Source organism: Acinetobacter sp. UC24323 (assembly GCF_024151445.1).
In the GTDB taxonomy this organism is placed as follows: domain Bacteria; phylum Pseudomonadota; class Gammaproteobacteria; order Pseudomonadales; family Moraxellaceae; genus Acinetobacter; species Acinetobacter baumannii.
The window spans coordinates 56519-114189 of record NZ_JAHIBY010000008.1; the positions used below are offsets into that span (position 1 = coordinate 56519).

General features: G+C 39.7%; 52 protein-coding genes and 2 pseudogenes (1 of these 54 cut by a window edge). 41 read left to right on the forward strand and 13 right to left on the reverse strand.

The window, feature by feature from the left end:
- From KNQ97_RS12075 to KNQ97_RS12115, 9 genes are all read left to right on the forward strand, one after another.
- A protein-coding gene (locus KNQ97_RS12075) for a sulfate ABC transporter substrate-binding protein (protein WP_001981590.1) crosses the window boundary here: on the forward strand, positions 1-592 show its 3' portion. Its footprint begins 410 nt before the window's first position; the window shows 592 of its 1002 coding nt (coding positions 411-1002); its start codon lies off the left edge, out of view; it ends in the stop codon at positions 590-592.
- Positions 593-814: 222 nt separating this feature from the next.
- The gene (gene rsmH, locus KNQ97_RS12080) at positions 815-1738 is read left to right on the forward strand and encodes a 16S rRNA (cytosine(1402)-N(4))-methyltransferase RsmH (protein ID WP_000018346.1); all 924 of its coding nucleotides are present in this window, start codon (positions 815-817) and stop codon (positions 1736-1738) included.
- Positions 1738-2070, forward strand: coding sequence for a cell division protein FtsL (gene ftsL / locus KNQ97_RS12085; RefSeq protein ID WP_000842465.1), 333 nt, complete (start codon positions 1738-1740; stop codon positions 2068-2070). Before rsmH ends, ftsL begins: the two co-directional genes overlap by 1 nt.
- Before the next feature lie 11 nt (positions 2071-2081).
- Positions 2082-3914 (forward strand): penicillin-binding protein PBP3, encoded by a 1833-nt coding sequence (ftsI, locus tag KNQ97_RS12090; protein WP_000227936.1) that lies wholly within the window; start codon positions 2082-2084, stop codon positions 3912-3914.
- 3 nt (positions 3915-3917) lie between these two features.
- On the forward strand, positions 3918-5417 hold the full coding sequence (locus KNQ97_RS12095) for a UDP-N-acetylmuramoyl-L-alanyl-D-glutamate--2,6-diaminopimelate ligase (protein ID WP_065717725.1): 1500 nt from the start codon (positions 3918-3920) through the stop codon (positions 5415-5417).
- An 8-nt stretch (positions 5418-5425) separates the two neighbouring features.
- Complete coding sequence (murF, locus tag KNQ97_RS12100; protein ID WP_253612289.1) at positions 5426-6826, forward strand: UDP-N-acetylmuramoyl-tripeptide--D-alanyl-D-alanine ligase; 1401 nt, start codon at positions 5426-5428, stop codon at positions 6824-6826.
- On the forward strand, positions 6827-7945 hold the full coding sequence (gene mraY / locus KNQ97_RS12105) for a phospho-N-acetylmuramoyl-pentapeptide-transferase (protein WP_000928089.1): 1119 nt from the start codon (positions 6827-6829) through the stop codon (positions 7943-7945).
- Between the two features lie 60 nt (positions 7946-8005).
- A complete protein-coding gene (locus KNQ97_RS12110) occupies positions 8006-8338 on the forward strand; it encodes a hypothetical protein (RefSeq protein ID WP_000169599.1) in 333 nt (110 codons plus the stop codon).
- A gap of 2 nt (positions 8339-8340) precedes the next feature.
- Positions 8341-9165: a putative RNA methyltransferase gene (locus tag KNQ97_RS12115; RefSeq protein WP_253612290.1), complete on the forward strand. Its 825-nt coding sequence runs from the start codon at positions 8341-8343 to the stop codon at positions 9163-9165.
- A 17-nt stretch (positions 9166-9182) separates the two neighbouring features.
- Here the strand turns inward: KNQ97_RS12115 and ponA are convergent, their stop codons facing one another.
- Positions 9183-11738: a penicillin-binding protein PBP1a gene (ponA, locus tag KNQ97_RS12120; RefSeq protein ID WP_253612291.1), complete on the reverse strand. Its 2556-nt coding sequence runs from the start codon at positions 11736-11738 to the stop codon at positions 9183-9185.
- A gap of 162 nt (positions 11739-11900) precedes the next feature.
- Here ponA and KNQ97_RS12125 point away from each other — a divergent pair, with 162 nt between their 5' ends.
- From KNQ97_RS12125 to KNQ97_RS12205, 17 genes are all read left to right on the forward strand, one after another.
- A complete protein-coding gene (locus tag KNQ97_RS12125) occupies positions 11901-12959 on the forward strand; it encodes a pilus assembly protein PilM (RefSeq protein WP_002014066.1) in 1059 nt (352 codons plus the stop codon).
- Positions 12959-13600, forward strand: a complete 642-nt coding sequence (locus KNQ97_RS12130; protein ID WP_000201223.1) for a PilN domain-containing protein — start codon at positions 12959-12961, stop codon at positions 13598-13600. The genes KNQ97_RS12125 and KNQ97_RS12130 overlap by 1 nt, the downstream gene beginning before the upstream one ends.
- The gene (locus KNQ97_RS12135) at positions 13597-14337 is read left to right on the forward strand and encodes a type 4a pilus biogenesis protein PilO (protein ID WP_000076101.1); all 741 of its coding nucleotides are present in this window, start codon (positions 13597-13599) and stop codon (positions 14335-14337) included. Before KNQ97_RS12130 ends, KNQ97_RS12135 begins: the two co-directional genes overlap by 4 nt.
- A 10-nt stretch (positions 14338-14347) precedes the next feature.
- Positions 14348-14875 (forward strand): pilus assembly protein PilP, encoded by a 528-nt coding sequence (locus tag KNQ97_RS12140; RefSeq protein ID WP_000695065.1) that lies wholly within the window; start codon positions 14348-14350, stop codon positions 14873-14875.
- 62 nt (positions 14876-14937) lie between these two features.
- Positions 14938-17103: a type IV pilus secretin PilQ family protein gene (gene pilQ, locus KNQ97_RS12145; RefSeq protein WP_004742153.1), complete on the forward strand. Its 2166-nt coding sequence runs from the start codon at positions 14938-14940 to the stop codon at positions 17101-17103.
- Positions 17104-17114: 11 nt separating this feature from the next.
- Positions 17115-17684 carry a shikimate kinase AroK gene (aroK, locus tag KNQ97_RS12150; RefSeq protein ID WP_000643712.1) on the forward strand — a complete coding sequence of 190 codons (570 nt, stop codon included), beginning with the start codon at positions 17115-17117 and terminating at the stop codon, positions 17682-17684.
- Positions 17685-17712: 28 nt separating this feature from the next.
- Positions 17713-18795: a 3-dehydroquinate synthase gene (gene aroB, locus KNQ97_RS12155; RefSeq protein ID WP_253612292.1), complete on the forward strand. Its 1083-nt coding sequence runs from the start codon at positions 17713-17715 to the stop codon at positions 18793-18795.
- A gap of 15 nt (positions 18796-18810) precedes the next feature.
- The gene (locus tag KNQ97_RS12160) at positions 18811-19686 is read left to right on the forward strand and encodes a hypothetical protein (RefSeq protein ID WP_000218807.1); all 876 of its coding nucleotides are present in this window, start codon (positions 18811-18813) and stop codon (positions 19684-19686) included.
- 460 nt (positions 19687-20146) lie between these two features.
- A complete protein-coding gene (gltB, locus tag KNQ97_RS12165; protein WP_001139944.1) occupies positions 20147-24622 on the forward strand; it encodes a glutamate synthase large subunit in 4476 nt (1491 codons plus the stop codon).
- A gap of 70 nt (positions 24623-24692) precedes the next feature.
- Positions 24693-26114 (forward strand): FAD-dependent oxidoreductase, encoded by a 1422-nt coding sequence (locus KNQ97_RS12170; protein WP_000840834.1) that lies wholly within the window; start codon positions 24693-24695, stop codon positions 26112-26114.
- Between the two features lie 174 nt (positions 26115-26288).
- Positions 26289-27176, forward strand: coding sequence for a metal-dependent hydrolase (locus tag KNQ97_RS12175; RefSeq protein ID WP_001017320.1), 888 nt, complete (start codon positions 26289-26291; stop codon positions 27174-27176).
- Positions 27177-27306: 130 nt separating this feature from the next.
- The gene (locus KNQ97_RS12180; RefSeq protein ID WP_000846931.1) at positions 27307-27897 is read left to right on the forward strand and encodes a LemA family protein; all 591 of its coding nucleotides are present in this window, start codon (positions 27307-27309) and stop codon (positions 27895-27897) included.
- Between the two features lie 21 nt (positions 27898-27918).
- Positions 27919-29001 carry a YgcG family protein gene (locus tag KNQ97_RS12185; RefSeq protein WP_001246384.1) on the forward strand — a complete coding sequence of 361 codons (1083 nt, stop codon included), beginning with the start codon at positions 27919-27921 and terminating at the stop codon, positions 28999-29001.
- Positions 28995-29555, forward strand: coding sequence for a TPM domain-containing protein (locus KNQ97_RS12190; RefSeq protein ID WP_000258949.1), 561 nt, complete (start codon positions 28995-28997; stop codon positions 29553-29555). Before KNQ97_RS12185 ends, KNQ97_RS12190 begins: the two co-directional genes overlap by 7 nt.
- A gap of 342 nt (positions 29556-29897) precedes the next feature.
- Complete coding sequence (locus KNQ97_RS12195; protein WP_004742156.1) at positions 29898-30335, forward strand: pilin; 438 nt, start codon at positions 29898-29900, stop codon at positions 30333-30335.
- 59 nt (positions 30336-30394) lie between these two features.
- Positions 30395-31705, forward strand: coding sequence for an O-antigen ligase (locus tag KNQ97_RS12200; protein WP_110989353.1), 1311 nt, complete (start codon positions 30395-30397; stop codon positions 31703-31705).
- Between the two features lie 107 nt (positions 31706-31812).
- A complete protein-coding gene (locus KNQ97_RS12205) occupies positions 31813-33441 on the forward strand; it encodes a PglL family O-oligosaccharyltransferase (protein WP_253612293.1) in 1629 nt (542 codons plus the stop codon).
- A gap of 42 nt (positions 33442-33483) precedes the next feature.
- On the opposite strand, the gene bfr is transcribed toward KNQ97_RS12205, so the two are convergent.
- From bfr to gmk, 7 genes and pseudogenes are all read right to left on the reverse strand, one after another.
- A complete protein-coding gene (gene bfr / locus KNQ97_RS12210; protein WP_000678123.1) occupies positions 33484-33948 on the reverse strand; it encodes a bacterioferritin in 465 nt (154 codons plus the stop codon).
- A 244-nt stretch (positions 33949-34192) separates the two neighbouring features.
- Positions 34193-34387 carry a bacterioferritin-associated ferredoxin gene (locus tag KNQ97_RS12215; RefSeq protein ID WP_000289091.1) on the reverse strand — a complete coding sequence of 65 codons (195 nt, stop codon included), beginning with the start codon at positions 34385-34387 and terminating at the stop codon, positions 34193-34195.
- A 209-nt stretch (positions 34388-34596) separates the two neighbouring features.
- Positions 34597-34980, reverse strand: a complete 384-nt coding sequence (locus KNQ97_RS12220) for a RidA family protein (RefSeq protein ID WP_000090000.1) — start codon at positions 34978-34980, stop codon at positions 34597-34599.
- A 120-nt stretch (positions 34981-35100) separates the two neighbouring features.
- Entirely contained in the window at positions 35101-37206 is a 2106-nt protein-coding gene (locus tag KNQ97_RS12225; RefSeq protein ID WP_001117590.1) for a bifunctional (p)ppGpp synthetase/guanosine-3',5'-bis(diphosphate) 3'-pyrophosphohydrolase, read from the reverse strand.
- 38 nt (positions 37207-37244) lie between these two features.
- Positions 37245-37375, reverse strand: a pseudogene (locus KNQ97_RS12230) (hypothetical protein).
- 38 nt (positions 37376-37413) lie between these two features.
- Positions 37414-37692 carry a DNA-directed RNA polymerase subunit omega gene (rpoZ, locus tag KNQ97_RS12235; RefSeq protein ID WP_000135049.1) on the reverse strand — a complete coding sequence of 93 codons (279 nt, stop codon included), beginning with the start codon at positions 37690-37692 and terminating at the stop codon, positions 37414-37416.
- A 72-nt stretch (positions 37693-37764) separates the two neighbouring features.
- Entirely contained in the window at positions 37765-38394 is a 630-nt protein-coding gene (gene gmk, locus KNQ97_RS12240; protein WP_253612294.1) for a guanylate kinase, read from the reverse strand.
- A gap of 122 nt (positions 38395-38516) precedes the next feature.
- Here gmk and ispH point away from each other — a divergent pair, with 122 nt between their 5' ends.
- The 12 genes and pseudogenes from ispH (at position 38517) to rplS (ending at position 49579) form a co-directional block, all read left to right on the forward strand.
- Complete coding sequence (ispH, locus tag KNQ97_RS12245) at positions 38517-39467, forward strand: 4-hydroxy-3-methylbut-2-enyl diphosphate reductase (protein WP_000407064.1); 951 nt, start codon at positions 38517-38519, stop codon at positions 39465-39467.
- 169 nt (positions 39468-39636) lie between these two features.
- Positions 39637-40110, forward strand: a complete 474-nt coding sequence (locus KNQ97_RS12250; RefSeq protein ID WP_032013891.1) for a Tfp pilus assembly protein FimT/FimU — start codon at positions 39637-39639, stop codon at positions 40108-40110.
- Positions 40104-40660: pseudogene (pilV, locus tag KNQ97_RS12255) on the forward strand (type IV pilus modification protein PilV). The gene KNQ97_RS12250 and the pseudogene pilV overlap by 7 nt, the downstream one beginning before the upstream one ends.
- Positions 40661-41662, forward strand: coding sequence for a PilW family protein (locus KNQ97_RS12260; protein WP_032013893.1), 1002 nt, complete (start codon positions 40661-40663; stop codon positions 41660-41662).
- Positions 41659-42477 (forward strand): PilX N-terminal domain-containing pilus assembly protein, encoded by an 819-nt coding sequence (locus tag KNQ97_RS12265; RefSeq protein ID WP_000149374.1) that lies wholly within the window; start codon positions 41659-41661, stop codon positions 42475-42477. Before KNQ97_RS12260 ends, KNQ97_RS12265 begins: the two co-directional genes overlap by 4 nt.
- Positions 42478-42488: 11 nt before the next feature.
- Complete coding sequence (locus KNQ97_RS12270; protein ID WP_213064248.1) at positions 42489-46334, forward strand: PilC/PilY family type IV pilus protein; 3846 nt, start codon at positions 42489-42491, stop codon at positions 46332-46334.
- 12 nt (positions 46335-46346) lie between these two features.
- Positions 46347-46829: a type IV pilin protein gene (locus tag KNQ97_RS12275; protein WP_001046417.1), complete on the forward strand. Its 483-nt coding sequence runs from the start codon at positions 46347-46349 to the stop codon at positions 46827-46829.
- Positions 46826-47251 carry a type IV pilin protein gene (locus KNQ97_RS12280; RefSeq protein ID WP_000788342.1) on the forward strand — a complete coding sequence of 142 codons (426 nt, stop codon included), beginning with the start codon at positions 46826-46828 and terminating at the stop codon, positions 47249-47251. The genes KNQ97_RS12275 and KNQ97_RS12280 overlap by 4 nt, the downstream gene beginning before the upstream one ends.
- A gap of 146 nt (positions 47252-47397) precedes the next feature.
- Positions 47398-47649 carry a 30S ribosomal protein S16 gene (gene rpsP, locus KNQ97_RS12285; protein WP_000260334.1) on the forward strand — a complete coding sequence of 84 codons (252 nt, stop codon included), beginning with the start codon at positions 47398-47400 and terminating at the stop codon, positions 47647-47649.
- A gap of 19 nt (positions 47650-47668) precedes the next feature.
- Positions 47669-48217: a ribosome maturation factor RimM gene (rimM, locus tag KNQ97_RS12290; RefSeq protein WP_000189236.1), complete on the forward strand. Its 549-nt coding sequence runs from the start codon at positions 47669-47671 to the stop codon at positions 48215-48217.
- A 45-nt stretch (positions 48218-48262) separates the two neighbouring features.
- Positions 48263-49003: a tRNA (guanosine(37)-N1)-methyltransferase TrmD gene (gene trmD, locus KNQ97_RS12295; RefSeq protein WP_000464598.1), complete on the forward strand. Its 741-nt coding sequence runs from the start codon at positions 48263-48265 to the stop codon at positions 49001-49003.
- A gap of 207 nt (positions 49004-49210) precedes the next feature.
- Positions 49211-49579 carry a 50S ribosomal protein L19 gene (rplS, locus tag KNQ97_RS12300; protein ID WP_000014562.1) on the forward strand — a complete coding sequence of 123 codons (369 nt, stop codon included), beginning with the start codon at positions 49211-49213 and terminating at the stop codon, positions 49577-49579.
- A 52-nt stretch (positions 49580-49631) separates the two neighbouring features.
- Here rplS and KNQ97_RS12305 read toward each other — a convergent pair whose 3' ends face one another.
- Together KNQ97_RS12305 and KNQ97_RS12310 are read right to left on the reverse strand one after the other, a co-directional pair.
- Positions 49632-50573 carry a triacylglycerol lipase gene (locus KNQ97_RS12305; RefSeq protein WP_253612322.1) on the reverse strand — a complete coding sequence of 314 codons (942 nt, stop codon included), beginning with the start codon at positions 50571-50573 and terminating at the stop codon, positions 49632-49634.
- Positions 50574-50687: 114 nt separating this feature from the next.
- Positions 50688-51722, reverse strand: a complete 1035-nt coding sequence (locus tag KNQ97_RS12310; protein ID WP_253612295.1) for a lipase secretion chaperone — start codon at positions 51720-51722, stop codon at positions 50688-50690.
- A gap of 153 nt (positions 51723-51875) precedes the next feature.
- Between KNQ97_RS12310 and truB the strand changes: the two genes are divergently transcribed.
- From truB to KNQ97_RS12325, 3 genes are all read left to right on the forward strand, one after another.
- On the forward strand, positions 51876-52781 hold the full coding sequence (truB, locus tag KNQ97_RS12315; protein ID WP_000208689.1) for a tRNA pseudouridine(55) synthase TruB: 906 nt from the start codon (positions 51876-51878) through the stop codon (positions 52779-52781).
- A 19-nt stretch (positions 52782-52800) separates the two neighbouring features.
- Entirely contained in the window at positions 52801-53577 is a 777-nt protein-coding gene (locus tag KNQ97_RS12320) for a TSUP family transporter (RefSeq protein ID WP_253612296.1), read from the forward strand.
- 209 nt (positions 53578-53786) lie between these two features.
- Positions 53787-54230 carry a hemerythrin domain-containing protein gene (locus KNQ97_RS12325; protein ID WP_001019908.1) on the forward strand — a complete coding sequence of 148 codons (444 nt, stop codon included), beginning with the start codon at positions 53787-53789 and terminating at the stop codon, positions 54228-54230.
- A gap of 7 nt (positions 54231-54237) precedes the next feature.
- On the opposite strand, the gene KNQ97_RS12330 is transcribed toward KNQ97_RS12325, so the two are convergent.
- The 3 genes from KNQ97_RS12330 to serA form a co-directional block, all read right to left on the reverse strand.
- Positions 54238-55098 (reverse strand): DMT family transporter, encoded by an 861-nt coding sequence (locus KNQ97_RS12330; protein WP_064479315.1) that lies wholly within the window; start codon positions 55096-55098, stop codon positions 54238-54240.
- A gap of 90 nt (positions 55099-55188) precedes the next feature.
- Entirely contained in the window at positions 55189-56073 is an 885-nt protein-coding gene (locus tag KNQ97_RS12335; RefSeq protein ID WP_000099318.1) for a DMT family transporter, read from the reverse strand.
- Positions 56074-56171: 98 nt separating this feature from the next.
- Positions 56172-57404, reverse strand: a complete 1233-nt coding sequence (gene serA, locus KNQ97_RS12340; protein ID WP_000077814.1) for a phosphoglycerate dehydrogenase — start codon at positions 57402-57404, stop codon at positions 56172-56174.
- Between the last annotated feature and the right edge of the window lie 267 nt (positions 57405-57671).

A 57671-nucleotide genomic window follows, 5' to 3' on the forward strand; every position in this document is an offset into this window, starting at 1 on the left:
TAAACCTGGTGTCGAAATTATTACGCCTAATCCAAAAACGGGTGGGGCACCGCGTTGGATTTATCTTTCTGCATGGGGATATGCTTTAAAGCAGCCGGGTGGAAATGATGCTAAAGCCAAAGAGCTGGTTAAAAAACTTTATCACAACGTTAAGGTGTTAGATTCGGGAGCGCGAGGCTCGCTTACTACATTTGCTGAGCGTGGAATTGGAGATGTTCTACTTTCTTGGGAGAACGAAGCACTATTGGCAACGAAAGGTCTCGATAAAGATAAATATGAAATTGTTTACCCATCAATTTCAATTTTGGCAGAACCATCTGTTGCCATTGTTGACAAAACAGTCGACAAAGACGGTAACCGTACTTTGGCAAAAGGTTATCTCAACTTTTTATACTCACCTTTAGGTCAAGAGTTGGCTGCTAAACACTATTTCCGTCCTCGCAACCCTCAAGTTGCTGCTAAATATGCAGCACAATTCCCAAAAATTAAATTATTTACGATCAATGATGTTTTTGGCGGTTGGGCAAAAGCTCAGAAAACCCATTTTGCCAATGGAGCCATCTTTGATCAGATTTATGATGGAAAGCAGTAGATAAAATATTGGTAGAGTAGAATTTTAAAAATTAGTTTACTTTTTTATAGTGAAGCAAGTGAACCTGAAAAGGTGAGCTTGCTTTTTTGTTTTGCTTAAAAAATGAAAAGAAAACGGTTTTCTCTATGAAAAATTAATATTTTCCTACAAAAAGCCGTTTGGTGTTAGCCATAAACAAGGTGATAATGTGCAGTTACATTTTTACGCTATGATTTAACTCCTATGTCGCATATTTCTGTCTTACTTTTTGAGACCGTTGAAAGCTTATTGGCAGATCGCACAACTGGGGTGTATATCGATGCAACCTTTGGACGAGGTGGGCATACGCGCTTGTTATTGTCGAAACTCGATGAAAACGCCCGAGTATATGCTTTTGATAAAGACCCTCAAGCTCTGGAAGTTGCGGCTGCTTTAGCACAAGAAGATCCAAGATTTACCATTATTCATGCAAGTTTTGCTGATATTAAGGAAAAAATGCAGGAAATTGGGGTGCAAAGTGTCGATGGAATTATGGCAGACTTAGGTGTGTCCTCTCCTCAACTCGACCAGGCTGAACGCGGCTTTAGTTTTATGCAAGATGGCCCGTTAGATATGCGCATGGATAACTCTAAAGGATTGACTGCTGCCGAATGGTTACTTGAGGTAGAAGAGGAAGATTTGGCAAATATCATTTATCAATATGGTGAAGAAAGATATAGTCGCCGTATTGCTAGAGCAATTAAACAGGCCGGAAAATTGGATACTACGGCGCAATTGGCTGAAATAGTAAAAACAGCCCATCCAAAATGGGAAAAGCATAAACATCCGGCGACACGTACGTTTCAGGCAATCCGTATTGCTATTAACAAAGAACTAGATGATATTGAAGTATTTTTACCGCAAGCTGTAGACTTGCTTAAACCAAAAGGGCGTTTGTCTGTGATCAGCTTCCATTCGCTTGAAGATCGGTTGATCAAACAGTTTATTCAAAAAGAATCAACTCTAGCAGAAGATTCTGGTTGGGGGATGCCTCAACAGCAGGTTGATACGAGAAGATTAAAGAAAATTTCACGGGTTCGTGCGAGTGAAGAAGAAGTAAAAGCGAATCCACGTTCACGTAGTGCATGGCTTCGGGTTGCTGAACGCTTGGAACAAAAAGGCGCGTAATGAAAAGCAGTGATGAAATCGAAACCACAGAAAATAAAGTGGTCAAAAAAGTTGTGGTATATGCAGTCATGGTGGCATTGGTTTTTATCAGTGCCATGATGGTGGTATTTCAAGTATTTGAATACCGTCATGATTATAGAGAGTTAAGCTCTTATATGCGTGAACGTGATGACCTCAATGCTGAATGGGGGCGTTTATTGATTGAGCAACAAACATTTGGTGCGACTGCTCAAATTGGTACACGTGCTGTAACCCAACTACGCATGTTTTCGCCACCTGCTGCAGAAACGGTGGTAATTTCTTTACCGATGACCTCAGAGCAAAATAAGTAAGGCCTTGCTGTATGGTAGATAAGCGAACAAAGCAAACACGAAAAAAACAGCAGTCTATTTCGGAAAAACCAAGTCTTGCCTTTGATATGTGGCGGTTTTATCTGCTCTGGGCGGTAGTGCTACTGTGTTTTGTGGTATTAATTGCACGTGCATTTTATGTTCAAGTCATTAATAAAGACTTTTTGCAAAATAAGGCCAATGCCAATATTTTGCGTACTGAACGTATAGAGGCTATGCGTGGAGTGATTAGTGATCGCCACGGTGTACCTTTAGCGATTAGTAGTCCAATCATGAAAATTGTGATTGATCCGCGTGATTATTTTGAGACCAAGCATTTATATGATCAAATTACGGCTGAACTAAAACAAGATCCAAACAACCGTAAATTAAAACGCCAATTGCCAGATAAAAATTTAAATCTTGATGAACTTGCCGACGTGGTGGGTGTTGATCGTGCTGATCTTAAAAAACAGATGAATGCGCGTCCGCGTTCTCGCTATCTGGTTTTGAAAAAAGAAGTACCTCCTCAGCAAGCTGACCTCATTATGAAAGGTAATTTCCAAGGGGTGTATGCAGAAAAAACTTATAAACGTTATTACCCGCAACCTCAGCCAAATGCCCAAATTATTGGTTTGACCAATAGTGAAGGTCAAGGAATCGAAGGCTTGGAAATGCAGTTGAATAAGCAACTGTCAGGTGTAGACGGTGAGCAAAAAATTATTCGCGATAAGCGTGGTAACCGTTTAAAAGTTTCTGAGGTAATTCGTGAGGGTGAACCTGGTGAAAATATCACTTTAAGTATCGACTCACGTTTGCAATACATTATGTACCGTGAATTAACGGCTGCAGGTGTGGCTAACAATGCGCGTTCAGCAACGGCGATTGCAGTTGATGTTAAAACGGGTGAAATTCTGGCAATGACCAGTTGGCCATCTTATAACCCGAATGATAAGAATGGCTTATCAAATAAAGATGCTATGCGTAACCGTGGTGCGATCGATATGTTCGAGCCAGGTTCAACCATGAAACCTTTTACTATTTCTGCAGCTTTAGAAACTGGTCAATATACGCCAAATACGATTGTAAATACCTCTCCTGGCTCAATGCGTTTAGGCTGGCATACTATTCGTGATACCCATAACTACGGGGCTTTGACCGTAAGTGGTGTCATTATTAAGTCTTCAAACGTGGGTTCTGCAAAAATTGCATTATCACTTCCGAAAGAAACCTTGCCGAGCTTCTTTAATCGTGTTGGTTTTGGTAAGCGTTCTGCAGTAAGGTTCCCTGGGGAAAGTTCAGGTCTGGTTTTACCTGTTAATAAATTAAATTCTTCTCAAATCGGGACCATGGCATATGGTTATGGCTTAAACGCGACAATCCTTCAATTGGCTCAAGGTTATGCCATGCTTGCAAATCATGGTGTCAAAATGCCATTAAGCTTGCATAAACTAGATCAGCCACCTAAAGGTGAGCAAGTTTTAAATCCGAAAATTGCCGATCAAGTTTTGTTAATGCTTGAGCAAGTGACTATGCCGGGTGGTACTGCAAAACAAGCCAATATTCCTGGTTATAGGGTAGGTGGTAAAACAGGTACTGCACATAAATTGCGTGCAGATGGTAAAGGATATTCAAATAATGAGTATCGTGCCTTATTTGCGGGTGTCGCACCAATTAGTGATCCACGTTTAGCTGTTATTGTAGTGGTGGAAAATCCACAAGGTCGTTATTACGGTGGTTTGGTTGCCGCTCCAGTTTTTGCTCGTATTATGCAAGAGTCGTTGCGCTTAATGAATGTGCCGCTTGATAAGCCACTTAATACTCCAGAAAATCCTATTCGCAGGTAAGCTATGACTGTTTCTTTTCAAGAAATTCATCCAATCGAAATTGATGCTCAATGGCCTCAACAGCCATTTCACGGCTTTAGTTTAGATAGTCGTAAAGTTGAAACGGGCCAAATTTTTATTGCTTTGACAAGTTATAGCCAGCCTGAAAAAACGCGTACATTTGCTGAAGCGGCTTTAGCAAATGGAGCGTTGGCTGTCATTAGCGAAACCGAATTAGGTGTAGCAAATGAATGGGTATGCCCTGATGTGCGTCAGCGCATGGGAGAGTGGCAAAAACGTTATTTGCAACAGGCTGATGTAGTAAAACCTTTACGGGTTATTGCTGTAACAGGCACAAATGGTAAAACAACAATTTCTCGTTTAATTGCTGAGTTAATTAGTTCACAACAGCAGCGCTGTGCAGTGATGGGGACAACAGGGAATGGTATTTTACCTAACTTAACGCCTTCTACGCATACTACCCTCGACGCTCTACAGTTACAAAATGCGCTACATGATTATGCTAAACAGGGAGCAACCTTTGCTTCTTTAGAAGCAAGTTCACATGGTCTTGAACAAGGTCGATTAAACGGTTGCGATATTGAAATTGCTGTTTATAGCAACTTAAGTCGTGACCATCTGGATTATCACGGCACTTTAGAAGCTTATGCAGAAGCGAAGGCGCGTTTATTTCAGTTTAATTCGTTAAAAGTCGCTGTTATTAATTTAGATGATGCACATGCTGACTTGATGATTAAATCCGCCCAAAATAATCCAGCACAACCTAAAATCTTAACTTACTCGCTTACTCAAAATACAGCTGATTATTACATTACCGATTTAAGCTATAGTTTGGCGGGTGCAACTTTTAATTTAGTAAGTCAGCAAGGTTCATTTGCGGTAGAAAGCCCATTATTAGGTCATTTCAATGTTGAAAATTTGATTGCCGCACTCATCGCTGCTGAGCAAGCTGGTTTCGATTTACAGGCATTGGTTAATTTTGTTCCTAAACTAATTGGTGCACCAGGCCGAATGCAAGTTATTCGTGATGATGAGCGATTATTTGTAGTGGATTATGCGCATACCCCAGATGCATTGATTCAAGTGCTTAAAACATTAAAGCGTCATGTTTCGAATCAGCTTTGGGCGGTGTTTGGATGTGGTGGTGACCGTGACCGTGGTAAGCGTCCACTCATGACTCAAGCAGCTTTGGATGGCGCAAATCCTGTTATTCTGACTTCAGATAATCCAAGAACAGAAGACCCTGAACAAATTTTTGCTGATATGAAGCAAGGAATCGATTTTTCAGGGCATCGTATGCATGAAATTCATGACCGCCGTGAAGCAATTAAATTTGTTGCAGAGCAAGCTCAAGCTGGTGACATTGTAGTGATTGCCGGCAAAGGACATGAAAATTATCAAGAAATTAATGGTGTGCGTCACTGGTTTGATGATGTGGTTGAAGTGCGTTCCGCGATTGATGCCCAACATCATACGGTAGACGCTGCTTACCCTGCACAATAGGAAAAATTATGCATACTTCAACCACCAGTACCGTGCCTTTGGAACCGTGGACAGCTCAACAATTACAACAGGCAACACAGGGTTACTGGCATAAAGACCAGATCCCTCAAACTGAAATTAAACGTATTTTGACTGACTCGCGTCATGCAGAAAGTGGGGATGCCTTTTTAGCACTAAAAGGAGAACGTTTCGACGCGCATAATTTTGTCGCGCAAGTGGTTGCAAATGGTTGCCAAGTCGCTATTGTCGAGCGGCCTATAGATGCAGAAATTGCTCAGCTTGTAGTTGCCGATACTCGTTTGGCTTTGGGGCAGCTTGGTGCGTATCGTCGTGAACAAAATGCTCAATTGAAAGTAATTGCTTTAACGGGTAGTAGTGGTAAAACAACCACCAAAGAAATGCTAGGAAGTATTTTGTCTCGTTTAGCACCTACATTGATTACCCGAGGCAATTTAAATAATGACCTTGGTGTGCCGATGATGTTGCTTGAGCTTCGAAAGGAGCATCAGTATGCGGTGATGGAACTTGGTGCAAATCATCAAGGTGAAATTGATTACACATCAAAACTTGTTCAACCGCATGTTGCTGGCATTTTAAATATTGGAACTGCTCATTTGGGTGAGTTCGGCGGGCGTGATGGCATTTGCCGCGCTAAATCAGAAATCTATCGTCATATTTTACCTCAGGGCATTGCTATTGTTCCGCAACAAGATGACTTTACTGCTGAGATTCGTGAAGCAGCCAAAAGCCATCAAATCATGAGCTTTGGTGCTGGTGGTGATGTCTTTGCTACAGAGATTGAATTGTTGCCACAATCTGCCAATTTCCAGTTACATACGCCTCAAGGTTCAAGTTTTGTAAGACTGCCGTTTGCGGGTGAGCACAATGTGCAAAACGCAACTGCAGCAGTAGCATTTGCTTTGGCGTTAGGTGTTAGCTTGGAAGATATCGTAAAAGGTCTAGAGCAAGCACAAGGTGCAAAAGGTCGTTTGAATTTTATTCAAAAAGCGCCTCATTTATTTATTGATGATACTTATAACGCCAATCCAACATCTATGCGTGCTGCGGCACAAGTATTACTTCAGCAAAATGGCATTAAAGTCATGGTGATGGGTGATATTGGGGAGTTAGGTGATAGCAGTTGGCAAGAACATCACGATTTAGGTCGCGATCTTGCTGAGCTTCCTTTAGACCATATTATTGCAGTTGGGCAGTTTGCCTCAGCAGCTCTCGAAGGCGCAGGTCTTCATTCTACTAAATTGAAAGCATTTCAGACTCAAGCTGAGGCGCTTCCATTTTTAATCAATCTAATCCAAACACATCAACCCCAGTCCATGAGTTTCCTGTTTAAAGGTTCTCGCTTTACTCATATGGAAACGTTGATGGCTGATTTGATGGAGAAACTTTAAATGCTGTTATGGTTGTTTGAACAACTTGCGGGCTATCACAGTTCGTTTCAGGTTGTTCGTTATTTAACATTACGTTCTTTACTCAGTGTATTAACGTCACTGACCATTGGTTTGGTTCTCGGACCAATCATGATTCGTAAATTACAAGCGTTAAAATACGGTCAGGCAGTAAGTTCGTTTGCTCCTGAAAATCATGCTAAGAAAATGGGTACACCGACCATGGGTGGGATTTTAATTCTGCTCTCAATTGGTATTAGTACTTTATTGTGGGCTGATTTATCTAACCCTTATGTTTGGATTGTACTTGGTGTAATGGTTGTGTTCGGTGCGGTTGGCTGGGCAGATGACTGGATTAAAATTCGCTATAAAGATAATGCAGGTCTACCTGCCCGTAAGAAGTTTTTCTGGACTTCTGTCGCATCGCTGGGTGCTGGTATTGCGTTATATTTAATTGCTACCCAACAATCTAATGCAGAATACACAGCAAATATGCTGGATTTATTGATTCCTTTCTTTAAGAATCTTTCAATTCCGCTTTCTATTGTTCCTTTAGGTTTAGCATTTATTGTATTTACCTATTTAGTAATTAATGGTGCCTCTAATGCGGTTAACCTAACTGATGGTCTAGATGGTTTAGCCATTATGCCAGTAGTTATGGTAGCGACGGGCTTAGGCGTATTTGCTTATTTATCTGGTGATATTCGTTTTGCCAACTATTTGCATATTCCTTATGTGAAATATACCTCTGAACTTGTGGTGATCTGTTCTGCCATGATTGGTGCGGGTTTGGCATTTCTTTGGTATAACGCACATCCGGCGCAAGTTTTTATGGGTGATGTGGGCGCTTTAGCTCTAGGCGCAATGCTTGGAACCATTGCCGTTATGGTTCGCCAAGAAATCGTATTTGCAATTATGGGCGGTGTTTTCGTTATGGAAGCGGTATCGGTATTCCTGCAAATCGGCTCATTACGAATGCGGAATAAGCGCGTATTCTTGATGGCACCTTTGCACCATCACTATGAAAAACAAGGCTGGAAAGAAACCCAAGTAGTCATCCGTTTCTGGATTATTACGATTATGCTGGTTGTTTTAGGCCTAATGACCTTAAAATTGCGCTAGAACTTATTTTGGTGTCAATATAAAGCCAGTTTCTACTGGCTTTTTTTATTGGAGAGGTAAATGACAAAAGTTGCTGGTCTAGACCAATTATCTGTAATTAATCAAAAAGTAGTTGGAGAGGGCGAAGTCTTACCTCAAGTTGTGCTTAAAGATGGAAGTCAGGTGCAAACAGGAACTGTCGCGACGATGCTGCATAATATTGAACTCTATAATGCGGGGCAAAGAGGGCAAATTGAAGAAGAGTTGAAGATCGCAATTCCAACTTTAATTAAAGTGGGCTTATTTGATTTGTTTGAAGTAGAGGAATGGATTAAGGGAACAAATGCAGGCCGTACATTTGTTGGAATGCACGCTAAGGCTTATTTACAACAAAAAGAACAAGAGAATAATTAAACGTGACTACGCAAAATTTAATGTGCCCTGTGTGTCGTCAACGACTTGAGCTGGTAAGCAAAACATGGCGGTGTGAACAGGGCCATAGCTATGACATTGCAAAGCAAGGTTATGTGAACTTACATGTTGTACAGCACAAACATAGTAAAAATCCGGGAGATACTCCTGAGTCTGTAGATGCGCGCCGTGCTTTCTTACAAGGTGGCTATTATCAACCTTTACAGCAAGCAGTAGTTCATTTGCTGAAAGATCTTAAAGCTAAAATGGTACTTGATATTGGCTGTGGTGAGGGCTATTACACCAGTGCAATGCAACAGGTCGTTGAACAGTGTATAGGTGTAGATATTGCAAAAAATGCAGTACAACGCGCAGCAAAGTTAAATGACAAAGTGACATGGGTGGTTGGTACAGGAGCAACTTTACCTGTCATCGATCAAAGCATGGATGTGTGTACGAGTCTTTTTAGCCCGATTCCCCAAACGGAAATTCTGCGTGTTTTAAAAGATGATGGTTATTTAATTGTTGTGACTCCGGCAACCGATCATTTGTATGCGATGCGTGAGGCGTTGTTTGAACAGGTTAATCCTCACACACCACAGAAATTTGTTGAACAACTACAAGATTTATTTGAGTTGAAAGAACAACAAGTTATTGATGCTCCTTTAGTACTTGACCAGCAAGCTTTAAAAAATCTTATTGCTATGACTCCCTATGCTTATAAGGCATCTCCAGAACGTCGTATACAATTAGAACAGAAAGCACACTTACAAGTGACCGCATCTTTTCAAATTTATCTTTTTCAAAAGCGTAATAAAAAAGCCATCTAACGATGGCTTTTTTATTTTTACTCAATTTGATTAATCAAGTTTTCTAATTCATCTTTTTCACGCTTCGGCGCTGCCCCTTGCGAAGGTTTCATTGTTGGAGGGGTTGTCTTGGAAGGAATCACAATTTCCTCACCAGGTAAGTCATCGAAGTCATTATTGGTGGTTTTAGGTTGTGGTGGTGCAGGACGATAGAGTGGACGTGCTAATGGAGGGGCAGCACGATATGTTTTCTTATCGCCTACTTCAGTTGTGACTTCTTGCTTATCGCGAGAAATAGGTGCCTGAGCATCTTTTTCTAAACGAACCCAAGCAGCTGGTGTACCTTGCAATGCTTGACCCATAAAGTTAATCCAGATCGGTAATGCAGCAATACCACCATACTCACGGCGACCAAGTGTAGTCGGCTGGTCAAAACCAACCCATGTTACAGTTACTAACTTGCCATTAAAACCTGCAAACCATGCATCTTTTGCATCGTTAGTCGTACCTGTTTTACCTCCTAAATCACTACGGCCAATTTTAAGTGCAGCACGACCTGTACCATGCTCAATTACGTCACGTAAGATATTTGCCATGTCATAAGCAGAGCTTGATTTTAAAATGCGCTGAGCTTGACGATATTGACTGTTATTTTTGTCCGTCTGTTTAAGATTAAGTTGTTTGGTTGTCTTTTCTTTCTGCTCTAGCTCTTTATTTGTGACTTCAACAACTTGATCGTCTGGAGTAGTTACCTGTGCATCGTCAGTTGTCTCAGGAGCATTAATACATGGAATACATGCATATTCTGGCTTGGCTTCGTAAATGACTTTACCGTATGCATCTTCAATACGCTGAATAAAATGCGGTTGAACACGGTAACCACCGTTTGCGAATGTTGCATAACCAGTTGCCATTTGAATTGGTAATACTTGAGGCGTACCTAAAGCAATGGTGTAGTTACGTGGAATTTGATCCTCTTGTAAACCAAAATCCATGAATAATTGGCGAGTACGTTCAATTCCTACAGTTTGTAAGAGTCTTACTGAAACCGTATTACGAGACAAATACAAAGCACGGCGTAACGGGATCATGCCTAGGTAGCGACCATCAGAGTTCTTCGGTGTCCACTTGCCAATCGTAATAGGGCTATCATTCACCATACTATAAGGTGTCATGCCACGTTCTAATGCTAAAGCATAGAGGAATGGTTTGATGGTAGAACCTGGCTGACGCCAGCCTTGTAAAGCACGGTTAAATTTTGATTGATAGAAATTATAACCACCTACAATTGCTTCAATTGAGCCATCGTTTGGGTTAATTGCAATGAGCTGACCTTGAACTTTTGGTACTTGAACTAGTGACCACGCAGTTTTAGCTTCATTTGGGCGTAAACGAACAATATCTTTAACTTTAACAATTTGAGATGCACGAGAAGGCGCTGCACCTACGCTATTTGCATTGCGATAGGGACGGGCCCATGACATGCCGGACCATTGCACGGTTACTGTTGAGCCATCTTGCATTAATGCTTCAAAAGAGCTGCTATTTACCTTGGTGACTTGCGCTGGATAAGTGTTGGCATATGCTCTAAATTCGCTTAATGGCTTATCATGTGCTTCTGCACCACGCCAGCCATGACGACGGTCATAAGCTTCAAGACCGTCCTGCACAGCTTTTTCCGCAATCGCTTGGCGTTTCGCATTAATTGTTGTGTAGACTTTATAACCAGAATCAATTGCTTGTTCACCAAAATGTTTTACAAGCTCTGAGCGGACCATTTCACCTGCGTAAGGGTGAATATTATTTAGGTCACGGTTGGGCATATTCAAATTGATTGGCTCTGCAACGGCCTTTTGATATTCCGTTTGAGAGATATAACCAAGTTGAAGCATTCGGCCTAAAATCCAGTTGCGACGTTCAAGTGCACGCTCAGGGTTAACAACTGGATTATATTTAGATGGTGCTTTAGGCAAGCCGGCAATCATGGCCATTTGGGCAATGCTGAGCTCATTAATGCTTTTATTGTAGTAAATCTTTGCTGCCGCTGCGATACCGTAAGCATTTTTACCTAAGAAAATCTTATTTACATAGAGGCTTAAGATGTCTTCTTTGGATAAGTTTTGCTCAATTTTTCGAGCCAAAAAGATTTCTGTTAGTTTGCGTTTTAATGTTCTTTCTGGACTTAAATAATAGTTCTTTGCGACCTGCATCGTGATGGTTGAGCCACCAGTTTGTACATCAGAACCCGTAACACTTTCACTCAAAGCACGGCCTAAACCTTTAAAACTAATGCCGCTATGTTCAAAGAAAGAAGAATCTTCTGCTGCTAGGAATGCATGAATAAAATTAGGAGGAATTTGTTTGTATTCAACCGGAATAGAAAGTTTACCACCGTATTCAGCAATGAGTTGATTGTCGGCTGTATAGACTTGCAATGGTTTTAAAAGCGGTGCTTTTTTTAGTGAACTCATTTCCGGAAGCGTTGGGGCAATATAGAGATACATGCCATAGAATCCCATCGGAAGTGAGACTAAGATAATAATAATGATCAAAAAAATTGGACGTACGAAGCCCAAACTGGATAGCTTTTTCATGATAAGTAAGCTTTAATAAGATCGAATACAAACTAATTGTGGTCAGTATAGCCTTTAGACATGCGGATTGTTAGATGAGATATTGTATCCGTGTAAAAATAAAGACCGAGATTATTGGTTTGTAATTTTTTTTTGGGGATAAAAAAATAATAGGACAATAGTGTGCTCAGGTTATATCGTAAACCTAATAAGGGGTTAATGGGTGTCGATATTAGTTCGACTTCTGTTAAGTTGTTAGAGCTCTCTGTCAAGAACGGTAAATATTGGGTAGAAAGCTATGCTTTGATGCCTTTACCCGAAAACAGTGTAGTTGAAAAAAATATCTTAAATCCAGAAGCAGTTGCAGAGGCTTTGGAACGGGCGATGAATTTAGCAAATCCCCAAACCACTCATGCTGCAATTGCTGTTCCGACATCGACGGTTATTCATAAAACTATCGAAATGGATGCAGATATGAGCGATGACGAACGCGAAGTTCAGATTCGTGTAGATGCGGAGCAGTATATACCGTTCCCTTTAGATGAGGTGAGCCTTGATTTTGAGGTTTTGCCGGATCGTCTTGCGAATCCAAATCGTGTAAATGTGCTCTTGGTTGCCACAAGAACAGAAAACGTTGAAACACGCGTTGAAGTGCTTGAATTGGCAGATTTAAATCCTAAATTGGCTGATGTCGAAAGTTACGCGGTTGAGCGCGCTTTTAGCGTGTTTGCTGATAGCTTACCGATGGGTGCAAATACCATAGGGATTTTAGATATCGGTCATACCATGACGACATTATCTGTCATGCAAAATGGCAAGATTATTTATACACGAGAGCAGGTTTTCGGCGGAAAACAACTTACGCTTGAAATTCAAAGTCGTTATGGTTTGTCTTTAGAAGAAGCAAGCCGAGCAAAAAAAGATCGCTCTTTACCAGATGATTATGAAATTGAAGTGCTAGACCCATTTCTAGATGCGGTAGTTCAGCAGGCGGCCCGTTCACTACAATTTTTCTTTTCTTCATCCCAATTTAACGAAATAGACCATATTTTGCTCGCTGGTGGAAATGCGAATATTCCAGGCCTTGCTAAGCTTTTGCAGCAAAAATTGGGCTACCGTGTCACGATTGCCAACCCGTTTTTACAAATGGGCTTTTCTCCTCAAGTCGATGTTCAAAAAATTGAAAATGATGCTTCATCTTTAATGGTGGCATGTGGCTTGGCTTTAAGGAGTTTTGATTAATGGCAACAATTAATTTACTGCCTTGGCGCGAAGAGCTGAGGGAGCAACGAAAAAAACAATTCATAACGTTATGTTTTGGGGTGGTTGTTTTGGGGATTACAACCGTATTTGGGGGATGGTTTTATTTTGACCATAAATTAGATGATCAAGAGCAAGCGAATCAGCTCATTATGAGCACAAATCAGAACCTTGATCAGCAATTAAAAACATTAAACGGCTTACAGGAACAGCGTGATGCCATTATTGAACGCATGAAGTTGATCCAAGGTTTGCAGAGTCAACGTCCAGTAGTGGTAAGACTTGTTGATGAGTTAGTTCGAGTCACACCACCAGCTATGTATTTAACGAAATTTAGCCGAACCGGAGATAAGTTTACGATTGAAGGTAAAGCTGAGAGTCCAAATACAGTAGCCGAACTACTCCGTAATCTTGAAGCATCTCCTTGGTATCGTAATGCTTTTATGAACTCTTTCTTGGCTAATGAAGAGAAAAAAGATAAGGCTGCAAGTTCTCTTCTTCCTAGGGTGGAAGACCACTATGGTAGTTTTGTTGTGACTGTCGATTTGGGGGAAATGGGCGTGGCCACAACGGATGATTCTGCTAAGCCATCTACAGGTGAAAGTGTGGGGGCTGCTAAATGAGTCAAGACGAACTTCAAGAATTGTCATTAGAACAATTATCTGCAAAGAAAAAGAAATTTAATCTCGATAAATTCCTTCAGCAATTTAATACGCTGGATATGAACAACTACGGTAGTTGGCCAATATCTGTAAAAATTACGTGTTGGATTTTTATTTTCTTTGCTGTGTTAGCTTTGGGGTATTTCATTGTTATTCAACCGAAATTACAAGCTATTGATAATGCTCAAGCTCAGGAAAGCAATTTATTAAACGAATTTCGTGAAAAAGACTCGAAATTACGTAACCTGCAACAGTATCAGGTACAGCTTCAAGAAATGCAGGCAAATTTCAACCAGCAACTAGAGCAGTTACCAAAAGAAACTGAGATTCCGAGTTTAGTTGAAGATATCAACTTAACAGGAGTGAACTCTGGATTGAAATTTAAAAATATTCGCTTGGAAGATGAAGTAAAGCAGGAAATTTTTATTGAGCAACCAATTGCCATAGAAGCGACCGGGGACTATCACGCATTTGGAGCTTTTGTAAGTAGTATCGCTGCTTTGCCTCGTATTGTAACCATGCACGATTTTACTGTTGACGTATCGCCAGCTAAAGATAACAAGTCTGATATTCCTGTGCTGAACTATTCCATTAAAGCAAAAACATACCGATACGTAGGGGCAACAGATACATCGGAGCAAACAGGCAAAGCTCCAGCAGCATCTGCTTCAACGAACACTACTGTTCAGCCGAAATAGGAGAGTTATGATGAAAATTAAGCAAATTACTCTTTATGTTTTGGCGTGTGCTGTGCTTGTCGGTTGTGATTCAAGAATTGATGCAGTAAATCAGGAAATGGCCAATATTCGTAATCAGCCGCCACTCCCTATTGAACCAGCACCGATTTTTACTCCTGTACCGCAATTTAATTACGCTGCTCATCAATTAAAAAGCCCATTTATGCCAAGTTCTCTAGCTGCCGAGCTCAAGATTATGGCGGGGAAACGGGTTTATCCGAATTTCTCACGTGCGCCGCAACCACTCGAAAGTTATGCTCTTGAAGCTTTAAATATGAAAGGGAGCATGCGAAATAATCGAGGGCAGATATTGGCCTTGATCCAGACACCGGATCAGCAGATTGAACGGGTACAAGTGGGTAACTATATGGGTATGAATCAGGGCCGTATTACCCATATTAGTCCAACCCAGATTGATCTGGTTGAAATCGTACCTGATGGTCGAGAAGGCTATGTCGAAAGACCAAGAACCTTGGTCTTGATTGGGCCTGCACCCTAAAATTTAGGGAATAACAACGAAAAAATATTTTTAAAGATTATTTAATTGGGGATGGTCAGACAATGAATCACGTATTCCGTCAGTTTTCTATGGGGGCTGTAGCTATTGCGATTATGCAGGCTGCATCTGCACAGGTCAGCATGACCAACATTGTACCAATGCAAATTGCAGGTCAGGGCACAGAAATTAGAGTCATGTTTAATGGCTTGCCACCACAACCACAAGCTTACCAACTTGAAAATCCTTCACGTTTAATCCTTGATTTTGATAAGGCACAGCAAGGTTTAAAACAGTCTAAAATTAGTGTTGCAACTAATGAGGCAAGTTCTGTAGATGTTACTTCAGATGACCAGCGCTCACGTTTAACTGTAAACCTAAAAGATGCTGGAGCATTTACAACACGAGTCGAAGGCAATACTTTTATTTTAAAAATTAATTCTGCTCAAACAAGTAATAAGCCGCTACCTGTGGTCTCAGCACAACCACAGGGAGTTTCAAATATTGGCTTTCAGCGTGGTAGTCAGGGAGAAGGCCTGGTTGTTGTAGATCTTTTAGGAAATAATACGCCTGTAGATGTTCAGCAGCAGGGTAGTAAAGTCGTTATAAGAACAATAGGTACAAAAATCCCGACACATTTAGCACGTCGCTTAAATGTAAATGATTTTGCAACCCCCGTTTCAAGTATCGATGCTTATAATGATAAAGGGGTTGGTGTAATAACTATCCAGTCCTCTGGTAGCTATGAATATATGGCCTATCAGGCGGAGAATAAGCTCACGATCAGTTTGAAACGTCCCCAAGATAAAAATGTTACCTCTTTATATAAAACGCCAAATTATTCAGGAAATAAACTTTCATTAGACTTCCAAGATATTGAAGTACGCCGTGTGTTGCAATTACTTGCTGATTTTACAGGCATCAATATGGTAGCTGCCGATAGTGTACAAGGTAATATCACACTACGTTTAAAAGATGTACCTTGGGATCAGGCTCTTGATATTATTTTAAAAACTAAAAATCTTGATAAACGCCGTAATGGCAATGTGATTTGGATTGCTCCAGTTGCAGAATTGATTAAAGCGGAAGAAGAAGAAGCGAAAGCTGTTGCACAAAGTGTCAAACTTGCACCCTTACAGACTGAGTATATTCAACTGAAGTATGCTAAAGCTGGCGATATTATGGGTCTCATTACACAAGGCTCAAATAATAGTAATGGCTTACAACATACTTCTGGTGGAGGGACCTCAACTTCAACCAATTTAAATACTGGAGTTGATAGTCTAGGCAATAATGTGGGTAGTTTGCTTAGCCCGCGTGGCACTATTACTCAAGATGACCGAACTAATACTCTTATTATTAACGATACTGCTCAGTCAATTGATCAAATTCGTAAAATGATTGACTTGCTTGATGTGCAAGTTAAACAGGTTATGGTTGAAGCACGTATTGTGAGAGCCTCTACGTCATTTACCAAAGAACTTGGTGTGAAGTGGGGCATTCTGTCGCAAGGTATTACCAATAACAACAATTTGCTGGTTGGCGGTAGTGAAACAACTTTATGGAATTTACGCGAACCTAAAAAAGATGAAACTACAGGTGGGTATAAATATACGATTGAGCGCCCAGATAACTTAAACGTGGATTTAGGGGTTTCTAATCCTGCAGGAAGTATTGCTTTTGGCTTGATTAGTATGTCTGACTTTATGTTAGATCTTGAATTGTCTGCTTTACAAGCGGATGGTTATGGTGAGGTTATTTCTACCCCTAAAGTCATGACTGCCGATAAACAAACAGCAAAAGTTGCAACTGGTCAACAAGTTCCATATCAATCTACAACTAACTCTGCAGCAGGTTCAACTGCTACAACATCTTTTAAAGATGCTTTGCTGAGTTTAAATGTGACACCAAGTATTACACCTGATGGTAAGATTCAAATGAAGTTGGATATTTCTAAGGATTCTGTAGCGGGTGCGGCTCCAAATGGAGAGTTGATTTTAAATAAAAATAATATCAACACCAATGTATTGGTAGATAATGGCGAAACTGTCATTTTGGGTGGTGTTTTTGAGCAAACGACTATGAATTCACAAACCAAAGTTCCTTTCTTTGGTGATATTCCTGTCGTTGGGCGTTTATTTAGAAAAGATGTAAAGTCTGATGATAAACAAGAGTTGCTGATTTTCGTTACACCACGAATTGTTAATGACACTTTAGCGAGAAATCATTAATATATTTTTTAATGAAAGCAATTGAAATAGGTGGCGCCTTGCCAAGCAAAGCGTTTGAAACCCTACCAAATATTTATTTGGTAGGGCCCATGGGGGCAGGAAAAACAACCGTTGGACGTCATTTAGCAGAACTATTAGGGCGTGAATTTTTAGATAGTGATCATGAAATTGAGCGCAAGACAGGGGCCACTATTCCCTGGATTTTTGAAAAAGAAGGAGAAGTCGGCTTTCGTACGCGTGAAACTGTCGTTTTAAATGAGCTTACTTCACGTAAGGCATTAGTGCTTGCCACAGGTGGCGGTGCTATTACTCAGGCGCCTAATCGGGAGTTTTTAAAGCAACGTGGAATCGTTGTTTATCTATATACTCCTGTCGAATTACAACTACAAAGAACCTATCGCGATAAAAATAGACCTTTATTACAAGTTGAAAATCCTGAACAAAAATTGCGGGATTTATTAAAGATCAGAGATCCTCTGTATCGTGAAGTTGCACACTATACGATTGAAACGAATCAAGGCGCTGCACGTGATCTTGCCCAAAAGATTTTGCAACTTATTCTATCGAACAAGTTAAAATAGACGAACTGACTAGTGGTTTTATAAATTCATGCAAACTTTACATGTTGAATTAGGCGAACGCCGTTATCCTATTTTCATTGGTAGCCAACTTGACCCGAAACAATTACTAGAGCCTTATATTCATGGTCAACAGGTCATGATTGTGAGTAATGTTACGGTTGCGCCTTTATATTTAAGCCACTATCAGGAAGCTTTGGAAAGTCTAGGTAAAACGGTTGCGACCTGTATTTTACCTGATGGCGAAAAGTATAAAGATATTCAGCATTTAAACTTAATTTTTGATGCATTGCTTGAAGCTGGTTTTAACCGCGATTGTACGGTTTTAGCTTTAGGTGGTGGCGTCATTGGTGATATGGCTGGTTTTGCTTCTGCTTGTTTCCAACGTGGCGTTTACTTTGTACAGGTTCCTACGACCTTACTTTCACAAGTAGACTCAAGTGTTGGTGGAAAAACAGGAATTAATCATCCGCTTGGCAAGAATATGTTAGGCGCTTTTCAGCAACCACAAGTCGTTTTAGCTGACATGGCACAATTGAATACGCTGCCAGAACGTGAGCTTTCGGCCGGTTTAGCCGAAGTAATTAAATATGCACTTTTAGGTGATGAAGATTTCCTGGTTTGGCTTGAAGAAAATATGGATGGCCTGGTTGCAAGAGATGCTGACCTTTTAGCAGAGGCTGTTTATCGTTCATGTGCTCACAAAGCCCGCATTGTTGCCAATGATGAGAAAGAGCAAGGTGAACGTGCTTTACTTAACTTAGGTCATACTTTTGGTCATGCGATTGAGTCGTATCTAGGTTATGGAACTTGGTTGCATGGTGAAGCTGTAGCAACTGGAATGGCTATGGCGGCAGATTTATCACAACGTTTGGGTTGGATCTCAAATGAAGATGTGGCACGTACAAAAAAAATCATTCAACGTGCAAATTTGCCGATATCATGTCCACAAATTCCATTGGATGATTTCCTTGGATATATGGCTCATGACAAAAAAGTTCTTAATGGGCAATTACGTTTGGTGTTGTTAAAACAACTCGGACAAGCTGTAATTACTAAGGACTTTGATGTTGAACTTATGAAACAAGCTATTTTGGCGAATCAACACGGATAACAAATAAGGTAAAGCATGACTGTATCACGTACACTTTGGCAGAATGTTCAACAATATATCTGGTTGGTTGGTGGTATTGTCTGCTTATTCCTTGCTTTTATTTTTTGGGTCATAACTGATAATAAAAAACTGGTTGAGGTTGAAAAGTCAGCTGATTCCGATGCTCCCGTACAAATTCAGCCAGAGAAAGTTGCAACCACTCCTAACTTAGGTGCTTTAGCTGACGAGGTTCGTCCACTGGATTTAACAACACGAACTGTGGCGTCAGGTGAACATGAGCCTGAGTTTCGTGGTACAAAATTTATTAATGAAAATAAAAAACAATGGACGCTTGAGTTATTCAGAGCTTCTGATGAAGACATCATTAAAAACTTTTTAAAAAGTCGTACTGATCGTAATAAGTTTATTTATTTCCGCTTAAGCGGAGAACAACAAGCAGAACAGTATGTGTTGGCTTACGGAACATTCAAACGTTCAGAAGATGCGGTTCAGCAATTAACACAGATTAATTTGCAGTTACCTGATTCGGTTAAACCTCAGCCACAGCAGTTCTCAAGTTATGCTCCACTGGTAAATGATTTGGGGGCAGATGAGATGAAAGGTGGCAATAATCAGTTATATGAAGTTAGATTGCGTCCAGCGGCTTTGCCTAGAATTGATGAATCTTTATTAATGTCAGCTCCAGCGAGTAGTACCCTAAACACTCAGCCAAAACCTACTAGTACTAACTCGGCTACAAAAACTACTATTGTGCGTCGTGATGCGGCAGGAAATGTGGTTGATGTACAACAATCTAATTCTAATATTGATCAGCCAAATAAACCTGCACAGACACGGATTAATGAGAATCAACCAAAAAATGCTACAAATGAGGGCACAAGAGGGAACTAAATCACCTTAAGTTGTGCTCTAAAATAGTGCAAATGTAAGGCGTATTAATATTTTTTGACCAGATGTGGTGCATATTTAGTCATTTTTTTACATGATAACGTGAATAAAATAATTATATTTATAATAAATATAAAGATTTAGGTCTATTTTTCTATTTTGGCACACTTTTTGCTTTATTGTTGTGCTTATTAATGTGCTGCAAACTATTTTAGCCTCTAAGAAGTGAATTCTATGCAGAGTCGTGGGGTCGAACTGCTTTAAAAGAGTGCGAAATAAGTCAAAACATTTTTCTAGCAAAAACCAGTGTACGTAAAAATGGAACAGCGTATATTGGCTTATCCGCCCAAAATTTTTTTTTGCGAAACATTGAGCTAACTATCGTCCATAGGCACTATCGCAAAAAGAAGTTGTTTGTTTGACGCTCGAAAGAGCCTTATTGAAAGAAGGGTACGCTATGCACATGCCATCGCCTAATACTGTAGCTCCCGCTCAAGGTTTATATCAGCCTGATGAGTTTAAGGATAACTGTGGTTTTGGACTGATTGCCCATATGAAGGGTGAATCAAGTCATCATCTAGTAGAAACCGCGATTCACAGTTTAAGTTGCATGACGCACCGTGGTGGTATTGCCGCAGATGGCAAGACGGGAGATGGTTGCGGCTTATTATTGGCGATGCCAAAGCAATTTTTCCGTGATGAAGCAAAAAAACTGAGTGATATTACACTGAGTGAAATTTTTGCAGTGGGTACGGTATTTTTAAATATTGATCCAGCATTAGCACAGCATTCTAAAAATATTTTAACGAAAGAAATTGAGTCGGAAGGTTTACGTGTACTTGCTTGGCGTATCGTTCCAACAAACAACGATGCATTGGGTGAAATCGCGCTTCAATCTTTACCTGCTTTTGAGCAAGTCATCGTCAACTGCCCAATGGGCGTAACTGAGGTTGAATTTAACCGTAAGTTATTCTTGGCGCGTCGCCGTGCGGAACAACAACTCCAAAATGATCCGTTATTTTACGTGACTACGCTTTGCTCGACAGTTATTAGCTATAAAGGCTTAATGATGCCTGCGGCGATTGCCGAGTTTTATACAGACTTGGCAGATGAGCGTTTAAAATCACATATCGTGGTATTCCACCAACGTTTCTCTACAAATACATTACCTCGTTGGCCATTAGCTCAGCCATTCCGTTATCTTGCGCATAATGGTGAAATCAACACAATTACAGCAAACCGTAACTGGGCATTAGCGCGTACTCCTAAATTTGAAAACCCATTATTGCCAGGTTTGACCGAGCTTAACCCGATTGTAAACCGTACAGGTTCGGACTCTTCAAGTTTAGATAATATGCTTGAGATTCTGGTGGGCGGCGGTATGGATTTATTCCGTGCTTTACGTATGCTCGTGCCACCAGCTTGGCAGAACGTTGAAACTTTAGATGCAGACTTGCGTGCATTCTATGAGTTCAACTCAAAACATATGGAAGCTTGGGATGGTCCGGCAGGCCTCGTTATTCAAGATGGTCGTCATGCGATTTGTATGCTTGACCGTAATGGTTTACGTCCAGCGCGTTGGGTTATTACCAAAAATGATTACATTACCTTGGCATCTGAAATTGGTGTTTGGGGCTATGAGCCAGAAGATGTGGTATCAAAAGGTCGTGTAGGTCCTGGTCAAATCTTGGTTGTAGACACCCTTACAGGTAAAGTGCTTGATACTAAAGATGTTAGCAATCATTTGAAAAACATGCGTCCGTACCGTGAGTGGTTACGTGACCATGCAATTCGCTTAAATGCAAACCCGGAACTTGAAGAACAACTTGTTGATAAAGGTTTAACTGGCGATGCATTAAAAGCGGCTCAAAAAATGTTTATGGTGACATTTGAAGAGCGCGATCAGTTGTTACGTCCAATCGCTGAGAGCGGCCAGGAAGCTGTTGGTTCTATGGGTGACGATACACCAATGGCTGTATTGTCTCGTCAAGTACGTCATGTGACCGATTACTTCCGTCAACAGTTTGCACAGGTGACAAACCCGCCAATCGACCCATTACGTGAGTCAATTGTTATGTCACTTGAAACCTGTTTGGGCCGTGAGCAGAACGTATTCGAACAAGGTCCTGAGCATGCTGATCGTATCATCATCTCTAGCCCGGTTTTATCAAATTCAAAAATGCAGCAAATTCGTAGCATTGAACGTGCAGGTTATGAGGCGGTTGATATTGATCTGAACTATGCTGAAACCGAAGGTTTACAAGCTGCGATTACTCGTATTTGTGAAGAATCTGCACAAGCTGTTCGTGATGGTAAGACCTTAATTGTTTTAACTGATAAAAACATTCGTCAAGGTTATTTACCTGCAAATGCTGCGCTTGCAACAGGTGCGGTACACCATCACCTCATAAAAACTGGTTTGCGTACTGATGCAAACATTATGGTTGAAACCGGTTTTGCACGTGATCCACATCAATTTGCGGTGTTACTCGGTTTTGGTGCTACTGCCATTTATCCATACCTTGCATATGATGTAATCAATGATTTGATTGCTAAAGGTGAGCTTTTAGGTGATCCAATCCATGCACAGGCAAACTTCCGTAAAGGTATCGAGAAAGGCTTATTAAAAGTTCTTTCAAAGATGGGTATCTCGACAGTAGCTTCTTACCGTGGTGGTCAGTTATTTGAAGCAGTTGGTTTATCTTCTGAAGTTGTAGATCAATGTTTCTTAGGTGTTCCTAGTCGTATCCAAGGTGCAACATTTGTTGATCTTGAAAATGACCAGAAAAAGTTAGCGGCTACAGCTTGGTCTAACCGTAAACCAATTGATCAAGGTGGTTTGCTGAAATTCGTATTTGGTAAAGAATATCATGCGTTTAACCCAGACGTGATTAACTCGCTACATAAGGCAGTTCGTTCTGGCAAATACGAAGACTTTAAAGAATATGCCGAGTTAGTGAATAACCGTCCGATCGCGACTATTCGTGACTTGTTTAAGTTAAAAACAACCAATCCAATTCCGGTTGAGCAAGTTGAATCGGTTGAAGCTATCTTGCCTCGTTTCGACTCGGCAGGGATGTCTTTAGGTGCACTTTCTCCAGAAGCCCATGAAGCAATTGCAATTGCCATGAATACCATTGGTGGTCGTTCAAACTCTGGTGAGGGTGGTGAAGATCCTGCGCGTTACGGCACAATTCGTAACTCGAAAATCAAGCAAATTGCATCTGGTCGTTTTGGTGTAACACCTGCTTACTTAACTTCTGCTGAAGTCTTGCAAATTAAAGTTGCTCAAGGTGCAAAACCGGGTGAAGGTGGTCAGTTGCCAGGTGGTAAAGTGAATGGCTTGATTGCACGTTTACGTTACTCTGTTCCGGGTGTGACACTTATTTCACCTCCACCGCATCATGACATTTACTCAATTGAAGATTTGTCGCAACTGATTTTTGACTTGAAACAAGTTAACCCGAAAGCCATGGTATCTGTGAAGTTAGTATCTGAGCCGGGTGTAGGTACGATTGCTGCAGGTGTTGCTAAAGCATATGCAGACTTTATTACCATTTCAGGTTATGACGGTGGTACTGCTGCGTCTCCGCTTTCATCAATTCACCATGCAGGTTCGCCATGGGAGCTTGGCTTGAGTGAAGCGCATCAGGCACTTCGTGTAAATGACTTGCGTGGCAAAGTACGTGTACAAACTGACGGTGGTTTAAAGACTGGTCTTGATGTTATTAAGGCGGCTATTTTAGGTGCTGAAAGTTTCGGTTTTGGTTCTACACCAATGATCGCATTAGGTTGTAAATACCTACGTATTTGCCACTTAAACAACTGTGCGACCGGTGTTGCGACTCAACAAGATCATTTACGTCAAGAGCACTATATTGGCGAACCACAAATGCTCATTAATTTCTTCCACTTTATTGCAGAAGAAACGCGTGAATGGTTGGCAGCTCTTGGTGTAGCTTCACTTAAAGACTTGATTGGCCGTGTAGATTTACTTGAAGTCTTACCGGGTGAAACAGAGAAACATGCTCATCTTGATTTAAGTGCATTATTAACTTCTCATCCTGCTGCTGAAGGTAAAGCACAGTATTGTGAAGTAGAAGGTAATGCACCGTTTGACAAGGGCGTATTGGCTGAAAGAATGGTCGAAGAAATGCTTCCTGCAATCGAGTCAAGCGCTGGTGGTCAATTCAATTTTAATGTCGTGAACTGTGACCGTTCAATTGGTGCACGTGTATCGGGTGAGATTGCTCGTCGCTATGGCAACTTGGGTATGGAAGCACATCCGGTTGTAATGAACCTAACAGGTACTGCTGGTCAGTCACTTGGTGTTTGGAATGCTGGTGGTTTGCACATCCGTCTTGAAGGTGATGCAAATGACTATGTAGGTAAAGGTATGGCTGGTGGTCGTATTTCGATCTTCCCACCAAAAGGTTCACCTTTCCAGACACAAAATACAGCAATTATTGGTAATACTTGTTTGTATGGTGCAACTGGCGGTAAGTTATTTGCTGCAGGTACAGCAGGTGAGCGTTTCGCGGTTCGTAACTCTGGTGCGTTTGCTGTTATTGAAGGTGCAGGTGACCACTGCTGTGAATATATGACTGGTGGTGTTGTGACTGTGCTTGGAAAAGTGGGTCATAACTTCGGTGCAGGTATGACAGGCGGTTTTGCTTACGTGCTTGACCTCGATAATGACTTTGTAGATTACTACAACCACGAGTTAATTGACTTAACCCGTATTTCAACAGAATCTATGGAAGATCATAAAGAATTCTTATTGCGTATTATTGACGAGCACATCAAGGAAACAGGTAGTGCTTGGGCTTACAAAATCCGCAATGAGTTTGACTTCTACAGCCGTAAATTCTGGCTTGTAAAACCAAAAGCTGCTAACTTGCAATCGCTTTTGAAAACTACACAAGCTGACCCACAATAATTCCACGACTGCAAAGACATAGGCAGGTGCGGGCAAACAAGGAAATCCGCGCCTACCCACGGAGAGAGACATGGCAGAACGCCTAAATAATGACTTTCAATTTCTGGATGTACCACGTCAAGATCCAGAGAAAAAAGATATTACTGTCCGCAAAGCAGAGTTTGTGGAAATTTATAAACCTTTTACTTCGGAAACTGTAACCAATCAGACGCACCGTTGTTTAGGTTGTGGTAACCCATATTGCGAATGGAAATGTCCTGTACATAACTACATTCCAAACTGGCTAAAACTCATTGCTGAAGGCCAAATTTTCCAGGCTGCTGAGCTTTGCCATCAAACAAATACTTTACCTGAGGTATGTGGTCGTGTATGTCCGCAGGACCGTTTGTGTGAAGGTGCTTGTACCTTAAATGATGGCTTTGGTGCAGTAACTATTGGTAATGCTGAAAAATATATCAATGACACGGCTTTTGCTTTGGGGTGGCGCCCAGATATGTCACATGTGAAGTGGACAGGTAAAAAAGTTGCAATCATTGGTGCGGGCCCAGCAGGCCTAGGCTGTGCCGACATCTTAGCTCGTGGCGGTGTTAAACCGGTGGTATTTGACAAGCGTCCTGAGATTGGTGGCTTGCTAACATTTGGTATTCCAGAATTCAAGATGGAAAAAGATGTGATGAAGCGCCGCCGTGAAATTTTCACTGGCATGGGCATTGAATTCCGCTTAAATACTGAAATTGGTAAAGATGTCACGATTGATGAATTACTTGCTGAATATGATGCAGTATTTATGGGGATGGGAACTTATACCTACATGAAAGGTGGTTTCCCTGGTGAAGATCTTGACGGTGTTTATGATGCGCTTGATTTCTTAATCTCTAACGTGAACCGCTGTCAGGGATGGGAAAAGGACCCAAGTGAATACATTAGCATGGATGGTAAGAAAGTTATTGTTCTTGGTGGTGGTGATACCGCAATGGACTGTAACCGTACTTCATTACGTCAAGGTGCCCACGACGTAACATGTGCATACCGCCGTGATGAAAGTAATATGCCGGGTTCTGCACGTGAAGTAAAAAATGCGTATGAAGAAGGCGTAAAGTTCTTATTTAACCGTCAACCAATCGAGATTGTTGGCGAAAATGGTAAGGTAACAGGCGTAAAAGTGGTAACGACACAAATGGGTGAACCAGATAGTCGTGGCCGCCGTAGCCCTGAGCCAATTCCGGGTTCTGAAGAAGTTTTACCTGCTGATGCAGTTTTGCTAGCGTTCGGTTTCCGTCCAAGCCCTGCTGACTGGTTTGGTAGTGTGAATATTAATCTTGATGGTTCTGGTCGTGTTGTTGCACCTGAACAGCAGGAATTTAAATTCCAGACTTCAAACCCAAAAATCTTTGCTGGTGGTGATATGGTACGTGGTTCAGACCTTGTAGTTACAGCAATCTGGGAAGGTCGCCAAGCTGCTGAAGGTATTTTAGATTACCTTGGTGTTTAATCTAAAAAATCATTATTAAAGTTTTTGATAAAGCCTGCGATATGCAGGCTTTATTTTTTTACCATTAGTCAGTTTGATGTTTTTGGCAAATACAATAAGCTTTTTTGCCCTGTTTAGCCCCTTAGTCGCAAGAGATACTCAAAGCTTCCTTCTTCAATACAATAGGTGTTGAATATGAATATCGCAGGTATGACGGCAGAAAAATCATATTTAAATCGTCGAAAAGCGTTGGGTATTACAGTGCGTCGCCTTGAGTTTAATCCTCAAGCTATCAAACGCTATTATTTTGCAAATTCGCCTTTAATGTCCCATTTTTTAACTGCACTCTCTTCAACATTTCCCGTAGGAGAACAGTTTTTTGTAAATAGCGTGCGTAATGTACGTGACAAAGTTTCCGATCCTCAACTACAGGCTCAGATTGCGGCATTTATTGGGCAAGAAGCAATGCATTCGAAAGCACATGGAGAGTTCAATGAGGCTTGGCGTCGTGATGACTATAATCTGGATCGCTTTCAAAACTGGTTGAATGAGCGTGACAAGTATTTAAGAACAATTTCTCCTAAGCTGCAGCTAGCACTGACATGTGCATTTGAGCATTTTACGGCTTTGCTGGGGGGATATATTTTACAGCATCCAGAACTTCTAAAAACTTTGGATCAAGATGCGTTAAAGCTTTGGGTTTGGCACGCTATAGAGGAAATCGAGCATCGTTCAGTTGCATTCGATGTCTATCAACAGGTATATGGCGATGACCGTATTCGTCGTTTACTCATGCGGAGTGTCACTACAGGGTTTGCAAGTCTTGCTTTTTATGGCACTACACGGCTATTTTGGCAAGATAAATGGAAGAGCTTGCCTAAAATCGGAGGTAACTTATTTGGGCTATATTTGCTTGCTAAAATGCTTATACAGCTAACTCCTGAATATTTTGCTTATTACAAAAAGGACTTCCACCCGAGTCAAAAAGATTATGGTCATATGGTCGATTATTGGAAAAGTTATTTGGCTGATGAATATCAAATGACAAGTTTCCAAGAGGAAAAAAATCCAAGACCAAGCTAATAAAAAACCGGATTTAAAAATCCGGTTTTTTTAAATCTATAAAATAAAAGCAACACAATAATGCCAAAATCGTCATACAATCGGGAAAAGTGGTTAAAAATATAAAGAAAAACTTGAGGATAATGTGACGATGAAAACGTTTAAACAACTTGCTATCGCGACAACACTTGCCAGTACCCTATTATTTTCAGGTTGTGGCTATAATACCTTACAGGTTAAAGATGAAGCTGTAACAGCGGCTTGGTCTGAAGTACAAAACCAATATCAACGTCGTGCTGATCTAGTTCCAAATCTGGTAAATGTTGTAAAAGGTTATGCTAAACATGAAGAACAGGTTTTAACAGAAGTCACTCAAGCACGTGCCAATGTTGCAGGCTTGAAGGTTGATAAAGAAGTATTAGAAGACCCAGCATTACTTGAAAAATATCAACAGGCACAAAGCCAGTTAACTGGGGCATTATCTCGACTTATTGCCGTTTCAGAAAATTACCCAGATTTAAAAGCCAATACCCAATTCCAAGAATTGCAAGTTCAGCTTGAGGGAACAGAAAACCGAATTGCTGTTGCCCGTAATCGTTATATTACAACTGTTCAGGACTATAACGCTTATGTTCGTCAGTTCCCACAAGCAGTAACAGCGAAAGTGATTGGCATGCATCCTAAAGCCAATTTCTCTGCAGAAGCATCTGCTCAGCAGGCTCCAAAAGTTTCTTTTGATTAATTTAAATCAAAGGAGTGCCGCATGAGAAATACTATATTGCTTCAGTCTAAGCAAATTAGGGTATTCGTTATTACCTTAATTGTTCTCTGCTGTGGTGTTCTGTTTCAGAATGCGGCTTGGAGTGAGAATAATATTGCCACTGCTACCGATGAAACGGATACGGTAGTGGCAGGCAAAATTATTCAACAGCAGCAAGCTCAAGCATCTAAGCCTCAAATAAATTCTCAGGCAGCTTCGAGTGTCACACCTCAAACGCAAGTTGCAAATGATATGGCTGATGGTGAATCAATTCGCGGTTTACCAACATTAAATCAACCTGTCATTGATCAAGCTAACGTTTTGAGTGAAACCGAAAAACAACAGCTTAGCCAGAAAATCTTAAATCTGTACCAGCAAGGTAAAGCACAAATAGGTATTGTGATTGTACCAACTACAGGTCAAGAAGATATTTTTGATTATGCTTTGCGAGTAGGTGAAAAATGGCAACTCGGTTCGAGTAAACGAGATAATGGCTTACTTATCGCAGTTGCAATTAATGACCATAGAATACAGATTCTAACTGGATACGGTTTAGAAGGGGTATTACCTGATATTGTTGCAAGTCGAATTATTCGAAATCAAATTACCCCTTATTTTAAACAAGCCCAATATGCTCAAGGACTAAATGCAGGACTTGATGAAATTGGAAGAATTTTAAATTTAGATCCGGAAGTTGCTCAGCAAGCTGCTCAAGATTTAAAAGAACGCCAACATCAAGCTGCCGAAGAACAACAAGCCAAACAAACAACGCTTACAATGGCTTTATTTATTCTTGTTGCTGGGGTTGTGGGATCATTTATTGTCGGTCGACCACTTAGCGCGTCAACAGCAGGAGTTGCGGCAGCGGTAGCTGGTTTCGTAAATGGTGCTGGCATAGTAATGAGTTTACTACTAGGTTTTGGTATTTTCTTTTTACTCATAACTTCAATTGCCCAACTGATTTTACAGGCTATTCTGAGTGGAGCTGGTGGCGGTGGACGCGGAGGAGGCTTTGGCGGTGGTGGCGGAGGCTACGGCGGCGGTGGTGGACGTTTTGGCGGTGGAGGTGCTTCAGGCTCATGGTAACAACATCAGAAACAACCCAAATTATTACTCAGCCAAAAATTGAGGAATCTGTAGAGCCCAGTTTAAAACGTTGGTTTAAGCATTTTTGTTATTTACCAGCAAGTAGCAGATATTTCTCCAAACAAGACAAACAAGTTATTGCTGAGGCTGTACAGCAAGCAGAGCATGGACACGTTGGCGAAATACAGGTTGTCATAGAAGGCCATATCCCATGTTCACAAGCGTATAGACAAAATACCCGTTTAAGAGCCCAGCAATTATTTGCAGAACTGGGTGTTTGGGATACAGAGCTCAATAGTGGTGTATTGCTCTATTTAAATTTGTGTGAACGTACAGTAGAAATCATCTTTGATCGTGGGATTAGGAATGCAACTACTGAACAAATATGGCAGCAGATTTGTAAGTCGATTGTAGAGCAGCTTCAACAAAAGCAATATCAGAAAGCTGTAGTTACAGGAGTTCAGCAAATTGGAGAAGTGATGGCACGCTTTTACGATGAAAACATGCCAGATCAATTAAATGAATTAGGTAACGCACCTATCATTATTAATTAAATGATTGACTCAAAAATTTAACTGTTTTTAGAATTTATTGCTCAATAAGGTGACTGACAAAAAATGTCACCTATTTGATTATTTTTATAGAGATTTTTATCACATTCGTTATTAAAAAAATGAAATAGGCAATAAATTAATTTTTATCGGTGATTCAGTCCTACTAAATTCCTAGTGACAATTTTTGTCAGTTAATTACAGCTTAAGCTACTAAAATAAGACACAATAAATTGTAAGTTTATGTTTTTTAACAATAATAAAAGTTGGCATGGTTGCTGCAATATATTTCATAGCTGAAAAAGCTTATATAAAAACATACATACAATCTTTGGGGAAAAGGCTATGAATGCACAAAAAGGTTTTACGTTAATTGAACTCATGATCGTAGTTGCCATTATCGGTATTTTGGCTGCGATTGCGATTCCTGCTTATCAGGATTATATTGCCCGATCTCAAATGTCAGAAGCTTTAAACTTATCAGACTCATTAAAAACAAATGTTACCGAAACATATGGTCAAATTGGCACTTTTACTGGTATTTCATCTGGAGCAAATGGTATTCCAGCCTCTACAACAGTAGTGGGCAAGTATGTTTCGGGTGTTGCTGTACAAGATGGAGTAATTACTGCAACAATGGCGTCTAGTAATGTATCAAAAGGTATTCAGGGTAAAACTTTGACCCTAACTCCAACGGATAAAGGTGGTAGTGTGACTTGGGCATGTACATCAAATGCTGAGCAAAAATATTTACCAAAAGCTTGTACAGGTGGAACTTCATAATTAAAAAATTATAAAAGAGAGAGGTTTCGACCTCTCTTTTTCATTAAAGAAAAATAAATATGTTAAAAAAAAATATTCTATTTCTGGTTGTTGTAATTTATCTTATTACTGCTTTATTAGGATACCAAATTGGCTGGTCTGTCTTTCAATATGATGAACTTCGTTTATTGCAGTTTCCTTTAGCACTATGTGCTTTATTCATATTAATCTTCGCAAAAAAACTTGAATATTCAATCTATACTCAAATTATTTTTTTTATTATTGGGGTGCTGATATTAACTCAACAAATAAATTGGGAAATTTTTGAGTTTCAAGAGCTTTGGTCTGCGATAGCATTACTTTTTATATTTTCTGCCTTAACATATGAGTTAAGGAATATAAAAAATATAGAGCATGGTATTGCACTAATTGTAGTTACAGCGATTATTCCATGTTTATTTATTTTGATTTCTATTTTTAATTTTATTATCCATCAACAATGGTTTGATTGGCAGTTTAACTCTGGCACGATTCGGATTTATGATAGTGTTATTGTTCCCTTATTTTTCTTTCTGATTTATCTGAAAAATAAGAAATATCCTTATATCTCTTATTTTTACTCTATAGCAATTTTCTTTTTTGCTTTAGCATGGTTTTTTGATGGGGCTAGGTCTGCTTTACTTGCGGTAATGACAGGATTGCTAGTTCTCTTTATATATTCTAAAGAAAATCGAAAGCTTATTCTGCAAAGCTGTATTTATATTTTTTTAGCTTTTTTTGTTTATAAAATCACTATTTTTTTAGCTGAAAAAAATACAATGACTGTAATACGAGCGGGAACATCGCTGCGCGCAGAAATGTGGAAGTTTGTATTTGAACAATGGAAACAGCACCCATTTACTGGGGTCGGTGGTGGATATTTGTCTAAAATACAGTATGTATACGGACATCATATACATAATCTATATTTAAGACTTATTTTTGAATGGGGCATTATAGGTCTCATATTCAGTATATGGATGTTGACCCAGTTAATCGGTTTATTTAAAGATAAAACTGTTTCACTAATTTTGAAAGTTGGTGTGATCGCCGTTTTAGTTGATGCAATGTTCTCAGGTAGTATGGTGTACCCAGCGTCACAAATTGCCTGTGTATTATTTATAGCTTTTACTTTTTCTCATAGAGAGTTAACTTCTAGTTCCCAATATTCTTTTAAGTCGACAAAAATACTGATTGCTTTATGGGGAGTTTTATTCTTATACATCACAATAATGTATTTAGGACAAGATTTAACTTGTTGGAATTGCGGAAGCTATGGAGGACGAATGGCTCCAAACTTTTGGTTTTATGGTGGTGCGGAGCACTTAGTACCAGCTTCAAAAATTCCTTAACTTGTGAAGTAAACTTTATCAAGACCTTTTCATATAGACTTCATACATTTTTCTTTAGGGTTCCATGTATAATTTCCCCCATTTCTAATAGTCTCAAACCTATCATTATGCAAGTATTCTTTCTGTTCCTCGCAGCAATTTTGTTGGGTTTTGCATGGTTATCACCATTTCACTATAACCCTTGGGTAATGTTTTCTAGTGAAATGAGTACTTTTGCGGCAGGTTTAAGTGTCTTAGCTGCACTTTTTTATCAAAATATTAAAATTCCGCGTGCACAATTATTGCTATTGCCATTTATTTTAATTCCAGTGGTGCAGTGGGCTTTTGGTCTAGTTTTTGATTTTAGTACAGCTTTGTTAAGTTCACTTTACTTATTAGGCTTCTGGTTTATGGTTGTGGCGGGTTATAACTTGTCACTAGATCAACAAAAGCGAGATCAAATTTTTACAGGCTTTAGCCTATTACTGATTATTGTATCAATTGCGACCAGTTTTATTGCGATATGCCAATGGTTAAATATTGAGTCTCATTTTGTGCATATGTTGCATTTAATTGGTAACCGTCCTTACGGCAACTTTGGTCAACCTAACAATATGGCAACCTTTCTGATTATGGGGCTATTAGGTTGTCTATTTTTATATGAAAAGAATAAAGCAACAGTTTGGTTACTTTTCCCTTCAGCACTCATTATCTTGTTTACAATCGCTTTAAGCCAATCAAGAACGTCTTGGGCCGTTTTTCCATTTTTACTTATCTATTGGATAGTTAAACTATTTGGAAAACAAAAAAGATTTGGTTTTATTCAAGGGTTTTTGTGGTGCGCTGGTTTTTTTGTAATAGCTGGCGTGATTCTGCCATTTGCTACTAGTTTAATTGAAGCATGGTCAAGCACTGATGTAACCCAAGCAAGTAGTTTAGTTGAAAGAGCAAGCTCTGGATATTTACGTTTTAATATCTGGACCCAAATGCTACTTGCTGTACAGCAGCATCCTTGGTTAGGGTATGGTTGGAACCAAACCAGTGTGGCGCAAATGTCAGCCTATGCTCTTTTTCCAACAACTGAGTGGACGACCAGTGCCCATAATATTTTATTAGATCTCATCATCTGGAACGGTATTCCAATAGGTATAGTCATTATTGCTTACTTTGTATGTTGGTTCCTTTGGTTAAACCAGCAGGCTAAAGAAACTATCTCAATTATTGCAATTATGATGGTGTGTACCGTACTCATTCATGCCATGTTAGAGTTTCCTCAACGCTACGCTTATTTCTTACTTACTTGTGGTTTCTTATTAGGCATAATTCAGGCACAGACACCTGTACTCAAAGGTATTGTACTCAACAAGCAGGTTCTTCGATTAATTTGGGGAATAAGTGTAATACTTCTGGTAGCAATTTGGCGTGACTATAATGTCTATGTCACAAATAGTAATTTGCTGTTTAAGAATAAACAGCCAAATGCTGAGATTTTAGGAAGTAATCAGATTTTTATTTTAACGCAGTTTGAGCAGCGTCTAAAATGGATTGAGATGAAGCCTGAAACTACTTTATCTGATGCTGATTTAGCAGTATGGGGTAATTTTGTGAAGAATAAAGCGACACCTTATAACTTGCGTAAATATGCCCAGCTACTTGCCTATAATGGAAAAGTAGAACAGGCCGAGCAGCAAATATTTATTTTGCAGCATCTTTATCGACAGCAAATAACTTTGGCAGAGTTGTTAAAAAATAAATAAAAAAAATCCCCTTGAGTACAAGGGGATTTTTTTTATGAGGAATTACATTTGGCTTTGGATATAATTTTCGATACCAACACTGCCAATAAGATCAATTTGAGTATCTAACCAATCCCAATATTCTTCCTCTTTTTCTAAGATTTCTTGTACCAAATCACGCGTTACATAGTCTTGTTCGGTTTCGGCTAAAGCGACCGCTTTCTGAATTGCTTCAATATTTTCTTTTACTTTACGGATATCGCATTGCAGAACTTCTTCTGTATGTTGACCGATATACAATTTACCTAAGTGTTGAAGATTAGGGAGACCTTCTAAAAATAAGATACGCTCAATAATTTTGTCAGCATGCTTCATTTGGCGAATTGATTCTTTATATTCGGCAGAACCGAGTTGTTCAATTCCCCAATCATTAAACATACGAGAGTGTAAAAAGTATTGATTAATTGCAGTTAAATGATGATACAGCACTTGGTTGAGCTGATTAATGACATCACGATTGCCTTTCATTGTAGCTACTCCAAAACAATTTCTGCCTTAATTCAATTAAGGCAATCTATAAATTCATTTTAGTGAACAATCATGGATATAGCGAGTAATTTATGGAACAGCAAATGAAAATCGCAATCAAAAACAACACAATATTGGTAAATGAGAATTTCCTTCCAAAAAAAACCGCTTCAATGAGGAACATTTAACGTTCCGCAAAAAGCGGTGGAGGAGTCAATAAATTTTTGTTAAATATTAATTTTTATTATGCAGCTACAGAAATGCGAGCAGCAATTTCTGCTAATTCTTCACTAATAATAGCACGTGCTTCGGGTGCACAGCGTCCACAGCAAGTACCAAGATCAAGCAAATCGCGAATTTCACGATAGCTTTCAGCGCCATTTTCAATAGCGTCTTTAATATCCTGATCGGTAATGCCACGACACAAGCAAACGTACATGGGAGTGATCCCCAAATATAAATGCGATAATTGATATTATTGATAATTATTATCGTTTGTCAATGAAATTCATTTAAAATCTCATTTATCGTTATTGGGATTTTGGATAAAAAAATACCACCTAAGCGGAAATCTGAGAGTTACTCAGCTTTTTAAGCTGGGGTGGTATCTAATTTTAGAGCTAAATAATTTCTAGTTAATATTTTATCTTACTGATTAATAATAACAATTCCATCCATTTCAACTAAAGCCCCTTTAGGCAGGCTTGCTACACCAAGTGCAGCACGAGCTGGGTATGGTTGAGCAAAATATTCGCCCATAATTTGGTTAACGAGTTGGAAATTAGATAAATCAGTAAGAAAAATATTGAGCTTTGCAATATCTGCAAGTGTGCCGCCTGCAGCTTCACATACTGCTTTAAGGTTATCAAAAACACGGCGGATTTGAGCTTCAATACCGTCTACAAGTTCCATACTGTAAGGATCTAAACCAATTTGCCCTGATAAATATAGTGTGTTACCTACTAAAATGGCTTGAGAATATGTGCCGATGGCAGCAGGGGCATTTTCAGTATGAATGACTTGACGGGACATTTGGTTCTCCTTGATTAAATCTTTTTTCATCATAATCGATGATACGTTTTGACAAAAGTATCATCGATTTAATTGATTAAGTACTTCTAGAAGTTAGATTTTAGTAAAGCAGAACAAATTTTAGCTGACTTTGGAAATTTCCATTTGTGGAGCAGGGGCGTCTAGACGCTCAATACGTGGGAAGCCATAGTGCATTCGTAAATCACGAATGACTTTTGCAATATGTTTACGGTTGTTTACTACAATATTGACGAAAGTACGCTGTTCGTTGGAATGTACCATTTCTACCCCAGCATTATTTTTACGACATTGGTAGATGAGGTCTGATACCTGTTCATCATTCATTGCCATATAAATCGCAAGGTAAGCAGTAAAACGTACATCATCTACGTCATCTGCTTTCCATTGAAGCGGCATAATGTTTTCTGGGTGTAAATGTTGTTCATGAAGCAAATTATGACAACGAATACGGTGCACAATTAAACCACGTCGTGTTAAATGGCCTTGAATTGGATCGCCTAAAATAGGATTGCAACAGTGGGCATATTTAACATCAATGCCTTCAGTTCCTTGAATTAGTCGATCTGAATTTTCTGCTCGAGGATGCTTGTCATTTGCAAATAAATGGTTAGCTACAAGTTGAGGAAGTAAATCTCCAACAGCAATTTGCTCAAATAATGCATCTTTATTATCAATATGACGCCATTGTAAGAGATCCAACCAATCTGCATCTGAAAGGTCGTTAATAGAACGATTAAAGAGTTTCAAAGCTCGTGAAAGTGCTTGGGCACCAACTAAACGTTGTTCTTCAATATCTTGGTCTTTGAGTACGTGCTGTAAAGCACGGCGAGCTTTTTGAGTGTTAATGAAGCTCAACCAATCCGGATTTGGCGTTGCTAAAACGTCAGTAATAATCTCAATAACCTGCCCACTAACTAATGGTGTAGAAAGTGGCTTAATTTCACCATCAACTTTCGCACCTACCGCATGGTTGCCTAAGAAAAGACTAGCTGAATAGGCAAAATCAACTACTGTGGCACCTTGTGGTAATTCATGTAACTGGCCGTGTGGTGTGTAAACCCAAATTTTTTCTTGATGCAAATAATCAAGTAAGTCATTAAAAGTCGTTTTAGCGCATTCACCATCAATGAGTGTATTTAGGTTCTGCATGGAAGCTTGAATGGCAGAGCGGCAAGTTTGTGGAGCATTTTCGCCGAGTACTACACCGAAACGTGCAGCTTTACGCATCAACTCAGTTTGAATAGTGAGCGATAAGGTGGTTTTTTCACCCTTAAGCTTGATCATTAATGACTGATTACCACCTGGTAACGGGCGGCGGATATGATCTTGATATTGGATGACTTGAAAATTTTCTTTTAATGCTGCTACTAAACGATCGCAGTCTGCAATGGATTGCAAAACGATTTCAAAGGCATGGCTATGAGTAAGTTCTTGTAAATCCATTTCATTTTTTACGAAATGGCGTAAGAGCTCAATATTATTATTTTTCTTTTTAATTCGACCTTGAATATGATAATTGTGGAGAAGCTCCGCAAGATTTTGTTCCCAGATACTTTGGTATTTACATCGCTCTGGTTTGGTTTGAAGCAACGCATTTTGAACGTTATCAAACATATCTAAATCAAGATTTTGATAACATAAATTTTCAAGGTTATCGGCCATTTCATTCATGCCGACTAATCTTGCCATCGGTACGAAAATATCAAAGGTTTCTTGAGCAATACGAGCACGTTTATCGGGACGTAAGGCGCCCAATGTGGTCATATTGTGGTAGCGATCAGCTAGTTTAATAATAATGACGCGTGGATCTTGCAAAGTAGCCTGTAGAATTTTTCTAAAAGAAGCAGCTTTATTATATTCTTTATCGCTCGACTGGCTTAGTTTGGTTACGCCATCAACAAGCTCTGCAACTGTTTGTCCAAATCGCTCAATAATATCGTCTTTTGTATATTGAGTGTCTTCAATGACATCATGTAAAAGTGCAGCCATTAATGTTTCAGGATCCAGACGCATATTCGCTAAAATACAGCTAACCGCGATAGGATGCAGAATATAAGGTTCACCACTTTTACGGGTAATACCAGTGTGTGCCAGATCTCCAAAATCACAGGCAGCAAGCACTTTTTCGACTTCACTTACCGATAAGTAAGGGTCGATAATTAATTTGAGCTGTTGCTTGGCTTGGCTGACCTCTTCGCCTGGCATAGACCACCCTTTTTCTGTTGCTTAAAAACTAAATCTATCTACTTCTTAATGAAAAGCATATTGCGGAACTTGTCAATTTTTTCGTTTGAAAAAGTGTATTTTTTTTTCAATGAAAATAATTGCTTTTACCAATATGTTTTAAATATGCATAAGCCAAATAAAAAACCATCGCAAAAAAACGATGGTTTTTTATAGAAACAGGAGTAATTAGAAAGAAAAACCTTCTAAATTTAAGCTGTTTGTAGAAAGGGCAAGATCAAGACTAGAAGTTTGGTAATCTTGCTCACGTTGTTTAAGAATTTCTTTCGTTACGTGACCTACAGCGATTTCACGTAAAGCAACAACTGTTGGTTTGTCGTTATCCCATTCTACAGTTGGCTCCATGCCTTGACGTGCCAATTGACGAGCACGTTTACTTGCAACGAGCACAAGCTCAAAACGGTTGTCTACATGATCTAAACAATCTTCAACGGTGACGCGTGCCATAAAAGTTCTCGTTTTGGAATGGTAAATTTGAACAGACTAAATAGTATAAAAGGCTTTCGTTCCAGACTCAAGTTATTCCTGTTTTGGTTGTGGAGTAATCAAGTCTTGAATTAGATTTTGATATCTTTTTGCCTGTTGAGATAAGACTAAACGATTTGCTGTAATGACGGCTTCAAGCTCATGTAGGGCTTTATTAAAGTCATCATTAATGATGATATAGTCGAAATTTACATAATGCTGCATGTCTTCAACAGCACAGCTTAAGCGGTGTTCAATAACTTCAACAGAGTCTGTACCACGGTTAGATAAACGTTGACGTAAATCGAATTGAGTAGGTGGTAAAATAAAGATCTGTTTAGACTCAGGAAACAGCTTGCGTACTTGCTCTGCACCTTGCCAGTCAATTTCAAGCAAGACATCATGTCCTTGAGCTAACTGTTGTTTTACGGTTGCTTGCGAAGTGCCATAGTAATTACCAAATACTTCAGCATATTCGATAAATCCACCTTGGTTCACTTGGTCTAAAAATTCATCTTTTGTTGTGAAGTGATAGTGAACACCATCTAACTCACCTGGTCGTTGACCTCGGGTAGTATGCGAAACTGAAACATGTAAATTGCTCACACGGTCAAGTAGGGCTTTCACCAAAGATGTTTTGCCCGTTCCTGATGCAGCAGAAACGACAAACAATAGACCCGACATGATATTTTTCCTGATATGATAAAATATCTTCGCTATTGTAGTGTACCGTGCGTTTAAACTGAATAGTTTTAACTGCAAATATTTACGAGAAGTTCCCCTGTTTTATTAATTTTGAGGCTGTTATGGAAATTGTGTTAGCTAATCCGCGTGGTTTTTGTGCCGGTGTTGATCGAGCCATAGCAATCGTCAATCGGGCTTTGGAATGTTTTAATCCTCCTATTTATGTACGTCATGAAGTTGTACACAATAAATTTGTGGTAGATGACTTACGCCAAAGAGGGGCTGTTTTCGTTGATGAGTTGGATCAAGTGCCAGATGATTCTATTGTAATTTTCAGTGCGCACGGTGTTTCAAAAGCAGTTCAGCAAGAAGCAGAGCGTCGAGGCTTAAAAGTTTTTGATGCAACTTGTCCATTGGTGACTAAAGTACATATTGAAGTAACTAAATATGCTCGCGAAGGGACAGAAGCTATTTTAATTGGTCATGAAGGGCACCCAGAAGTTGAAGGTACGATGGGACAATATGACAAATTAAAAGGTGGCGATATTTATCTGGTTGAAGATGAGGCTGATGTGGCAGCACTCGAGGTTAGACATCCGGAAAAATTAGCATTTGTTACGCAAACGACCTTATCTATTGATGATACAGCAAAAGTGATTGATGCTTTGCGTGCAAAATTCCCGAATATTCAAGGTCCGCGTAAAGATGACATCTGTTATGCAACTCAAAATAGACAAGATGCAGTACGTGATTTAGCTGAAAAATGTGATGTTGTGCTGGTTGTTGGCTCACCTAACTCGTCAAATTCGAATCGTTTACGTGAGCTTGCTGAGCGTATGGGGAAAGCTGCTTATCTAGTAGATAATGCAGATCAACTTGAACAATCATGGTTCAATGATACTTGTAAAATTGGTGTTACAGCGGGAGCTTCAGCTCCAGAAATTTTAATTAAGCAAGTGATTCAACGTTTACAAGATTGGGGAGCTCAGGCGCCTAAAGAATTAGAAGGACGTGAGGAAAATATTACTTTTAGTCTTCCTAAAGAATTACGTATTCATGTGACCCAAGCATAAAATGTGACTTATTTAACATACTGATTTTAAATAGTTAAACAGATAATTGTTAACATGACAGTTATCTGTTTTTTTATACCCTTTGTCTGTTTTGTATTTGTTTTGTAATTTGTAAAAGTAAAATTTAAATAAGAAATAAAAAATTTTAGTTTTATTTGGGGTTCTGGGGATGAGGGGAATTATTCCGCAAGAAGGGTTCACCTTGGTCGAGCTAATGGTGACGATTGCAGTCATGGCTATTATTGCGATGATGGCTGCGCCATCAATGTCAAATTTATTAGAAAGTAAACGTTTAGATGCTAATCAAAGAGACTTAATCAACACTTTATCAGAAGCGAAAAGTCAGGCAATTTTAGGACGTCAGAATGTTTCTGTTAACTTGAACTCAACAGCTTCAAATACACCCACTTCATTAAATTGGCAGACAGCTTCTAATAATACTCTTGAGCTAAAAAATATAGCCGCTGATGGTACGCAAAGTTCTTTAACGACTACCACTTTAGCTTTTAACGCAAATGGAGTAGTGGCAAATATAACTCAAGATACGCTTTTATCTATTTGTAATTCTAGAATAAATAAAAAGAAAGTCATTATTTTGACCAAGCTTGGCACTTTAGTTTTTAAGGCCGAGGAGACTTGTTAATGCATCACTATAAGCAAAAAGCCCAAGCTGGGGTGGGCTTACTCGAAGTTTTGGTTGCCTTAATTTTACTTGCTATTGGAGTTTTAGGTTATGTTGCCTTGCAGCTAAGAGCTATGGATGCCTCTTCAGAAGCATTAAGTAAATCTCAAGCCATTCTAGTGATGAGGGGATTAGCAGAAAATATCCGTACAAATAGTACTCTAGCTAGCCAGTATCCTACATTTGTGCGTAGTTATAGCAACTATACATCTGATACTCCTGCACCCACGTCATGTTTTAATTCTCTATGTACTGCCTCCCAACTCAATTTGATGCCTATCAAGCAGCTAGAAATGCTAATCAACTGGGTATGAGAATTACGATGTCAAATTGCCCTGGCGTTACAAATACAATGGTGCAACAACGCCAGTGCCTATTTGTCTTTTGGGGTAAAACTGCGCCAGTGATTACTACAAATGGAACAAATACTAGTGTGGATGTTTCAAGTTGTATGAGTAATAACGGTGTTTACGTGAATAATTCAACTTGCTTAATGATGGAGGCATATTAAATGGCTCAATCATTTATTTCTAATAAAGAACAAGGTTTTACCTTGATTGAACTTATAGTCGCCTTAGCTTTAGGCCTAATATTAGTGGCTGCTGCAACACAGCTATTTATTGGAGGGCTTTTATCCAGCCGATTGCAAAAGGCCAATGCTGAAATCCAGGACAGCGGTATTTTTGGTTTGGAATATATGGCACGTGATATACGGCTTCTAAATTATGGAAATGTTGTAAATCCGCAATTAACAGATACAACGCCTTGGGGAGGTATTGTATTAACAGGTTCAACAGCAACAAATGCCAACAATGTTAATTTTATTCCAAAAGTTGATACAAATACTTATATTCCGGAAGCGTTATTAAGCCGTGGTGCAGGTGATACGGTAAGTACAGTGAATAACCACTGGAAAGGTCTTTCAAATATACAGAATAGTTCAAATGCTGAAGTACAAAGCGATCAGCTGACTATTCAATTCATTGCCCCGACCAATATGACTAATTGTGAAGGTGTGAATGTGTTAGCGGGGGACCTAATAGTTCAACGGTATTTTTTACGTGTTGATAATAATGGTAGCTCTCAACAGGATTATGCACTTGCATGTGATGCGAATACCCCTGCGGTTAGTGCTACAGCTCAACCTGATATCGTTAATGGATTAGGAGATGCAGGGCAAATTATACTGCCTCGTATTGACCATTTTCATGTCTTATTAGGTGCGAAAAACGCAGCTGGTAATTTTGCTTATTACACAATTCCTCAGTATCGGGTGGCTGCACAAGCTGCTCGAGATGCGAGTCCAGCTGTGGCTGCTCCAAGAATTCTGTCAATACAAATATCGGTATTAGCCCGTTCTACAAATAATGCTCAAAATAAGGCAATAGACCCTAATCAGTCTTTTCTTATGCTAGATCAGACTGTGCATGCTGCCGATAAAAGAACTCGCTTTTTGCGACGCGTATATAGCGTGACAATTGCTTTACGCAATGCAATGGGGGAAACACTATGACCCATTTAAATTATAAAAATATCAAAGGTCGATCTAAGGAAACAGGTGCCACACTTATTGTTGTACTTATTATTTTATTGATTGTTATTTCTGTCGGGGTTTTGGCAATAAGAGTAGCGATTGTTTCTCTAAAAGTTGCAACTAATAGCCAAGTTGGCCAATTAAACTTTCAATCTTCAGATACTCCGTTAGAGCTTATTGTACAGATGAACCCAACCACATTGACAAATATTACCAATGTGATTGGTGCAGCACTTAAAGCACATGAAAGTAACCCTGGTGCGGAATATAACTTTTGCTATAAACCAACCTCTACATCTGTAAGTTTTGCTCAAACTCGGGGAGCAAGTTTGCTTCGGGCTGGCAGCGCCAATAATGCTGTGGTTGAAGACGGTGGAGTAGCAGGTTTCTGCGATTTAACAAGTGACTATGGGAGTAATCGTCAAGCGGTAGTTACTCAAGTTGCTGTCAGTATCCCAACCGATGCCATGGCTGATATTCCGGGTTCAAATCTACCTCGGGACATAAATCTTTCCGAAGGAACCCAACTTCCTAAAAGCATGCTATCTACGCAACGTATCCGGGTTATTACAACAGCGTTTTTACCTGCTTATGCCTCAACTTCTTTAGAAACTCTGCAATCTGACTGCTTAAGTACGAGTTCCGCAAAAATTAGTGACAACTTTGATAGTGCATTAACGGATAAGCAAACTCTAGCCGATTGTTTGGCAAACCATAACGTACCTTTTAGTACTCAAGTTCAAGAATTTAACTATACCAATAAGCTGACTGAAATCACGGCACCAGGTTCATAATGGGGAATATCATGAAACTAAAATTGAAGAATTTTAAGCCAAATAATTTATGGTATGCCGTCTGTTCAAGCTCAATGATATTCACATGGCTGATGACAAGCTCTGTGGTGCAAGCAAGTGATTTACAAATTTATGCCTCACCTACAGCAGGTAAAAAAACAATTGTGATGATGTTGGATACATCAGGAAGTATGACCAGCAATAGTTATGGTGAAAACCGTTTGGCTATGCTTAAAGATGGTATGAATGCTTTTTTAGCTAGCAATAACCCTGTCTTAAATGATACGCGAGTAGGTTTAGGAAATTTCTCGGCAAATGGTGATAGCCGAAGTGGACAAATTTTAGTGGCTGCTGCCCCTTTAGGAGATGCGAGTACTTTAAATACGGTAGGCTCACAACGTTATAAATTAAAACAAGCTGTTGCTAATTTAAAATCAGGGGGCACGACACCTTCAGCCCATGCTTATGCTGAAGCAGCTGCTTACTTAATGGGAACAACCACATATTCAGAAACGAATTATGCTATTCGTAAAGAGAGTTATATTAAACGTGTAAGAAGATTTGATAATAAAACTGAATACTCTTCTTGCACTAATTCTTCACAAATTGATATTAATACCTTAAGTCAATCATGTCGTTCTAATGGCTGGAGTAGCTGGACCACGTTCAATCCAGGAGTAAATACATTAACAGATTATGAGACTTCATCTGACTGGACTTATTACTATACTTATTACTACACCACTTTTAATTATGCTGTAGCAAATGCAGATAGCGGTATTCCAAAATCTAAATCAAACGATACAGCTAGCAATCCGAATATTGTTGTAGACCGAAATGCTACTAACTCCAATGCAGTGTATCAGTCACCTTTACCTGCAGTAGCGAATCGTCAGAGTTGTGATGGACAAGGTATTTACTTCTTATCGGATGGCGAACCGAACAATACAACAAATACACGTTCGGCAAGTGTTATGTCGACTGCTTTAGGTAGTACTTTTGGAGCTGATTTTAATTGTTCTGGAGGTTTATCTAACACTACGGCAGACTCTGGTTGGGCTTGTATGGGGGAGTTTGCAAAAAGATTATTTGATAAAACAAAGAATCCTGCCGGAGTCTCTATTCAAACAGCATTTGTCGGTTTTGGTAGTGACTTTTCTAGTTTGAGTTCTTCTGATGTAAAAAATGCCTGCCGTTTAAGTTCGAGAACCCAGTCTGACCGAAAAGGAGATGATGCGTGTTCACCGAATCAATCTACAAATGCGGTAGCTGCACCAGGTTATGGAAATGGTGGTTTTTTCCCTACTCAGAGTTCACAAGGTGTAACAGACAGCGTTATCGCATTTATTAATAATTTAGATAAAGTTCCTTTAGAACCCTTAACCACAGGTGCTATCTCAGTTCCATATGATGCATTGAATCCCAAAAATTTACAGGAATATGGTTATTTACGAGCTTTTGAGCCAAATCCAGCTAACACGTACTTAACATGGCGTGGAAATTTAAAGAAATATCATGTTGTTTTATCTGGAGCGAATGCAGGTGCTTTTGAGGCCAATTCTGGCGGATTAGTCTACAATGCAAGTGGGGCTTTTAGGACTGGAACAAAGGATTATTGGAATAGCTCTACTTATACTGACGGAGGCAAAGTCTTTTTAGGTGGTTCATATGCGAATGTGCCTTTACCCATTGCTGGGCAACCTGAAACACGTGATGCAGAAGGAAATATCACAAAATATTATTACGCAGTACAAAGTAAAATCCGCAACTTATTTACTGATGTTTCCGCCGTTGCAGCAGATGGTAGCTTAACGAAAATTTCAACTTCTGGAACTAATTTGCTAAAAATTCCAGCTGTTCCACCAGAAGGAACTAATCCTTTTGATACGGTGGCTAATACAGCAAGTTATGTTTTAGGTAAATTTGATCCATCAACTGGACAAAATATTTTAAAAGCTTTTCCTATAAGCTTGAAATTAAAAATATTAAATTATTTAGGTTATTCAACAGATATTAATGCAACAACTCTGCCTTCATCTTTGGTTACATCGAATGAACCTTATTTATCGATGGGGGGAAGTATTCACTCTTTACCGGTTCAACTAACCTACAATGGAACACTAGATGATAATGGGAATTTAACATCTGCCCGAGAACAATCCATCCTCTATGGAACCATGGAAGGCGGGTTACATATTGTGGATGCTTCATCTGGTATTGAGCAAATGGTCTTTGTTCCTGCAGATATTTTAAATGATTCAGTTGCTTCCAAAGCTTTAGTTGTTGGTCAAAGTGATGCTTCAGCTCCCGCTCATGGTATGGACGGAGCTTGGGTATCTGATCCAGCCTATAATATTACTACAGTGGGAAGTGGTAGCTCGGCAGTATCAAAAGTAACTGCAAAGCAAATGAATATTTATGGCGGCATGCGCATGGGGGGAAGTAGCTACTACGGACTAGATGTATTAAGCCCTACTTCACCGAAACTGCTTTTTAGAATAGGGGCAGACCAGACTGACTATAGCCGTATGGGGCAAAGCTGGTCTAAACCCGTACTCGCGAACATCCGTTATAACGGTTCTATTAGACGCGTCCTGATTGTTGGCGGTGGTTATGATCAGTGTTATGAAAAACCAAATATTACGTTGACTGACGCTTGCTTTACCAATGGAAAAGCAAAAGGAAATGCTGTCTATATTATTGATGCAAAAACTGGTCAGCGTTTGTGGTGGACAAGTGATACAGGTTCTAATACTGATAACGCCAATATGAAGCATAGTATTGTTAGCCGTATTAGTACTTTAGACCGTGATGCTGATGGCTTAGTCGACCATCTATATTTTGGAGATTTAGGCGGACAAATTTTTCGCGTGGACCTTAATAATAATCAGACAAAAACCAATTCGACCTATAGCAGTTTTGGTGTCAGAGTTGTGCGTTTAGCGAATTTAGCAACAAATGATTCAACTTATGATGGCACAAATGATTATACAGGTGGGAATGCTCCTCGTTTTTATGAGCCTCCAACAGTAACGATCCACGATTATGGAATTCACACTTTTATTACAGTAGGTATTGCATCAGGAGACCGTAGTACACCTTTAGACGTTTACCCACTCACAGGTCGTGAAGGTATGACGCCTGCAAGTGCATTAAGTGGACGTCCTGTAAATAATGTATATGGAATTATTGATAAAGACTTTGTTAAAAAGAACTTAATGTCTTTAACTGATAATCAGCTTGAAACAAAAGATATTACACGGACAGGCTTAAGAAAAAATCCACAAATTCTAAGAACAGGTGAAACAAGAGTAGCTCAAATTTTCTTCCCCACTACAGGAGTAGGTAAAGGTGGTTGGTATCGCTCGCTTTCTAGTACGAGCGATGGTACAGAAAAAGCTAATAATAGTTTTCGTATTAAAGGAGGACTCAAAGCTTTTGAGGAACCAATGGCAATTACGGGTAATTTAATTATTCCAGTTTATGACCCTCAAGGAACGGGAATTGTTGCGGCAGATCCTTGTCTACCTCGTGTTGTGGGAGAAACAGACCGACAAACTTATTGTTTACCATTTGGTGCTTGTCTTAATCCGGATGGAACCATTAATTCAAATAAAGAAAACCCGAGCGGGTTTCAAACAAAAACTGGTAGTAACTGTCCAGCTGGAGTCTCTGAATGTAATACAAATGTCATTGGTGCAGGTATTCGTAATATCACATTTGTTCCAAAAAGAGATGAACCTCCTGTGACTAATAGTTGTGGGAAATTACAGCTGTCTGGAAACGAGAACGGAACAGGTGAGTGGCAATGTATAAGTCATTTACTTCCTGTGCGCTGGTATGAGCGCTATCGCTAGAAGGAACAGCTTATGAATAAGTACTCTATTCTACGGTTCAATCAAGGGGTTACCTTGATTGAGCTTATGGTCGTGATTGTTATCGTTGCTATTTTTGCTTCAATTGCTATCCCTTCATATCAAAGTTATAGCCGTAGAGCTACTGCATCTGCGGCTAAAAGTGAAATTTTGAAATTAGCTGAACAATTGGAACAGCATAAATCAAGAAATTTTACTTATAGGGGGTTTACCACAACCTCTATAACCCTACCTCGCGGGGGATATACGATTCAGATTACTGATGATACGACGACAGGAAATTTATTGACGAATGCTGCTGCAAATGGGCAAACATGGGTCATTAAAGCGACAACTACAGATTCAAGAAACTTTAATTTTATTGCTAAGAATTCAGGTTTGCGTTGTCAAAGTTTAACAGCTACGGCTGTTGATAATGACTGTGGTGGAACAGTCACTTGCAATGTATGTGAAACAAATAGTGAGAATTGGCAATGAAGAATGGTTTTACTTTAATAGAAATCATGATTGTAGTAGCGATAATTGCAATTTTAGCAGCTATAGCGACACCTTCATATTTGCAATATTTACGTAAAGGGCATCGTACAGCTGTTCAATCCGAAATGATGAATATTGCCCAAACATTAGAATCAGAAAAAGTAGTTCACAATCGTTATCCGTCGAATGCGACCATACAGTCGATTTATGGTTCTAATGTGAGTCCTATACAAGGTCAGGCTCTATATAAGTTAGCTTTTGCAACTCTGAATGATTCAACTTGGGTACTTACTGCAACACCTATTTCTACTAGCTCACAAGCAGGTGATGGAATTATTTGTTTAAATGACCAAGGGCAAAAATTTTGGGCAAAAGGTGCCACAGTTTGTGCACTATCTGCTTCATCAAGTTGGACAGAGTAATTTAAATTCAAAACTGCGGATAACTCAAAATTTAATCTTTCTTTCAGGGTGAAAATCACGTAGAATGTCGCCCTCTATGAAAGGGGTTTGAAGTGTTGCCGATGGTCGGCGCAGGGATAATCCGTAAGAATTATAAGGCTTTTATCATGGTTGTTATTCGTTTAGCACGTGGCGGCGCAAAAAAACGTCCATTCTATCAAATCGTTGTGACTGATAGCCGCAATGCACGTGATGGTCGTTTCATCGAGCGTATCGGTTTCTTTAACCCAACTGCACAAGGTCAAGCAGAAAAACTTCGTTTAGACGCAGACCGTTTTGCTCACTGGGTTTCTCAAGGTGCTCAACCTTCTGAACGTGTTGCTTCTTTGGCTGCTCAAGCTAAAAAAGCTACTGCATAATTATTGTAGTAGGTAGCCCATGACACCAACACAGAATGTTCCCGAAGATCGTATTCAGATTGGACAGTTACGTTCAGCTTATGGATTAAATGGGTGGCTCTGGGTGTATTCCAATACAGAACCCATGAGCAATATGTTTGACTACTTGCCTTGGTACATCGAGACCAAGGCCGGTTGGCAAATCGTTGATGTAAAACGTTGGAAACCACATGGCAAAGGCCTGGTTGTTGCTCTAAAAGGTGTGAGTGATCGCACAGGAGCAGAAAGCTTGGTTGGCGCTAATATCTGGATTGCTAAATCTCAACTGCCGAAAGCAGATGTAGATGAGTACTACTGGTCAGATTTGAAAGGCTTAACAGTGTTAGGTCTTGATGACGACGAACAGGAAGTGAACTTGGGGCAAATTCATGAGTTGTTTGAAACTGGAGCCAATGATGTGATGGTTGTACGTGCTACACCAGACAGCATTGATTCAGAAGAACGCATGATCCCGTGGCATAAAGATGTGGTGCAACGCGTTGATCTTGAAGCTGGTCGCATTTACGTCAATTGGGGCGTAGATTATTAATCCTTTTTATAGGATTAACGCAGCAGGAAAATAGAGGAGTCTGCGGTGTTTTTTGCAGTCATTACGCTTTTTCCTGAAATGTTTGAAGCGATTACAGCCTACGGGATTAGCGGGCGTGCAGCAAAACGTGACATAGTACAAGTCACTTGTATTAATCCACGTGATTTTGCTGAAGGGAATTACCGAAGAGTGGATGAACGTCCATTTGGTGGTGGCCCTGGTATGGTGATGATGGCGGAGCCTTTGGCAAAAGCAATTAACCATGCCAAACAACTTGCTTCGCAAGCAGGATGTGTTCATGTACCTGTGGTGTATATGTCTCCACAAGGCAAAACTTTAAATGAACAGGCAGTACAGCAGTTTGTCGATTATGATGGCTTAATTGTATTGTGTGGGCGTTATGAAGGCGTCGATGAGCGTTTGATCCAGCATTATGTTGATCAGGAATGGTCGATTGGAGATTACGTCTTATCTGGTGGTGAACTACCTGCCATGGTGTTGCTTGATAGTATTATTCGCCGTTTGCCGAATGTAATGTCAGATGAGCAATCGGCGATACAGGATTCTTTTGTAGATGGTCTTTTGGATTGTCCGCAATACACTAAGCCAGACCAGTTTGAAGGGTTAGATGTTCCTGAAATTTTAAAGTCGGGACATCATGCCAATATTGAGAAATGGCGTTTTTTGCAGCGTTATCAACGAACTTTAGAGCGTCGACCTGAGTTGATTGAACAAGTTACGTTGACTAAGCAGCAAAAAAAATGGCTGTCAGATGAACAAGGGTAAGCATATTCCCTGTGTTTTTCTGAGCAAAAGATGAGAAGCTTTGCTTCGAATTAAAGCATAAGTCTATTTTTTATAGATTTATGTGCACTTAAGGCTCTTTACGGTTGTCGTAAAGGGAAAGTTAAACGGGTTGATATGCGCTTTAGCCTCTATCCCCAGCGGAAACTCAGGCCTCTTCTGACTCCGCACATATTGGAGATTCCCACAATGAGTGGTAAACATCCTTTAGTTCAAGCTATTGAAAATTCACAGTTAAAAACTGACCTTCCTGAATTTGCTCCTGGTGACACAGTAGTTGTTCAAGTTAAAGTAAAAGAAGGTGACCGTGAACGTCTTCAGGCATTTGAAGGTGTTGTAATCGCTAAGAAAAACCGTGGTTTGAACTCTGCGTTCACAGTACGTAAAATTTCTAGCGGTGTTGGTGTTGAGCGTGTATTCCAAACTCACTCACCAGTTGTTGCTAAAATCGAAGTGAAACGTCGTGGTGACGTTCGTCGTGCTAAACTTTACTACCTCCGTGACTTGTCTGGTAAAGCTGCACGTATTCGTGAAAAATTACCAGCTCGTAAAGCGTAAGCTTATAGCGAGTAAAAAATGCGCCTTTTGGCGCATTTTTTTGTTTTAAAGCTTATAATCCTTGAAGTTTTAAACGGTTAGCATGTTGACGGTAAACCGAGACAGGGTCTGCTGCAAAAATAGAACGTATTCCCATGACCTGATTGACTTCATCTAAATGATTCCAGTTATAGTCGTCACGAATAGTTTTACCAAATTTGGCACTGCATCGAGAAACCAGCCCATCATTATCCCCAAATGGGTCAACCACTAGACTACTTCCTGTCAATGCTATATCAAATGGATCTAATGGGTTTGTCAGCGCTTTATTACCAGAGAATGAATACATATAAATGCCTTTCTCCTGATAAGCACCCTCACCACAAGACGTGGTAGGAACACCCATTGGAAACTGGGCATTAAACTGTGCAGAGCCTTGAGTCGATAAACTGTGGGCACCTGCTAGGGAGTCATGCGGATAACTATTTGGGTCTAGACCTCCTGCCCAAGTAATTGCTGCGGAAAACCAGTTTACTAATGTTGCCAGTCCGGATAGAGGAGTACCCTCAACATTCAGGATGACATCTGCCATTGGCGATCCTTTGTGAGGTGCACCAATAGTAGTAAGCGAAGCGACTTTTTCAGGCATGATCCCAGCGACATAGCGAATTGTTGGTCCCCCGTGGCTATGTCCGATCAAGTTGACTTTAGGCTTTCCGGTGATGGCAATAATTTCTTCTATTTGTTGGGCAAGTTGTTCTCCACGAACTTCAGTTGAGTTAAACGGAGAAACTCTTGTTGCCCAGACATTTCCTCCGTTACGTGCAAGATCAGGAAGAATCTGATACCAGTAGTCCAGACCAAGCGTATCTGTTCCAACTCGATTAAAACCCGCCATACCATGGTTAAAAACCAATGGATATTTGGTTTGTGCATAAGTCGAATAGACGAATGAGCTTTTGACTTGCTCAGCATTTGTGGCATGGGTTGCTGAAACACTCAGTCCTGAGAGTATTGCAGCACAGAAAAATATTAAGTTCCTTTTCATTTTTTACTCACTATTTTTATTTTGTATGAGAAGCAGCTTCTACTGCTGGATAAGGTTTGGCTCACTTTGAAATAGAAAAGCCTAGTAGTTAAAGGGTAGTTCACCTCCTTGATCATGGACTGTTTCAAAAGTTCTAAGACGAAGCTGTTCTTGCGATGAGCTAAATTGTTGTTGGCGTAGTTGTTGAATAGCTTGTTTTTTAGCGTTGTCACTCATATTGCTATGCAGGACTTCATCACGTTGATTTAAGTAGCCAGTCACTCGCTGTTGCCACGCATTACGTTGTATATCTAAAGTTTCTAATCGTTGAGTTGCTTCGGCTCCAACAAGTGCTGTACGCATTTGCCGAAGTTCCTCTGCTGAACCATTGCGAGCTTTAATTTGTTTGGTCAGTGTGTGTAAATCATCAAGCTTTGAGAGTTCTTGTAGGTTTTCTTGCCAGTCTTCTGGTAATTGTTCAAAGCGCTCTTTGAGTTTTTTAGCTTTTTCAATTTCGCTTAAAGATGAATCTTCTAAAATCTTCATGCGATCTAATGTGTAGTTCTGATAAATGTCTTCTGTTGAAAATAACCCTTCAATTTCAGAGGCAGAGAAGAAACGTTTTCTTATATCTTGAATTGAACTGAAGATCTTTTGAAAATAATTTTGATCTTGTTGTTTAGATTGAGGCGGTTGAATTTGTGCAAGCTGCTCACGGTATTTTAAATAACGCGTCCACAAATCAATAATCTGTGAGCGGGCTGGCTCTAAATATTGATCTTGTATAAATTTCTCAAAATGAGTTTTAACTTGTTGTAAATTGCTCTCACCATACTGCGTAATAAAATATTCAAAGCAGTCACGGGTTTGGCTATTCACAACTAAATGCTGTGAACTATCAATTTTTAATTGGCAGTTAACTTGAGTATCTTGCTGACTTTTACTCAAATAAGTATTTTCGTTTAATGATGAATTTAAAGTAGATTGCGAAGTAGCTACCAAACTTTTAGCTTCATCCTGATTTGGCTGAGGTGAAGTATTTTCCGAGTCTGGGCTTAACCAATACACACATGCGATGAGGCTCAAAATAAAAAATCCGAGCACACACCACCCTATCTTTTTCTGCATCCTTTGCATAAAGATATCTTCCTTAAGTTTTCATTTGTTGTTTTTTTACTCGATCATTAATGTGCCATAAAATAAGTGAAAAGGCACCTAAATATTATGAAAATATCTTGCTGAATTTGCTAACATGTCGGCACTTTTCTCTAGCTTTGTGTTCCAGTAAAAATGACGACAAAAAATCAAAAAATTTCTCGTCGCCATATCAGTGGTGTATTTCTTTTAAATAAACCATTAGGGCTAAGTTCTAACGCTGCTTTGCAAAAAGTGCGTTGGCTTTACCGTGCCCAAAAGGCGGGTCATACTGGTGCATTAGATCCATTAGCAACCGGTTTACTTCCTATTTGTTTAGGAGAGGCCACTAAATTCTCACATTACTTGCTGGACTCGACAAAGCGTTATCAAACTACTGTTCGATTAGGCCAAACTACAACAACAGGTGATGTTGAAGGCGATATTTTACAAGAACGTCCTATCCCGGTTCTTAGCAAAGAACTTATTGAGCAAACTTTAGAAAAGTTTAGGGGCGATATTCAACAAGTTCCACCGATGTACTCGGCATTAAAAAAAGAAGGTAAGCCGTTATATGAGCTGGCCAGAAAGGGTATAGAGATTGAGCGTGAGGCACGCCCGGTTACAATTTATGCTCTAGAACTCATTGAATTTAATGAAAATAGTATCACTTTAGATGTAACTTGTTCTAAAGGAACATATATTCGTGTGTTAGGTGAAGATATTGGTGAGGCGCTTGGTTGTGGTGGTCATTTAACAATGCTTCACCGTATTCAAACTGGACATTTTGAACTCATCCCAAGTTATACCATTGAATATTTGGAAAGCTTAACGGAAGAGCAAAGAGAAGCTTTGCTACTGCCCGTATATGCTCCAATTGACCATTTCTTAAAAATTCAGGTTCCCGAAGGACGGGAAAAATATTTTTGTAACGGTCTAGAAAGCAATATTGATCATTCTGCAGAAGCAGAAGTGTTGGTTTTTTCGGGTGAACGCTGTCTAGGTTTAGCTGAAATTACCGATAAAAAACGGTTGGTACCTAAACGTATCTTAAATTTGTAGTAGATGTAGAGTATAAAACATGGGCATGGAATGGGATGTTATCCTTAGTTTGATCTTTTTTGCGTTTACTGCGGGAGCAATTGATGCTGCTGTTGGTGGCGGTGGACTCATCCAGATTCCTGGGATCATGAGCACTTTTCCTAACATGTCGACTGCTACGGTGATTGGTACCAATAAAGTCTCATCCATTTTTGGTACGGCATCGGCAGCTTATACATTTGCTAAAAAAGTAAAGTTGCAATGGAAGCTTTTAGCCGTTATTGCCACTTGTGCTTTGATTAGTTCTTTCGCAGGTGCAGCTTGTTTGTCGCTTATCCCTCAATCGGTATTGCGTCCTTTCGTTTTCGTGATGTTGATTGTGATTGCGATTTATACCCTAGTTAAAAAGAACTTCGGACAGGTTCATACCGAGCAAAAAATTACTACGAAAATGCTCGTTTTAGCTGGTATCGGTAGTCTGGCGATTGGCTTTTATGACGGTATTTTCGGACCGGGTACTGGTAGTTTCTTTATCTTTTTCTTCATTCGTTTTTTACAAGTCGATTTTTTACATGCTTCGGCGTTGTCAAAAATCGGTAATTTTATGACTAACTTAGCTGCGCTGAGTTTCCTCATCCCAACTGGGCACGCTATTTTACATATTGGTTTAATGATGGCAGCGGCTAACGTGCTAGGTTCTATTGTTGGGGTGCGTACCGCGCTTAAATACGGTAGTGGTTTTGTACGTATTATCTTTTTAATTTTGGTGAGTATCCTGATTTGCCGTTTGGGATATCAAATGTTTGTTACAGGTTAAATAAGATAAAAGTATGAACTGTTCCTGAGGAGTGGTTCATACTTTTGTGTATCATTTAAAGCTATAAATATAAAAATCATTACAGAAACTTACTAGAAAGAAAACTGTGTAAAAAATAGTCTCATTTTAAGCTACTTAAATAATATAAATTTTGCCGTACGATAAACCTTGAAATAAAAAAGATTTTTTAACTAAAAATGAGGAAGAGAATGAATATTTTCGAAGCATTAAGAGAAAGCCACGAAAATCAACGCAACCTTTCTGAACAATTAACCCAGACACATGGTTTAACCGAAGAACGAAAAGAATTATTTGATGCATTAAAAAACGAACTTTATGCTCACTCAGTTGCCGAAGACCGTTATTTATATATCCCTTTAATGTTTGATGATGTCGGTTTGGATATTACGAGACATGCTTTATCTGAACACCATGAAATGGATGAGTTGGTCGAGCAACTTGAAAAAACGGATATGAGTAGCCCAAGTTGGTTGGCAACCGCTAAACAGTTGAGCGAAAAAGTCCATCACCATTTAAAAGAAGAAGAGCATAAATTTTTTCAGCAAGCCGGTAAAATTCTTAAAGACAGTGAAAAAGAAACGCTAGGCAATAAATATTTAAAGGAATATAAAAAGTATAAAAAACAGCAATAAGCTACACCTATGGTGCTGTTTTGCTCCTTAAAGTAACCCCAATTGACGCTAGCATTACGCAAGCTAAAGCCACCCATTGCAGCATGCTGATTTCTTCGTGAAGTAATAAGAAACCTGTTAATGCTGCCAATGCTGGCGCTAAACTTGTTAGGGTGCCATAAGTTAATTTATTAAGTTGTTTGAGTGCCATTAGGTCGAGTGCATAGGGAATAGCAGTCGCTAAAACTGCAATAAGTAAGGCTTTACCCCAGTACTGTGTATCAAGTAATGCTGGGCCATTATACCAAATACCAATTGGTAATAAGGCGAGGGCAGATACGGTAATCCCTATGGTTAAGGCATGCATTCCTATATTTTGAGTTACAACTTTTTGGCCAAAATAAATATAGAATGCCCAACAAAGCCCTGCGCCTAAAGCACAGGCTGCACCTACGTAAGAAAAGTGGTGTTGAGTTGGATCTTGCCAAGGTACCATGAGTGCAATACCCAGCATGGCAAAAGCTACCCAGATATAATCGCTCTTTTGTTTGATAGAAACTAGGGCTAGGCCTAATGGACCAATAAATTCTAGACCTACCGCAATCCCTTGGGGTAATTTTCCAAGAGAGGTATAAAATAAGATATTCATTAACCCTAATGATGCGCAGTACATTAATAAATCACGCCATTTTAAATAAGGTAAGCGAGACCAGATTTTCCAAGAACGGAACATAACGGCAACAATCACTGCTGCAAAACATAGTCTTAAAATAGTAACGGTAAGCGGATCTAAAGCCGCAATAAGTTGCTTGGCAAATGAAGCGCTAATTTGATACGAAACCATCGACAAAATCATATATAGCACAGCAATAATTGGAAGATTTTGCATGGAAGTACCTTAACGCTTCATTTGATATGTAAAAAATAAGAGTGATTAATTATAGCCAATACTGGGTTTCAACTCGCAGGTTTTGCAGAATTAACTTACTGTTTTTTCACGTTGTTGTCGGGCTCTTTGGGTGGTTATGGTACAACCCACAGAAGCAGCAATAATGGTGGCGAGTGCCAACCATTGATTCCATAACAGGTATTCACCTAAGAAGATAAAACCGGAAAGTGCAGCAACAGCTGGCTCTAGGCTCATCAATGTTCCAAAACTTAAAGGTGTTAAATTGCGTAGAGCTAACATTTCTAAAGAGAATGGAAGTGCGCTGGCTAAAACGGCGAGACCAATAAAATAAAAAAAGTATGGTAGTTCTATAACTTGCCCAATCGAGCCTGAGAAAAAAGTAATAGGTAAAAGTATACAAGCACCTACAGTCATGCCCAAACAAACGGTATGGTTACCTGAGATACCAGAAGGCTTTTGCCCTGCAATAATATATAGGGCCCAACAAGCACCCGCACTCATCGCAAATAAGACTCCGATCCAGTCCAAACTATGTGCTTGGTTAAAAGGAAATAATAAAATGAGACCAATAATTGCGAAAGTGACCCAGACAAAATCATATTTTTGTTTAGCATGGTAAAGGGCCACACTGAGTGGACCAATAAATTCAAATGCAACCGCAATACCAATGGGTAAACGTTCAAGCGATAAATAGAAAAGAGCATTCATGCCAGCAAGAGCAAAGCCATAGCTCAAAATAGCTTTCCATCGGACCTGACTAAAATTAATTTTCCAGATCTGAAAAATGAAAGCCAAAATAAATGCCCCAATACATAAACGCATTGCAGAAACAGTCAGTACAGGAAAGTTCTGAAACAGGACTTTAGCTAAGGATGCGCTACTTTGGACACTTAACATGGCAAGAATAAGAAAGCCCAAAGCATGAAGCTGGGATTTCTGGCTTGAACTGGACATTTTATTATTTGATCAATTGGTATACTTTTCACATGATAATGTAAATACCTATAAAAAAGCCACAGACAATGCTGTGGCTTTTAAAGTTACAGTCTGTATTAGAACAATACGCGTACGCGAATTGTGCCTTCAACTTCATGCAACATATCTAAAGCTTCTTGAGAAGCAGAAGCATCTACGTCCATTACAAGGTAACCGATGTCGCCTTTAGTCATAAGTGACTGACCAGAAATGTTGATGCCTTGTTCAGCAAACAAGTTGTTGATTTTAGACAATACACCCGGTACGTTTTTGTGGATGTGTAGTAAACGGTGTTGACCCGCTGTCAATGGCAACGCGATTTCTGGGAAGTTTACCGCAGAAAGTGTCATACCCTTATCAGAGTAAGCAACAAATTTCTCTGCTACTTCTAAACCGATGTTTGCTTGAGCTTCCATCGTTGAACCACCAACGTGAGGAGTCAAGATCACGTTGTCTAAACCACGAAGTGGAGACTGGAACTCTTCACCATTTGCTTTTGGTTCTTTCGGGAATACGTCAACTGCCGCACCTGCAAGGTGACCAGATTTGATTGCATCAGCTAAATCTTCGATTACTACACATGTACCACGTGCAGCATTTAAGAAGATTGCGCCTTCTTTCATTTTTGCAAATTGTTCTTTAGTGAAGAAGTTACGTGTAGACGGAACATCCGGTACATGCAAAGTCACAACATCGGCAGTTGCTAAAAGTTCATCTAAAGAACCAACTTGGCGAGCATTACCCATTGGTAATTTAGTGACTGCATCATAATAAATGACATGCATACCCATACTTTCAGCAAGAACTGAAAGTTGAGAACCGATGGAACCGTAACCCACAATACCTAAAGTTTTGCCACGAGTTTCAAAAGAACCCACAGCAGATTTGTCCCAACCACCACGATGACAAGCCGCTGACTTTTCAGGAACACGGCGAAGAAGAAGAATAGTTTCAGCAAGTACGAGCTCTGCAACCGAACGCGTATTTGAATATGGTGCGTTAAATACAGGAATACCACGTGCCATCGCTGCTTTAAGATCTACTTGGTTTGTTCCGATACAGAAACAACCTACTGCGATCAATTTATTTGCAGCTTCGAAAACTTCTTCAGTCAATTGGGTACGCGAACGAATACCAATAAAGTGAGCATCTTTAATTGCTTCTTTAAGTGCTTCGCCTTCAAGAGCAGTTTTGCGATAGTCAATGTTGGTATAACCCGCAGCGTTTAAAGTATCGACTGCGTTTTGGTGAACGCCTTCTAACAAAAGGAAACGGATTTTATCTTTAGGTAGTGAAAGATGTTGGCTCATTACGGCTCCGCTACAAAGGCCAAATTTGGTGGCGGTATAATAACATACTGGGCAGCGCTATAGATATTTCGTTTATACCATCGCCTTATGGCAATTTTATCTATGTCTAATCACTTCCATTTATGGCTTGTCGAGCATTACAAAATATGCTTGATCTACGTTTAGGCCCAAATTTTCCTTTAAGGCCTTATAAAAAGTGTTTTATTGGTGTTAAACATGTTTTGTAGTGACAGTATCTCTATTCTGAACTTTATCGCTTGTGCTGTT

What these genes read in the sequence shown, in the direction of transcription:
- ponA (WP_253612291.1), bottom strand. Translation starts at nt 11,738, where the DNA reads ATGAAAAAGCTATCCAGTTTGGGCTTCGTACGTCCAATTTTTTTGATC.
- KNQ97_RS12270 (WP_213064248.1), top strand. Translation starts at nt 42,489, where the DNA reads ATGAAACTAAAATTGAAGAATTTTAAGCCAAATAATTTATGGTATGCC.
- KNQ97_RS12200 (WP_110989353.1), top strand. Translation starts at nt 30,395, where the DNA reads ATGTTAAAAAAAAATATTCTATTTCTGGTTGTTGTAATTTATCTTATT.
- rplS (WP_000014562.1), top strand. Translation starts at nt 49,211, where the DNA reads ATGAGTGGTAAACATCCTTTAGTTCAAGCTATTGAAAATTCACAGTTA.
- KNQ97_RS12225 (WP_001117590.1), bottom strand. Translation starts at nt 37,206, where the DNA reads ATGCCAGGCGAAGAGGTCAGCCAAGCCAAGCAACAGCTCAAATTAATT.
- KNQ97_RS12140 (WP_000695065.1), top strand. Translation starts at nt 14,348, where the DNA reads ATGAAAATTAAGCAAATTACTCTTTATGTTTTGGCGTGTGCTGTGCTT.
- KNQ97_RS12190 (WP_000258949.1), top strand. Translation starts at nt 28,995, where the DNA reads ATGGTAACAACATCAGAAACAACCCAAATTATTACTCAGCCAAAAATT.
- KNQ97_RS12130 (WP_000201223.1), top strand. Translation starts at nt 12,959, where the DNA reads ATGGCAACAATTAATTTACTGCCTTGGCGCGAAGAGCTGAGGGAGCAA.
- KNQ97_RS12135 (WP_000076101.1), top strand. Translation starts at nt 13,597, where the DNA reads ATGAGTCAAGACGAACTTCAAGAATTGTCATTAGAACAATTATCTGCA.
- KNQ97_RS12160 (WP_000218807.1), top strand. Translation starts at nt 18,811, where the DNA reads ATGACTGTATCACGTACACTTTGGCAGAATGTTCAACAATATATCTGG.
- KNQ97_RS12320 (WP_253612296.1), top strand. Translation starts at nt 52,801, where the DNA reads ATGGGCATGGAATGGGATGTTATCCTTAGTTTGATCTTTTTTGCGTTT.
- ftsI (WP_000227936.1), top strand. Translation starts at nt 2,082, where the DNA reads ATGGTAGATAAGCGAACAAAGCAAACACGAAAAAAACAGCAGTCTATT.
- KNQ97_RS12170 (WP_000840834.1), top strand. Translation starts at nt 24,693, where the DNA reads ATGGCAGAACGCCTAAATAATGACTTTCAATTTCTGGATGTACCACGT.
- KNQ97_RS12095 (WP_065717725.1), top strand. Translation starts at nt 3,918, where the DNA reads ATGACTGTTTCTTTTCAAGAAATTCATCCAATCGAAATTGATGCTCAA.
- mraY (WP_000928089.1), top strand. Translation starts at nt 6,827, where the DNA reads ATGCTGTTATGGTTGTTTGAACAACTTGCGGGCTATCACAGTTCGTTT.
- ftsL (WP_000842465.1), top strand. Translation starts at nt 1,738, where the DNA reads ATGAAAAGCAGTGATGAAATCGAAACCACAGAAAATAAAGTGGTCAAA.
- KNQ97_RS12250 (WP_032013891.1), top strand. Translation starts at nt 39,637, where the DNA reads ATGAGGGGAATTATTCCGCAAGAAGGGTTCACCTTGGTCGAGCTAATG.
- aroB (WP_253612292.1), top strand. Translation starts at nt 17,713, where the DNA reads ATGCAAACTTTACATGTTGAATTAGGCGAACGCCGTTATCCTATTTTC.
- KNQ97_RS12265 (WP_000149374.1), top strand. Translation starts at nt 41,659, where the DNA reads ATGACCCATTTAAATTATAAAAATATCAAAGGTCGATCTAAGGAAACA.
- rpsP (WP_000260334.1), top strand. Translation starts at nt 47,398, where the DNA reads ATGGTTGTTATTCGTTTAGCACGTGGCGGCGCAAAAAAACGTCCATTC.
- gmk (WP_253612294.1), bottom strand. Translation starts at nt 38,394, where the DNA reads ATGTCGGGTCTATTGTTTGTCGTTTCTGCTGCATCAGGAACGGGCAAA.
- KNQ97_RS12205 (WP_253612293.1), top strand. Translation starts at nt 31,813, where the DNA reads ATGCAAGTATTCTTTCTGTTCCTCGCAGCAATTTTGTTGGGTTTTGCA.
- KNQ97_RS12260 (WP_032013893.1), top strand. Translation starts at nt 40,661, where the DNA reads ATGGCTCAATCATTTATTTCTAATAAAGAACAAGGTTTTACCTTGATT.
- KNQ97_RS12310 (WP_253612295.1), bottom strand. Translation starts at nt 51,722, where the DNA reads ATGCAAAGGATGCAGAAAAAGATAGGGTGGTGTGTGCTCGGATTTTTT.
- KNQ97_RS12275 (WP_001046417.1), top strand. Translation starts at nt 46,347, where the DNA reads ATGAATAAGTACTCTATTCTACGGTTCAATCAAGGGGTTACCTTGATT.
- KNQ97_RS12110 (WP_000169599.1), top strand. Translation starts at nt 8,006, where the DNA reads ATGACAAAAGTTGCTGGTCTAGACCAATTATCTGTAATTAATCAAAAA.
- rpoZ (WP_000135049.1), bottom strand. Translation starts at nt 37,692, where the DNA reads ATGGCACGCGTCACCGTTGAAGATTGTTTAGATCATGTAGACAACCGT.
- aroK (WP_000643712.1), top strand. Translation starts at nt 17,115, where the DNA reads ATGAAAGCAATTGAAATAGGTGGCGCCTTGCCAAGCAAAGCGTTTGAA.
- KNQ97_RS12215 (WP_000289091.1), bottom strand. Translation starts at nt 34,387, where the DNA reads ATGTACGTTTGCTTGTGTCGTGGCATTACCGATCAGGATATTAAAGAC.
- rsmH (WP_000018346.1), top strand. Translation starts at nt 815, where the DNA reads ATGTCGCATATTTCTGTCTTACTTTTTGAGACCGTTGAAAGCTTATTG.
- pilQ (WP_004742153.1), top strand. Translation starts at nt 14,938, where the DNA reads ATGAATCACGTATTCCGTCAGTTTTCTATGGGGGCTGTAGCTATTGCG.
- KNQ97_RS12185 (WP_001246384.1), top strand. Translation starts at nt 27,919, where the DNA reads ATGAGAAATACTATATTGCTTCAGTCTAAGCAAATTAGGGTATTCGTT.
- serA (WP_000077814.1), bottom strand. Translation starts at nt 57,404, where the DNA reads ATGAGCCAACATCTTTCACTACCTAAAGATAAAATCCGTTTCCTTTTG.
- KNQ97_RS12325 (WP_001019908.1), top strand. Translation starts at nt 53,787, where the DNA reads ATGAATATTTTCGAAGCATTAAGAGAAAGCCACGAAAATCAACGCAAC.
- KNQ97_RS12195 (WP_004742156.1), top strand. Translation starts at nt 29,898, where the DNA reads ATGAATGCACAAAAAGGTTTTACGTTAATTGAACTCATGATCGTAGTT.
- murF (WP_253612289.1), top strand. Translation starts at nt 5,426, where the DNA reads ATGCATACTTCAACCACCAGTACCGTGCCTTTGGAACCGTGGACAGCT.
- KNQ97_RS12175 (WP_001017320.1), top strand. Translation starts at nt 26,289, where the DNA reads ATGAATATCGCAGGTATGACGGCAGAAAAATCATATTTAAATCGTCGA.
- KNQ97_RS12180 (WP_000846931.1), top strand. Translation starts at nt 27,307, where the DNA reads ATGAAAACGTTTAAACAACTTGCTATCGCGACAACACTTGCCAGTACC.
- truB (WP_000208689.1), top strand. Translation starts at nt 51,876, where the DNA reads ATGACGACAAAAAATCAAAAAATTTCTCGTCGCCATATCAGTGGTGTA.
- KNQ97_RS12335 (WP_000099318.1), bottom strand. Translation starts at nt 56,073, where the DNA reads ATGTCCAGTTCAAGCCAGAAATCCCAGCTTCATGCTTTGGGCTTTCTT.
- rimM (WP_000189236.1), top strand. Translation starts at nt 47,669, where the DNA reads ATGACACCAACACAGAATGTTCCCGAAGATCGTATTCAGATTGGACAG.
- bfr (WP_000678123.1), bottom strand. Translation starts at nt 33,948, where the DNA reads ATGAAAGGCAATCGTGATGTCATTAATCAGCTCAACCAAGTGCTGTAT.
- gltB (WP_001139944.1), top strand. Translation starts at nt 20,147, where the DNA reads ATGCCATCGCCTAATACTGTAGCTCCCGCTCAAGGTTTATATCAGCCT.
- KNQ97_RS12220 (WP_000090000.1), bottom strand. Translation starts at nt 34,980, where the DNA reads ATGTCCCGTCAAGTCATTCATACTGAAAATGCCCCTGCTGCCATCGGC.
- ispH (WP_000407064.1), top strand. Translation starts at nt 38,517, where the DNA reads ATGGAAATTGTGTTAGCTAATCCGCGTGGTTTTTGTGCCGGTGTTGAT.
- KNQ97_RS12280 (WP_000788342.1), top strand. Translation starts at nt 46,826, where the DNA reads ATGAAGAATGGTTTTACTTTAATAGAAATCATGATTGTAGTAGCGATA.
- KNQ97_RS12330 (WP_064479315.1), bottom strand. Translation starts at nt 55,098, where the DNA reads ATGCAAAATCTTCCAATTATTGCTGTGCTATATATGATTTTGTCGATG.